The 57,671-nt window shown below is 40.8% G+C and carries 38 protein-coding genes and 5 pseudogenes (1 of these 43 running past the window's edge); 25 read left to right on the forward strand and 18 right to left on the reverse strand.

Translation table 11 applies throughout. From position 1 onward, the window contains the following. From WKT12_RS01815 to WKT12_RS01840, 6 genes and pseudogenes are all read right to left on the reverse strand, one after another. Window positions 1-109, reverse strand: a pseudogene (locus WKT12_RS01815) (tRNA (5-methylaminomethyl-2-thiouridine)(34)-methyltransferase MnmD); the annotation flags it as partial. Between the two features lie 27 nt (window positions 110-136). Beyond that, the gene (locus tag WKT12_RS01820) at window positions 137-598 is read right to left on the reverse strand and encodes a YqaA family protein (RefSeq protein WP_340318612.1); all 462 of its coding nucleotides are present in this window, start codon (window positions 596-598) and stop codon (window positions 137-139) included. Continuing rightward, window positions 574-1,515 (reverse strand): hypothetical protein, encoded by a 942-nt coding sequence (locus WKT12_RS01825; RefSeq protein ID WP_340318613.1) that lies wholly within the window; start codon window positions 1,513-1,515, stop codon window positions 574-576. The genes WKT12_RS01820 and WKT12_RS01825 overlap by 25 nt, the downstream gene beginning before the upstream one ends. Before the next feature lie 106 nt (window positions 1,516-1,621). Then, the gene (gene purD / locus WKT12_RS01830) at window positions 1,622-2,896 is read right to left on the reverse strand and encodes a phosphoribosylamine--glycine ligase (protein ID WP_340318614.1); all 1,275 of its coding nucleotides are present in this window, start codon (window positions 2,894-2,896) and stop codon (window positions 1,622-1,624) included. 33 nt (window positions 2,897-2,929) lie between these two features. Next, window positions 2,930-5,212 carry a S9 family peptidase gene (locus WKT12_RS01835; protein ID WP_340318615.1) on the reverse strand — a complete coding sequence of 761 codons (2,283 nt, stop codon included), beginning with the start codon at window positions 5,210-5,212 and terminating at the stop codon, window positions 2,930-2,932. Window positions 5,213-5,220: 8 nt separating this feature from the next. Continuing rightward, window positions 5,221-6,627 (reverse strand): THUMP domain-containing class I SAM-dependent RNA methyltransferase, encoded by a 1,407-nt coding sequence (locus tag WKT12_RS01840; RefSeq protein WP_340318616.1) that lies wholly within the window; start codon window positions 6,625-6,627, stop codon window positions 5,221-5,223. Between the two features lie 334 nt (window positions 6,628-6,961). Here WKT12_RS01840 and WKT12_RS01845 point away from each other — a divergent pair, with 334 nt between their 5' ends. From WKT12_RS01845 to WKT12_RS01875, 7 genes and pseudogenes are all read left to right on the forward strand, one after another. Then, the gene (locus WKT12_RS01845) at window positions 6,962-8,983 is read left to right on the forward strand and encodes a glycoside hydrolase family 65 protein (protein WP_340318617.1); all 2,022 of its coding nucleotides are present in this window, start codon (window positions 6,962-6,964) and stop codon (window positions 8,981-8,983) included. A gap of 3 nt (window positions 8,984-8,986) precedes the next feature. Next, complete coding sequence (locus WKT12_RS01850; RefSeq protein WP_340318618.1) at window positions 8,987-9,586, forward strand: RNA polymerase sigma-70 factor; 600 nt, start codon at window positions 8,987-8,989, stop codon at window positions 9,584-9,586. A gap of 932 nt (window positions 9,587-10,518) precedes the next feature. Continuing rightward, complete coding sequence (locus tag WKT12_RS01855) at window positions 10,519-10,920, forward strand: hypothetical protein (RefSeq protein ID WP_005807212.1); 402 nt, start codon at window positions 10,519-10,521, stop codon at window positions 10,918-10,920. Beyond that, window positions 10,911-11,489, forward strand: a complete 579-nt coding sequence (locus tag WKT12_RS01860; RefSeq protein WP_445323110.1) for a hypothetical protein — start codon at window positions 10,911-10,913, stop codon at window positions 11,487-11,489. The genes WKT12_RS01855 and WKT12_RS01860 overlap by 10 nt, the downstream gene beginning before the upstream one ends. 1 nt (window position 11,490) lies before the next feature. Then, window positions 11,491-12,335 (forward strand): annotated as a pseudogene (locus WKT12_RS01865) (MarR family transcriptional regulator). Window positions 12,336-12,554: 219 nt separating this feature from the next. Further along, complete coding sequence (mobV, locus tag WKT12_RS01870) at window positions 12,555-14,012, forward strand: MobV family relaxase (RefSeq protein ID WP_340318620.1); 1,458 nt, start codon at window positions 12,555-12,557, stop codon at window positions 14,010-14,012. Between the two features lie 53 nt (window positions 14,013-14,065). Further along, window positions 14,066-15,465 (forward strand): annotated as a pseudogene (locus tag WKT12_RS01875) (OmpA family protein). A gap of 93 nt (window positions 15,466-15,558) precedes the next feature. On the opposite strand, the gene WKT12_RS01880 reads toward WKT12_RS01875, so the two are convergent. Together WKT12_RS01880 and WKT12_RS01885 are read right to left on the reverse strand one after the other, a co-directional pair. Beyond that, window positions 15,559-15,732, reverse strand: a complete 174-nt coding sequence (locus WKT12_RS01880; protein WP_005807207.1) for a histone H1 — start codon at window positions 15,730-15,732, stop codon at window positions 15,559-15,561. Window positions 15,733-15,810: 78 nt separating this feature from the next. Continuing rightward, entirely contained in the window at window positions 15,811-17,055 is a 1,245-nt protein-coding gene (locus WKT12_RS01885; protein WP_340318621.1) for a retropepsin-like aspartic protease, read from the reverse strand. Window positions 17,056-17,466: 411 nt separating this feature from the next. Here WKT12_RS01885 and WKT12_RS01890 point away from each other — a divergent pair. Continuing rightward, window positions 17,467-17,826: pseudogene (locus WKT12_RS01890) on the forward strand (hypothetical protein); the annotation flags it as partial. A gap of 31 nt (window positions 17,827-17,857) precedes the next feature. Here the strand turns inward: WKT12_RS01890 and WKT12_RS01895 are convergent. Beyond that, window positions 17,858-18,991 (reverse strand): site-specific integrase, encoded by a 1,134-nt coding sequence (locus tag WKT12_RS01895; RefSeq protein ID WP_005807062.1) that lies wholly within the window; start codon window positions 18,989-18,991, stop codon window positions 17,858-17,860. Between the two features lie 491 nt (window positions 18,992-19,482). On the opposite strand from WKT12_RS01895, the gene WKT12_RS01900 reads away from it, so the two are divergent. From WKT12_RS01900 to WKT12_RS01945, 10 genes are all read left to right on the forward strand, one after another. Then, window positions 19,483-20,490: a FecR family protein gene (locus WKT12_RS01900; RefSeq protein WP_340318622.1), complete on the forward strand. Its 1,008-nt coding sequence runs from the start codon at window positions 19,483-19,485 to the stop codon at window positions 20,488-20,490. 123 nt (window positions 20,491-20,613) lie between these two features. Next, window positions 20,614-23,913: a SusC/RagA family TonB-linked outer membrane protein gene (locus WKT12_RS01905; protein WP_340318623.1), complete on the forward strand. Its 3,300-nt coding sequence runs from the start codon at window positions 20,614-20,616 to the stop codon at window positions 23,911-23,913. A gap of 113 nt (window positions 23,914-24,026) precedes the next feature. Continuing rightward, window positions 24,027-25,535: a RagB/SusD family nutrient uptake outer membrane protein gene (locus WKT12_RS01910; protein ID WP_340318624.1), complete on the forward strand. Its 1,509-nt coding sequence runs from the start codon at window positions 24,027-24,029 to the stop codon at window positions 25,533-25,535. Between the two features lie 51 nt (window positions 25,536-25,586). Beyond that, window positions 25,587-26,534, forward strand: coding sequence for an endo-beta-N-acetylglucosaminidase family protein (locus tag WKT12_RS01915; RefSeq protein WP_340318625.1), 948 nt, complete (start codon window positions 25,587-25,589; stop codon window positions 26,532-26,534). Between the two features lie 20 nt (window positions 26,535-26,554). Then, a complete protein-coding gene (locus WKT12_RS01920; protein ID WP_340318626.1) occupies window positions 26,555-27,763 on the forward strand; it encodes a DUF1735 and LamG domain-containing protein in 1,209 nt (402 codons plus the stop codon). Window positions 27,764-27,844: 81 nt separating this feature from the next. After that, window positions 27,845-29,569 (forward strand): DUF1735 and LamG domain-containing protein, encoded by a 1,725-nt coding sequence (locus WKT12_RS01925; RefSeq protein ID WP_340318627.1) that lies wholly within the window; start codon window positions 27,845-27,847, stop codon window positions 29,567-29,569. A gap of 401 nt (window positions 29,570-29,970) precedes the next feature. Next, the gene (locus tag WKT12_RS01930; RefSeq protein WP_340318629.1) at window positions 29,971-30,699 is read left to right on the forward strand and encodes a DUF1573 domain-containing protein; all 729 of its coding nucleotides are present in this window, start codon (window positions 29,971-29,973) and stop codon (window positions 30,697-30,699) included. 100 nt (window positions 30,700-30,799) lie between these two features. After that, window positions 30,800-33,115, forward strand: coding sequence for a glycoside hydrolase family 3 N-terminal domain-containing protein (locus tag WKT12_RS01935; RefSeq protein WP_445323113.1), 2,316 nt, complete (start codon window positions 30,800-30,802; stop codon window positions 33,113-33,115). 14 nt (window positions 33,116-33,129) lie between these two features. Continuing rightward, window positions 33,130-35,871 (forward strand): sugar-binding domain-containing protein, encoded by a 2,742-nt coding sequence (locus tag WKT12_RS01940; RefSeq protein WP_340318630.1) that lies wholly within the window; start codon window positions 33,130-33,132, stop codon window positions 35,869-35,871. A 70-nt stretch (window positions 35,872-35,941) separates the two neighbouring features. Continuing rightward, window positions 35,942-37,774 (forward strand): alpha-L-fucosidase, encoded by a 1,833-nt coding sequence (locus WKT12_RS01945; protein ID WP_340318631.1) that lies wholly within the window; start codon window positions 35,942-35,944, stop codon window positions 37,772-37,774. A gap of 201 nt (window positions 37,775-37,975) precedes the next feature. Here WKT12_RS01945 and WKT12_RS01950 read toward each other — a convergent pair whose 3' ends face one another. Continuing rightward, entirely contained in the window at window positions 37,976-38,878 is a 903-nt protein-coding gene (locus tag WKT12_RS01950; protein ID WP_021969885.1) for a serine O-acetyltransferase, read from the reverse strand. Between the two features lie 122 nt (window positions 38,879-39,000). Between WKT12_RS01950 and WKT12_RS01955 the strand changes: the two genes are divergently transcribed. Further along, entirely contained in the window at window positions 39,001-39,132 is a 132-nt protein-coding gene (locus tag WKT12_RS01955; RefSeq protein ID WP_021969886.1) for a hypothetical protein, read from the forward strand. Window positions 39,133-39,145: 13 nt separating this feature from the next. On the opposite strand, the gene mnmA is transcribed toward WKT12_RS01955, so the two are convergent. Further along, on the reverse strand, window positions 39,146-40,207 hold the full coding sequence (gene mnmA, locus WKT12_RS01960) for a tRNA 2-thiouridine(34) synthase MnmA (RefSeq protein ID WP_340318632.1): 1,062 nt from the start codon (window positions 40,205-40,207) through the stop codon (window positions 39,146-39,148). Between the two features lie 337 nt (window positions 40,208-40,544). Between mnmA and cysS the strand changes: the two genes are divergently transcribed. The 4 genes and pseudogenes from cysS to WKT12_RS01980 all read left to right on the forward strand — a co-directional run bounded on the left by cysS (window position 40,545) and on the right by WKT12_RS01980 (window position 48,279). Then, window positions 40,545-42,023 (forward strand): cysteine--tRNA ligase, encoded by a 1,479-nt coding sequence (gene cysS / locus WKT12_RS01965; RefSeq protein WP_022231708.1) that lies wholly within the window; start codon window positions 40,545-40,547, stop codon window positions 42,021-42,023. Between the two features lie 545 nt (window positions 42,024-42,568). Next, window positions 42,569-45,549 (forward strand): annotated as a pseudogene (locus WKT12_RS01970) (SusC/RagA family TonB-linked outer membrane protein). 22 nt (window positions 45,550-45,571) lie between these two features. Then, window positions 45,572-47,023: a RagB/SusD family nutrient uptake outer membrane protein gene (locus tag WKT12_RS01975; protein WP_340318633.1), complete on the forward strand. Its 1,452-nt coding sequence runs from the start codon at window positions 45,572-45,574 to the stop codon at window positions 47,021-47,023. A gap of 107 nt (window positions 47,024-47,130) precedes the next feature. Further along, complete coding sequence (locus WKT12_RS01980) at window positions 47,131-48,279, forward strand: metallophosphoesterase (protein ID WP_340318634.1); 1,149 nt, start codon at window positions 47,131-47,133, stop codon at window positions 48,277-48,279. 319 nt (window positions 48,280-48,598) lie between these two features. Here the strand turns inward: WKT12_RS01980 and WKT12_RS01985 are convergent, their stop codons facing one another. From WKT12_RS01985 to WKT12_RS01995, 3 genes are read right to left on the reverse strand one after another with little or no spacing between them, the layout of a single operon-like run. Beyond that, window positions 48,599-49,402: a DUF3108 domain-containing protein gene (locus WKT12_RS01985; protein WP_340318752.1), complete on the reverse strand. Its 804-nt coding sequence runs from the start codon at window positions 49,400-49,402 to the stop codon at window positions 48,599-48,601. Continuing rightward, a complete protein-coding gene (locus WKT12_RS01990; protein WP_340318635.1) occupies window positions 49,402-51,324 on the reverse strand; it encodes an Ig-like domain-containing protein in 1,923 nt (640 codons plus the stop codon). Before WKT12_RS01990 ends, WKT12_RS01985 begins: the two co-directional genes overlap by 1 nt. Then, a complete protein-coding gene (locus WKT12_RS01995; protein ID WP_021969895.1) occupies window positions 51,321-52,826 on the reverse strand; it encodes a GH3 auxin-responsive promoter family protein in 1,506 nt (501 codons plus the stop codon). Before WKT12_RS01995 ends, WKT12_RS01990 begins: the two co-directional genes overlap by 4 nt. Window positions 52,827-52,966: 140 nt before the next feature. Here WKT12_RS01995 and WKT12_RS02000 point away from each other — a divergent pair, with 140 nt between their 5' ends. Then, window positions 52,967-53,980 carry an ATP-dependent 6-phosphofructokinase gene (locus WKT12_RS02000; protein WP_021969896.1) on the forward strand — a complete coding sequence of 338 codons (1,014 nt, stop codon included), beginning with the start codon at window positions 52,967-52,969 and terminating at the stop codon, window positions 53,978-53,980. A gap of 55 nt (window positions 53,981-54,035) precedes the next feature. Here the strand turns inward: WKT12_RS02000 and rnc are convergent, their stop codons facing one another. Genes rnc through WKT12_RS02015 form a run of 3 tightly spaced genes read right to left on the reverse strand, consistent with a single transcriptional unit; the run spans window position 54,036 to window position 56,507 of the window. Beyond that, window positions 54,036-54,986, reverse strand: a complete 951-nt coding sequence (rnc, locus tag WKT12_RS02005; RefSeq protein WP_340318636.1) for a ribonuclease III — start codon at window positions 54,984-54,986, stop codon at window positions 54,036-54,038. Between the two features lie 3 nt (window positions 54,987-54,989). Next, window positions 54,990-56,255 carry a beta-ketoacyl-ACP synthase II gene (fabF, locus tag WKT12_RS02010; protein ID WP_340318637.1) on the reverse strand — a complete coding sequence of 422 codons (1,266 nt, stop codon included), beginning with the start codon at window positions 56,253-56,255 and terminating at the stop codon, window positions 54,990-54,992. Between the two features lie 15 nt (window positions 56,256-56,270). Beyond that, window positions 56,271-56,507, reverse strand: a complete 237-nt coding sequence (locus WKT12_RS02015; protein WP_022040329.1) for an acyl carrier protein — start codon at window positions 56,505-56,507, stop codon at window positions 56,271-56,273. A gap of 152 nt (window positions 56,508-56,659) precedes the next feature. On the opposite strand from WKT12_RS02015, the gene purN reads away from it, so the two are divergent. Beyond that, a complete protein-coding gene (purN, locus tag WKT12_RS02020; protein WP_340318638.1) occupies window positions 56,660-57,229 on the forward strand; it encodes a phosphoribosylglycinamide formyltransferase in 570 nt (189 codons plus the stop codon). Here purN and pdxB read toward each other — a convergent pair. Then, window positions 57,215-57,671, reverse strand: the 3' end of a protein-coding gene (pdxB, locus tag WKT12_RS02025; RefSeq protein ID WP_340318639.1) for a 4-phosphoerythronate dehydrogenase PdxB. 554 nt of this gene lie beyond the right edge of the window; only the last 457 of its 1,011 coding nucleotides appear in the window; its start codon lies beyond the right edge, outside the window; its stop codon occupies window positions 57,215-57,217. The genes purN and pdxB overlap by 15 nt on opposite strands.

Here is a 57,671-nt window from a genome sequence, read left to right on the forward strand (position 1 = left end):
TAAAAATATGTTCCGACTCAGTCAATGCTCCTTTTATGGAATGATAATGTTCATCCAGTTCAGGAACGAAAAGAGTATAACTCCCGTCGGCAGTTTGTTCCAGTTTTATCATAATTTTTTTGATATAAAAATAGTATCAGAAAAGACTAATGACTCCTAATGTCGCGGCTACCAGTATGGCATAGCGGGTTAACTTCCCGATAGTCATTGATAAAGTGACAATACCGATGTGTGCACGCATTAGTCCCAACACAATTAAGATGGCATCTCCTACAACGGGAAGGAAAGAAAACAATGCCATCCATGCTCCTCTTCCGTGAATGAATCGGGTAGCACGTTCCATCTGTTGAGGAGTCACTCCAAGATATTTTTCTATCCATTTCATTTTTCCGAGATGCCCTATCCAATAACATGTTAGTCCACCTAATACGTTACCGGCCGTTGTAGAAATTGTGGACCATATAGGATCAAGTCCTAATCCTACGCATGCAAGCAAGACAGCTTCAGAACTGAAAGGGAGTATGGTCCCTGCCAAAAAAGCTGACAGGAACATGCCAATGTAACCCCATTCGGTTAGAAGTTGAAGAAATGTATCCATAAATTAAATAAGCAAAGTACAAGCCATATTAATAGGGTTGCAATGAATAATATACGGGTAAACCGTGTAAAGGTTAGTGGAAACAGATGTCCTCCCATAAATACCATTGGAATAATAGACAGAGGTAATAATGCATCAATGTGTGAGGGTTGTATAGCAATAAGGATATTGATCCATATTCCCATAAAGAGTATGACTTGCAATAAAATGCGGGTTTGTACTTTATCCTTGTAAGCGGTTCGCAGGTAAGGTATGCTGTATATAATCCAAAGTACAACTATTGTAGCCCATAAGACGTAACGGCTGATATCTATTGTTGTATAGTCAATAGAGTCAAATTGTATAAGTCGTGAGGCTATAACGTAGAACTCTGCAGCTTGGTTAGAATATAGATAGTATCCAAACAGAAACCAGTATGGTAAGGTAAAGCCTATAATGCCGGCAAAGAATGTTTTCCCTTCGAGTGAACGAAGATTAATCATGTGGATATATAGCAATGGGGCTATCCAAGCGATACAAGGGACAATAAAACTACTTAATCCCATCCAGAAAAATGCGTGAAAGATGGGAGTTGAAGCATGCAATGATTCATAACTTTGAAATAATGAATATAGCATACATATAAAAAAAACAGGAAGTAACAGTTCTATATTCCATGTATGCAAGAAAGGTGTTGCTGCATAAAACAAAAGAAACAAAGATGCCGGAAGTGAAGTTCGGGTACGTATTAGTGCAAACTTTGTGTCAATTTCTACAAGCAGATACGTAGCAAGGCCGAAACTTAATAAAGAACCTATATTTGCCCATAGTTGTGGAGTAGATATGGTCCATAAGAATAGTGTCAGTATAGCTACTACGGGTAATGTGATACGTCCCGTTGATGCTTCATATTGGAATCTGTTTTTTGTTTGGATCATATTACGGCATGTTTCATTACAGAAAATTCACCGTACAGATTACACAGGTTATTTTAGTTAATATAGAACTATTGGTATACCTGTGTAATCTGTGGTGAACTATATATTATAAATCGAAGCCGATATCAGAACGGAAATATTTCTTCTCGAACGAAATTTTTCCAGCATTGGTAAATGATTGTTTTAATGCTTCTTCTTTATTGGCTCCATACGAGCTGACAGCGATGACACGTCCTCCGGCAGTGACAACCTGACCGTCTTTCAAGGCTGTTCCAGCATGGAATACAATACTGCCTCCGGCTTTTGCATCTTCGATACCTGTCATCGGATAGCCTTTTTCATAAGCTTCCGGATATCCGCCTGATACCAGCATAACACATACAGCTGAACGTGGATCAATTTCCAGTGTTTTTTCATCAAGGTTGCCTGCAGCTACTCCTTCAAACAATTCTACAAGGTCGCTCTTGATACGTAGCATAACACTTTCTGTTTCTGGATCACCCATGCGGACATTGTATTCGATAACCATAGGTTCACCTTTTACATTAATCAGTCCGAAGAAAATAAAACCTTTATAGTCAATGCCTTCTGCTACAAGACCTTCTATAGTGGGGCGAATAATGCGCTCCTCTACTTTTTTCATCCAGGTTTCGTCTGCAAAAGGTACAGGTGAAACCGATCCCATACCACCCGTGTTCAGGCCTTTATCTCCTTCGCCAATACGTTTGTAGTCTTTAGCCTCAGGTAGAATCTTATAATTCTTTCCGTCAGTCAGCACAAAAACAGAACATTCGATGCCGCTCAGAAATTCTTCGATGACAACTGTTGCTGAAGCGTTGCCGAACATGCCACCCAGCATTTCTTTCAACTCTTTTTTAGCTTCTTCCAGTGTCGGAACTATCAGTACACCTTTACCAGCGCATAGGCCGTCAGCTTTTAGTACATAAGGAGCTTGTAAGGTTTCGAGAAAAGCAAGACCTTCTTCCAGATTGGCAGAAGTAATGCTTTTATATCCGGCAGTTGGAATATGATGACGTTGCATAAACCCTTTGGCAAATTCTTTACTACCTTCGAGTACGGCACCTGCCTTTGACGGACCGATTACTGGAATATTTGCTAAAGCTGCATCGTTCTTGAAGAAATCGTAGACACCTTTCACCAATGGATCTTCAGGACCTACTACTACCATGTTGATATCATTTGCTAAAACGAATTGTTTGATAGCTTCGAAATCATCAGCTTTTATAGCTACATTTTCGCCAACTTCACGTGTACCAGCATTACCCGGTGCAATGTATAACTTTTCGATTTTCGGACTTTGGGCAATTTTCCAAGCCAGTGCATGTTCTCGTCCGCCTGAGCCTAACAGTAAAAGTTTCATATTCTTATAATGTTATGATTTGTAGTCTTTATTTTATTTCAAATGATCAAGGAAGTAACGGGTAATATGCTCATGCAAATGAACGCGGTCACGTCCCATCATGTTATGTCCGTCTTCAGGATAGATGAAGAAGTCAGGATGAGTACCTGCATCGATACAAGCACGCAGGAAACTGATGCTATGCTGTGGAACACAAGTCGGATCCATTCCCCCGATAATGATTTCCAAACGACCTTTCAGGTTTCCTGCTTTTAACCGCAGATTAGAACCTTTATATCCTTCAGGGTTTGTTTCTGGAGTATCCATATATCTCTCGCCGTACATCACTTCATAGAACTGCCAGTCAATAACTGGACCGCCAGCTACTCCTACCTTAAAGATATCCGGATAAGTCAGCATCAGGTTTGTTGTCATGAATCCTCCGAAGCTCCATCCATGAACACCAATCTTGTCGGCATTAACATAGGGGAGTAACTGCAGGAACTTGGCACCTTCTACCTGGTCTTTCATTTCCTCTACTCCTAAATGGCGGAACGTACAATTTTCGAACTTGATACCTCGATTATCACTTCCGCGGTTGTCAACGGTCAGCATTACATAGCCTTGTTGTGCCATGTAAAGATCCCATCCACGTGCATCGTAAAAACGAGTATTGTGTATCATCTGTGCGTGCGGACCTCCGTATACGTAAATGATAGCCGGATATTTCTTGTTCGGATCGAAGTTGACAGGCTTTATCAAACGATAATACAAATCTGTTTCTCCATCCGCTGCTTTAATTGTTCCTATAGTAATTTCAGGTAAATTATAGCCTTCTTTCAACGGATCGGTTGCAGTAAAGAGGGTTATACCTTTTTTCCCTGTTGTAGGAAGAATACTGATTTCACGTGGAACATCATTCGAAGTAAAGTAATCGATAAGATAGGTTCCACTGGCTGATAGTTTGGCCTGATGAGTACCGTCTGCTATGCCAATCAATGTACGTTTCCCATTTTTTACACTCAGACTGAATATATTAGTCTGCAAAGGAGATATTTCTGTACTTGCAATGATTATTTCCTTACGTGAAGTATTGAAGCCCAAAACATCCTGAACCAACCAATCGCCAGTTGTAAGTGGAGTCGTTTTCAAGTATTCACAATATTGGTCTTCGTTATCCTTGCCAGTCTTCCACTCACCTTTCAATTTAGTTTTTGTATCCATAAGATACAAATGATTGAAGCCATCACGTTGAGTCTGGTAAATAAATTGACTGTCATCCCAAGGTAGAAATATCAGAGGGTGCTGAGGCTCTACATAGCGTGTATGCTTTTCTTCGTAGAGTATACCAGTTCTCTTCCCGCTTACAGCATCGTACTGAACGAGCTGTGCATAGTTCTGATCACGGTTCAATTCAATTACAAATACACTCTTTTCGTCAGGACTCCAACTGATGTTGGTAAAATAACGGTCAGTAGGATCGCCGGCCTGTAAATAAATAGTCTTACCATTTTTTACATTATATATTCCGACTGTTACTTTGTGACTTGTCATGCCGGCCATTGGATACTTGTCGGGCACAAGTTCTGCAATACGGGCTGTCGTATTTACCTGTGGATAATCGGTTACCATGCTTTGGTCCATACGATAGAAAGCCAGATATGTACCTTTCGGACTCCAGAAAGTCCCCTTCATGATGCCGAACTCATTGCGATGAACGGCCTGACCATATACAACATTCTTCTCTGATTCTTGATTCTCTGCAACTTTAGGATTAACCATGCTGCTGAAGTCTCCTTCATGTGCTACATATAAATCATTTCCGATGGTATAGGCCATGTAACCATTCTCTTTACAGAAGTCAAAATTAGTCGCTCCTTCTCCTTGTATTTTGAATAGGTTGGCAATTTTCTTTTTATCGAAATCATACCACACCATGTATTTCTGTCCGGGAGTACAATCATCATACTGTGTAAAAGTAATTACATTACGGTCACCCCATGGAAGTGAAGCATACATCAGTGTGCGAAGCGGTTTAATATGTCCTGTAAGTTTATAAGGCATTTCACTGTTTGTTAAAGCCTTGTTTACTTCTTCCAAAGTAACTATTATAGTTTCTTTTCCGCTTTTAGAATCTATTTTTTTGATATTTTCTATATCTGCACGTACGCATACATCTCCCCACCACTGTAAGCCTGGCAGACTTTTCGGCACAAGATTATAGTAATTGCTTCCACCCGGTATGACATCGTTAAGAGTAAAAGCTTTTTTCTCCTGGGCAGATGAGGCAGTTGCAATCATACAGAATAAAGCTATAATTTGAAAAATTCGTTTCATCTTTTTAGTTATTCGTTCTCTGTATTTTCTTCATTTGGACGGCGACGGTGCATATAACGAGGTGCCGGTGCCTGCTTTGGACGTCCGTCATCGGTAGATGGGCGTGAAGGGCGGTTCTCACGAGAGAAGTTTTTCTTATCATTTTCTTTACGTTCTGTCCGGACCCCAGGTTTTCTATCTCCTTTGTATTCCACTCTTTCTGCACGTTTTCGTGGACGTGCTTCGTTTCCTTCCCGCTTGGGTTTAAATTCTTTGTCACTGTTTTCGCTGCGGAAAGTCTTGTATTTTCCGTCGAAAATCTGATATTTACGGAATTGACATTCCAGAGAGCCATTGAATAAAGGAACTTTAACCGATGGCTTCAAACCGATTTGATCAAAACACTCGTCACGATAACTCAATATCCAGGCATCATTCCCACAGAAGGCATGTTTCAAGCGTTCGCCAATCATCTGATATAATCCCAGCAAGTCGTCCGATGAAATTCGTTCTCCATAAGGTGGATTGGTTATGATAATACTCTTTTCCTTAGGCTGCTCAAACTGCTGGAACGGCTGTATTTTCAGAATAACATCTTTGCTAACTCCGGCTGCTTTCACATTATGGGTAGCAATTTCGTTTGCTTTTGGATTATTATCATATCCGTAAATCTTATGCTTAAAGTCACGTTCATTCGAGTCATCATTATAAATTGAGTCGAACAAATCCTGATCGAAATCTCGCCATTTTTCGAATCCAAATTCTTTGCGGAATACACCTGGGGCGATGTTACGTGCAATCAGTGCTGCTTCAATAGGAATTGTTCCAGAACCACACATCGGATCAATTAAGTCACATTCACCTCTCCATCCTGTCATCAGAATCATACCTGCTGCCAATACCTCATTCAGTGGGGCTTCTACTTGTTCCTGGCGATATCCACGGCGGTGTAACGATTCTCCAGAGCTGTCGAGTGAAAGTGTACAACGGTCTTCTGCAATGTGAATGTTGATAGCCAAATCCGGATTGCTAATACGAACAGACGGACGATTGCCTGTTTTTTCACGGAAATAATCGACTATAGCATCCTTCACTTTGTAGGCAACAAATTTTGAATGGCGGAAATCATTCGAGAATACTACGGCATCGACAGCAAAACTGCTCATATTATCTAAGTAATCTTCCCAGGCAATACTTTTGACAGCGTCGTATACTTCATCGGCTGTTTTTGCTGTAAAATGCTTGATCGGTTTCAGGATGCGGATAGCTGTGCGTAGACAAAAGTTAGCACGATACATCATTGCTTTGTCACCTGTGAAGGAAACCATACGGCGTCCGATTTCGATGTTTCCGGCTCCCAGTTCGGTGAGTTCTTGTGCCAGTACTTCTTCCAGTCCCTGGAAGGTTTTGGCGATAAGCTCGAATTCTTGATTCATCTTAATTAAATTACGTAATTTCAATTATTTGTGCAAAAATATGAATTTTCAGTCAGTCAGTCAACTGTTTGGCAAGGTTTAAATACTTTTTCTGGCAAGCAAGTTATTTTCTTTTTGGGTTTATGGCATTTTATATTGAAAAAATCTTCTAGAATGTTTTTCTTCAAGGGAAGTTGATTTTGATATTTTAATAATCAAAAGAAAAAAATGTATCTTTGTCGAAACATGGAATTATTAGCCGAAAGTAATGCAAATGAATGATCTGATAGTTGGAGTAATTGCTTTGTGAGTTTCGGCGAATTAAAGAATATACGGAATATTAAAAATTTAGAGCATGAGAATACGTACTTTATGTTTTATATTGAGTATATTGTTATCGGTTGTAGTGGCGAAAGCTGATGAAGAAAGTTTGTGGCAACTGGAAGCTGTTGATATTCATGCACCGTATGCTCCAGCTCCGATGGGCAATGGATGTATTGGTATTCTGCCTCAGAAAGAGCCTTTTAAAGTAGAGCATGTTATATTGAATCATGTTTTTGATGCGGCTGCTCCTCATGTCGTGAGTCGAGTGATGAAAGGAATTAACCCTTTCTGTTTATCGGTAAAAATAGATGGAGAAGCGGTTGATACGTCTGACATATCCAGTTGGCATCAGACAATAGATATGCGCCGTGCCATACATCGTACCGACTTGTCTGCATTGAACAAGGCAAATATTTCTTATGAATTATGTGCATTACGTAATTTGCCATATGCTGGTTTGATTCATGTAAGGATTCAGGCTCGTAAAAATATGATGCTCGAAGTCCGTTCTGCGATGGATATCCCCGATGATTATGCCAAATTTGCAGTCCGTTATCGAGAGATGGAGGCTGAGGGGCATCCTATGTATATGCTCGAATCGGATGCTACTTCCCGTTTGGGTTATCGTCGGGTGGCTGCTACTTCTTCTTTTCTTTTCGAAGGCAATCTGATAAAACCAATGTATGATGAGGCAACTCATGAACTTTATTTTTCACTTCCGATAAAAGAAGGAGAAACATTTTGTTTTTCTTTAATTGGAAGTGTTTGCTCTTCTCGTGATTTTCTTGATCCTTTTAATGAAGCGGAGCGTCAGGTAATTTATGCGATACACGAAGGTCGGGAAGCTTTAATGCAGGCCCATTATCGTTTGTGGAATGAACTGTGGCAAAGCGATGTGCGTATAGAAGGTGATGATAATGCACAGCGTATTGTTCGTTTTGCCTTATTCAATTTGTATGCTTCGTGTCGTGCTGGAAGTAGACTGAGCATACCGCCGATGGGGCTTTCGTTACAGGGATATAATGGACATATTTTTTGGGATACAGAGTTGTGGATGTACCCTCCTATGCTTTTGTTGAATCAGGATATAGCCAGGTCTATGCTCGATTACCGGTTCGATCGCCTTCCTGCTGCTCGTAAGAAAGCACTGTCTTATGGTTATCGGGGAGCTATGTTTCCATGGGAAAGCGATGATTCTGGTGAAGAGGCAACTCCAACTTTTGCTTTAACCGGACCGTTTGAACATCATATTACAGCTGATATAGGAATTGCCTGTTGGAATTATTATTGCATAACTCATGACATGCATTGGTTGCAACGTGAAGGTTATCCTCTGCTTAAAGAGATAGCTGATTTTTGGGTAAGCCGTTCTTCTTATAATTCCGATGGCTCGTATTCTATTCACAACGTAACTGGGGCTGATGAATATGCCAATGGGGTGACTGATAATGCCTTTACAAATGGTGCAGCTTCACTTGCTTTACAGTACGCTTGTCGTGCTGCTGAAGTTTGTGGTGAGAAAGTTCCTGAAGCGTGGCAGAAAGTTGGAGAAAATATTCGTATTTTACAGTTTAAAAATGGTGTGACTCGTGAGCATGCTACTTATAAGGGAGAAATGATAAAGCAAGCCGATGCCAATTTGTTGGCTTATCCATTGGGCTTGATAACAGATGAGAAGCGGCAGAAACAAGATTTGGAATATTACGTTGAGCGTATAGACCAGAAAGACGGTCCTGCCATGTCGTATTCTGTTTATTGTGTTCAGTATGCTCGTATGGGAGAAGCTGGGAAAGCTTATGAAATGTTCCGCCGTTGTTATGAACCAAACTTGAGAGCACCTTTTGGAGTTATTTCAGAAACTCCAACAAGTAATAATCCTTATTTTATGACTGGAGCAGGAGGTTTGCTACAGGCTGTGCTGAATGGTTTCTGTGGATTGCAGATTACAGATAATGGTATCGTACAGCTTCCTTCAGTACTTCCTCCTCATTGGAAGCGGGTAGTAGTTACCGGAGTAGGTCCCGATAAACAAACTTATATCAGAGAAAGGTAAGATATGCACGAAGAAGAGTTGCTTATTGAAAAACTGCGTAAAGGTGATGAGAAAGCGTTTCGTTTGCTTTATGACCGTCACTATGTCTTGTTGTGCCGTTTTGCAAACCAAATTCTGAATAATGCAGCACTAGCAGAAGAAGTAGTAGATGACGTTATCTTTTATCTGTGGGAACATCGTCAGGAAGTTGAAATACATTATTCTATTCGAGCTTATTTGATGCGTGCGGTGCGTAATCGTTGCTTGAATGAGTTACAGTCACAAAACCATCGTGAAGAACTTCGTCTGTCGTCTTTTTTGTCACCGGAAAGTATGGATTTTCTCGATTCCCTTTTTGTGGACGACAAGCAACCATTGGGGGTGCTTTTGGAACAGGAGCTTGAAGATGAATTGAAACGTAGTATAAATGAACTGCCATTGGAATGTCGGAGGGTGTTCTATAAGAGTCGTTTTGAGCGAAAAAAATATGAAGAAATTGCTACGGAATTAGGAATATCGGTTAATACTGTTAAATATCATATAAAGAATGCATTGGCGTTTCTTCAGAAGCGTTTGGGAAATTACTTAAGATTGCTTATTGTGTATATTTTTATGAGTAATTAATTTTTTGATGTTATTGTATTTTTCATAAGATTTTTCTTAATGCTTTTTTATCTGTACAAAATTTAATATACAACTATTTAACCATTTGTAAATGAGTGGATTATAATTTTTGTTTCTGAAACAAGAAACAAATCAGGAACAAAAATGGTTTTTTAGGTAAATCCTCGTTTTTTTGTTTGCATTACTTTTCATTCCTTTCACTTGCTTGCAATCAAAGCACCAATCCAAGCTATTACTATGCTTTCTCATCCTGATTCAATATATGTTTTTCATATATCCAGGAATTCGCAGCGAAAAGAGAAAAGTATTGTTTTCAATGATCGGTATCAATATGTGCAAAGTTAAAAATAATCATCCAAGCAATCAAATATTTGTCTATTTTTAGTTTACTTTAGTTTAGCATATATATAGGCTAATGGACTAAACTAAACTGTTTTTGCTCCCTCTGCCACTCCCTTTTTAGACAGCAGAAAGTGGACTCCCTTTGACTCCGTCCTTTCTCTTTTCGCTGCAATATATTCCTTTATAAGTTTACGAGTAAATATAAGCATTCGACTTCGGGCTATTTGATGAATTGTGCCGCAAAGGTATTTGTCATGGCTTTCTTGTATGCAAGGTATCCTTGAGGTTCACAACAAAATCTCCACCTTGCTTTGCAGCGGTAGCATTTGGTCGTGAAACCTTGCATAAAGAGCCATGACACCTTATGAAGCGACATAATTAATCAAGCCTGAAGTAGTAAATGCTACATGAGGGAAAAAAAGAGAACTTAAAATAGAATTATATGGCAAATTATGCGACAAACATTTTCTACGCAAGTACAGAAAACCAAAATGACCTCAATAAGATAGAGGCTTTCTTGGATGACAATTTCAGTTGTTATGCAAACAAGGAGGACATACTTATTGACTTTTTATAAAAACAACATCATCATGAGAAATACATTATACAGGCAGATGGTCTATTGGATCAATGCCCACCGAACATGGATAGAGGTCGCAGACGACAACCTCTATAAAGAACATATCATCTCAAGAAGTGACAGGACGGACTACCTTGTCTCCCGAACTTTGGTCCTGCGGGCGTTCAAGACAAACGGAACATACCTCGAAGGTACCACATGGGCCATCCCTGAACATGAACTGAACAAAGCTTTGGCTATCTATCGCAAACAGGACCGGTCATTCAAGCAGCGAATCAAAAAAGCTGCAATGAACCTCACGGCCGTGGATGCCGAAACCATTATCCGCTTGGCAACTTATGATATTGTCCACTTGGAACTCAGAGCAACACCTATACACGTACCCGAAAAACCATATTACTTATGTTACTGAAAATATTGCAACTCATCTTTTGCGTGACCCCTCTTGTACTGTCATTGATATTGTACAAAAAGCCATACCGGTTTATGGCAAAGTTTCACGCTTCCATGAAACAAAACATCAGAGCCCGCAAACTTTATACACGGGTGATTCTGTTCCTGCTACTGCTTTTCCACTATGTCTATGCAAGTGGACATGCTGGTGAATTCGGCATCCTGGTATCAACCGTTATCTGTGCCGCTATGTTCTCGTTCAAGCTGGCGGACAGATGTCTGAGCCGTTTGCATGATTCCATGAGTCTGTTTGCCGGCATCAGTGCTATAACATTGGTCAGCTGCTTTGAACCGTATCTGTACACTACTACCGTAACTGCGTATTATATTCTTTTGGCAGCCCTGTTCTATCCCTCTGCTCCGGTCACATCCGAATGCGATGATGAAGAAAAGGCAGAAGGAACGACAACGCATCCTGAAACGATATCCGAAAAGAAACACGATAATCATCACGCGATGGTGTCTTTGAAGCGGACAAAGGCAGCATTTCAGAAACTCCGCACTGTAATAATCATTAAAACAAAGTAAAATGGAAAATAGTCAAGAGAATACGACCTTTATATTAGCAGATGTCAAGGTGTTCGATTTCCTGAAGGAGAAAGCTGGAGACCGTAAAACGAAGACGGAAGCGTATTGGGACCTGCTGGACAGATCAATGGCAGGTTTTGTTTCTCCATTTGTAAGAAAAGTGGAGCGAAAACTTCTTCCCAACCAATGTCATGTGACAATCTCCGATCTTGCAGAATTCTGGCATTGGCATCGTGCCACTGTCCGAACATTTCTGGATGCTCTGGAATCTTTCGGGCTACTTGAACGCACAAAACTTAATAAAAGCGTCATTATCACCATGACCGTGCAGTCTGGAAAAAATACAATAGCCGGAACTGAACAGGATGAGCCGGACTTTGCCACACGAATCGGCAGTATATTGTCCGAATGGGTCATCGGCAAAAAGACATCGGAGGATGCCGGTCATTCATGTGGTCAGGCTCTTTGCCAGGCATTAGCCGCCATTGCCGGTAAAGATAATTCTCAGGCTTCCGGCAACGGCACCGATATGGTATCGGCAGAAGTCGTCAGACAGGAAGAAAAACTAAGGGAAACAATATTAGAGTGTATTGCCAATGCCGCTCTCCAGCGTGTGTTGCGTAAGTCAAGATTCGATAACAGTTCACAACTGTCGCAGTTCTTCACCCTTGACCTCAGCGGTGAATGGGGCGCGTTTATCGAGACCGCCAAAGAGCTTGCGGAGCTTGTATTTAATCCCGAAACATCCGGCGCAGTGTTGATATGGACAGGAACAAAGAACTCCTTAAATCGTTCCGTATTCCCTTTTTATCGCTTGCGGCAAAAGCCCAGACATTGTCGGACTGAACCGGGAAACGAAAATGAATTGTATAACCAGGAACAATCCATCCCTATCTCAGTCCTGACATCCTTCCAGTTTTATGAGGCAAGTGGGCTTGCCTACATGCCACGAAACAGAGGGAGTGGGTAGCCTAATACCCCTGCCGACTAACGTCGCAGGGAGGCATGTCCGAACAAGCAGCAAGCTGGCACATGATGGATTGTACAAAACAACACGGAAACAATATGGCAAATGCAAAACAGGTACTTGACGTACATGTATCCAAAGGGATAACAGTGGCTCAGAGTAATGAACATATGCGCAATTGGACAGAGAAAGGTTGGAAAAGGGCAACTGACCTTGGTAATTATGACCCGACACGTGAACACCTGAATTTTGAAGTCGTATCAGGAGGTAAGATCCGTCCTATCGACAAAGGCCGGAGCATTCCTGAGCGAATGGCTGAACTGTTGCTTAAACGAGGCATAAAGGATCCCAATGAAGGTTTGGAAGAACCGAGATTCCGTACAGTCGTAAATATCATTTTTGGGGGCTCTCGCACACGGATGCAGGAACTCGCATTTGGCAAGCAGGAAGTCGATTTTGAAAAAGGTGCGGACAATAGACACATAAAAAGGAAGAGTGAGATTGAACGTTGGGCAAAGGATGTCTATTCATTTGTCTGCGGCAGATATGGTGAACAGAATATTGCCGCATTCATTGTACATCTGGATGAGTTGAATCCACATGTGCATTGTACTTTGCTGCCAATCAAAGATGGGAAGTTTGCGTACAAGGAGATATTTGCCGGTAAGGACAAATATGAATTCAGCGAGCGCATGAAACAGCTTCATACGGACTTTTATGCAGAAGTCAATAGCAAATGGGGCATGTCCAGAGGCTCAAGTGTTTCCGAAACGGGAAAGAAGCATCGCAGTACAGAAGAATACCGTCGTATGCTGTCAGAGGAATGCTCTACAATAGAAGAGAATATCAGCCGCCATCAGCAAGTCCTTTCCTCTCTCCATTCGGACATCCGGATGGCAGAGCGCAGGGTCAAGGGCTTGACTTCAATGGTGGAAAACTTGAAAAAGGAGCAGGCCGAAAAAGAAGCCCAATTGTCGGCACTCAAAAATGATATGGAAGCCCGGAAAGGTGATGCACAGACTTTATCTGCCGAGAAAGAAAAGCTCGAAAATGAGCTGGCCGCTATCCAGAATAAATTGGCAGACAAACAGGAGAAGCTACAGACCGCTGACCGACAACTTTCCGAGCTCAAGGAAAATATGGATGCCATTCAGGAGCGGACAGAAGAACTGAAGGAAGAAGCATACAAATACTCGCGTGATGTCCATTCCAAAGTGGACAGTCTGCTCAAGGATGCCATGTTGGAGAATATGGTCAATGAGTGGCGGAAAATGTCGGCACAGATGAAGCCTTCCGAACGGCAACAGTTCGATGACACGCTCCTGTGTTCCGTGGCGGAACGGGGGACGGAAATCATGCGCTGTGCGACAATGCTGTTTCTTGGAATGGTCGATGATGCCACAACATTTGCCGAAACACATGGCGGCGGAGGTGGCGGAAATGACCTTAAGTGGGGACGTGATGAAGACGAGGACAACCGTGCCTGGGCTCTCCGGTGCATGAAGATGGCAAGTCGCATGATGCGTCCTTCCAGTGGCAAAAAAGCCAAACGATAAATGGCAGCAATGTATTACAAATCAAAGTTATAACAAATAAAAATCATTTGAATATGACAAAACAAATCATTCTTATCTTTGCCGTTCTCTGCTCCGTGCAGGTACAGGCAAATTCACGATATACAGAAAGAGATACTGTACAACATGAATTCTTCCATGATGCCACAGAACTGTTCCAACCCCTCCAACCGGTCTATCTTGACGGTGTGGTAGTGCCAAGGACCGGGAGTGGCAATTGGTTTGTCAGTGTCACCGGAGGTGCAACCGCTTTTCTCGGAACGCCTCTTGGCTGCGAAGACCTGTTCGGACGTGTGAAACCCTCGTACAACCTTGCCGTCGGAAAATGGTTTACTCCTGCCGTTGGCGCCCGCATACATTACAGCGGTTTGCAATTCAAAGATGCCGGGTTATCCACGAAAAATTACCATAGCGTCCATGCAGACCTGCTATGGAACCTGCTTGGTTATCGGTATTCCGGACAGGAGCAGACACGCTGGGGACTTGCCCCATTTGTCGGAGTCGGACTGATACACAATTCCTCCAACAAGACTTCTCCTTTCGCCTTCTCATACGGTATTCAGGGACAATATCGAATTTCAAAACGGGTAAGTGCAGTACTGGAGTTCTCGGGGACAACAACCTCACAAAAATTTGATGGCTATATATGGTATCACTGACAGCCGGATTCACCTTCCATCTCGGGAAAATAGGTTGGAAACGAGCTGCTGATGTCACGCATTACATCCACAGGAATGAACAGCTCATCGATTATTCCCGTGCCTTGTCCGAGAAGAACAGCCGCTATGCCGGACAACATGACCGCGACAAACGAACGCTTGCTGAACTGAAGAAGATTCTGGAAATCGAAGGCCTGCTTGATACCTACGGGCACTTGCTGGAAGATGAGAAGAATGGGCAACAAGGATATCCTGTAAACAATTATAGTGGGTTGAACTCATTGCGTGCAAGACTGAAACACAGACATTGGGACGGAATATCTCCTCTCGATACAGCATTCATTCATAACAACAATAACAACAAGGACAAACAGAATCCGGATTCCTTGGTATCGAATAAATTCATAACGGATGAAGGGCACAATCCCATGGTTGTGAATCATGTCTCGGATAGCTGTATCGGAGCTCCTGTATATTTCTTTTTCACTCTTAACACGGCCCGCCTGACAGATGTTTCACAGAAACTCAATCTGGATGAATTGGCAAGGGTCGCGAAGAAATATGACTTGCATGTAAGAGTTACCGGGGCAGCGGACAGTTCTACAGGGACATCCGGCATCAATGATTCATTGAGCCAGTCAAGAGCGGACTTTATCGTTTCGGAACTGAAGCAGCGCGGCATTCCTGCAGAAAGGATCACAAAAATCAGCAGAGGTGGAATTGCCGACCATCTGCCGACCGAAGCCAACAGACACACGAAAGTTGAACTGTTTTAGCCATAGAGAATCTATTATTAACCAAAAGCCTCTCCGCTGTGAAGCGCAGAGGCTTTTTACTTGATACCTGGTATGTACGTATTCCGAAAGGAATCATTTGGAGGCTTCCAGTGATTCTTTTCTGAACTGTTTCAGAAGCTTTTCAAGTTCAAGTGACGCTTTACGGGCACGCATTCCTGCTGCCTTATTGCCTTTTTCAATCTGAAGTTTGGCATTCTCTGAAAACTGAGCGAACAATTCGCTGATCTGAGCAAATGAATTTTCCATTACTTTGTACTTTTAATTATATATTATTGCAACAAAGATAATAGCGGAATGTCTTGATGTATGATAATGATATAAAAATTATTCGATAAAAATAAGTTTCTTGTTGTTGATGCTCATTATAAGTTTTTGTCGTGATAGAATTTCATAACCCAAAAGTCCATCAATCTTGTTTGTCCAATGAGCGTTTAGATGACTGATATCACTAAATACTGTTGGCAGGTGCTTAAAGCGTTTTTTGCCAATATTCAAAGATTTTATATCACCTTTTTTTACTGTAGTTGATTCTTTTGATGCTCCTTTCAATTCCGTAGTGGAAATATTTGACATTCGTTTTTCCAGTTTACTAAACATTGAGTCATCAATCAGGTTAGCGGCAGCACCACAATCAATACCCATCATGAGAGTAATATCACCAATCTTTGTCTCGATAAAAGGAATGTGCGACTTTTCAGAGGTCATCTGCATCGGAACCTCATAGGTCTTATATCTCATTTCCTTTATATAATTTTCTGTTTTATCACTCTTGATTAATGTCAATGTTTTCCCTTCATAATCGAATAGCCAATCGTAGTCCTTTAGCACTTGATAACCAATTAATCCATATATTTCTCGATCTTTTGACAAGTGAGAAATGTCTGACATTACAAAGTCTGTATTTTCAGCACGAATCCCATGAAAATTGAAAGTGTTGACACGAAAAACATCTAGACCCGAAATTCCAGAACTTACGCCTTGTGCACTTATTGAGTTTACTGTATCATTACTGTGGGAAAAATATTTACTGTTCAGGTAAAGACTCGGCGCACCACTATCCAAGATAAAATCACGTTCAATACCATTCAATTCTGCCTTAACAAAAATAAGTCCGTCAGATATTTCCATTGGTACTGTAATAACATCATCGGATGGAGTTTCAAAATCTTTTTTCATATCTACCTTTTTTACGGGTAGCAGATCCATCTGTTTTATCTGATTGTCACTATTAAAGATAAAGGTTGCTTCTTTATGCCCCAGTCGTTTGCTGTAATTGAAGTCATATACTAAAGTCAAAGTCGCATCTGCTTGCCGTTCGTCTATTTTATTTATATTAGAGATATGTTCGTCTATTTGTGTTATTATTTGCGCTAAAACTTGGATAGCGCTTGGACCGCTCTGACCTGCACAGACGAAATCCGGTGCAAGATGTTCATGCAGATTTTCAACCGAGTGATTGTTGACAGCGTCAACAGCAATGTTAACTATTTCCATACACCGCTGGCTATCCTGTGCTGAAACGGTATATATAGAAAAAAATGTAAAGATAAGAGCAATAAAATATTTCATAATATTCTGTTTATATGTAAATATATAAATATTTCTACAGTTGTAACAGTATTCAATTATAATTTAACTATAATTTAACGGCATATTGTCATATATATTGCCTTTTCTATATTCAATAAATTGATATTCTCTCTCATCACCGGCTTTCCTTGCCGGAGAGATTTCATATGCAAAGGTACAGCGACGGACGGTCGCCAAGTACCGCCGTGCTAACGGCTCCCGGATCTTCACGGCAGCCTTCCACAAATCGAAGATTTGGGTATTCCGCTTTATCCTGTCACTGTTTACTTGTCTTGTTCGTCCTATGCTCGCTGTCTGTCCTGCATAAAAATCATTCCCCGACAAGAAGCCGGAAGAGCTTCGATAAGAGGGAAAACAAAAACAATGTTCAACAATTAAATTATTACGATTATGCCGAATTGGTGCAGTACTGCGTATGTGATAGATGGCGACGCAAAAGAAGTGAAGCAACTGTATGAGTTGATGAAAGGACTGGAAGAACGTAAGACACCTTCAGTAGAAAACGGATTTGGGACTACTTGGCTGGGATGTCTCGTGGATGCTTTGGGTAAGGATTGGAACGATGTACGTTGCCGTGGCTCTTGGAACGGACTTGAAATGGACGGTGATGTATTGAAGTTTTCCACAGAAACAGCGTGGGCCCCATGCAGTGAGACATTTGACCTTGTGAGGGAAGCGTTCCCCAATCTTCGCTATTACTTTCAGGCGGAAGAGCCAGGCATGGAAGTATATGAAACAAACGATGAATTTGTAAATTTGACATGATATGGTATATCATTGGTCACTCAAACAATCCGTTGACCAGGTTGACCGCATCATCCTTTTTCTGGTTGATGATTTTGGCGTACACCTGTGTCATTTTCACGTCAGCATGGCCGAGCAGCTTGGATGTCGTATATAAGTCTGCTCCGAGTGTCAGCATCATCGTCGCGAACGTGTGCCGCGCCGTATGGAATGTAAAACGCTTGTTTATTCCCGCCGCTTTTGCCCATGGTTTGATAAGAATATTGACCATTGCTGGAGACGGCAGGTCAAACACATGGTCATCAGGAGTTTTGTCTCCACGCGCAGGCATCCACTTCAACGCTTCCGGGGAAAGCGGAAGATAAATCGGTTCCTTGGTTTTCTGCATGGAAACCGACAGACGGTATTGTCCACGGTCAACGAATACATCTTTCCATTGCAACTTGATTATATCACTGATTCGCAGACCGCAGAAACAAGAGAACAGATAGGCACCTTTCACGGATTCATTTTTCATCGGGGTTGCGATCAATGCACGCACCTCTTCAATGGTCATGTATGACCGTTTGCTTTCAGGCAGACGGATCTTTTCCGACTTGCTGATTTTCGTGAAAGGATTGGACTTGATGATCTCGGCCCTGACAGCCGCATTCAAGGCTCCGTTCAATACCCGGTAATAAGTATGCAGTGTGTAATTCGACACTCGTTTACCTCTGGAACGGTATTCGGACTGAAGGTAGTCAAGATAATTCTGGCAGAATGTCTTGTCTATTTGATCCATCAACATACGTTCTCCCGCGTAATCCTTTAAGATGCGTATAGTGATGTCAATTTGATAACCGTCCTTTTTGCCACGCTTGGCCTGGTTCTCCTTGTAGGTATTCATCCAGTCAAGCAGGTAAACTCTCTCTTTGGTTTCTATACCGGCCTCGCCGTTGGTCAGCTCGATAATACGTTTGGACTTGATGGCATTGGCGGCATTCATAGTCGCCTGATTCTGCCGACGGGCATTGTTGTCCGTTTCCGGAATGAGATACAACTTAAGATATTCGTATGTTCGTTTTCCGAAACGGTATATATCAAGATACAGACTTTGGCTTCCATCTGCCAGCTTCTTTGTCCGAAGGCGGACAGGCTCTTTTACTTTTGTAGGCTTCTTTACTCGTGGCATATCGATCCCTTCACAATTTTGTTTCTGTTGCAAAGATATGAATAAAGGTCGATATTGAGAAACAAACGAGAAACAAAATTGTACCGAAAAAGAACCAATCAACTGAAAAGAAAGAAAACAACTGAAAACATCAAGTACACTATAATCAATTGTAAATAAGCGGTTTTATTTGCACTTGTTTAGCTCTTGTTTTCATTTTAGGGCTTTACTTTATAAATCTGGCAAATTCAAAAAACATTTGTATGAATATCTTGGTGGAATAAGGTATTTCGCACGAAATTACAGGGATATTAAAAGTGAAATTTGAAAGTCTTTTGTTGGAGGACTATAAAGTCATATCTCTTAATATAAATCTATTTTACTGTATATAAATGTGTTAAGCTATGTGCGGGTGTCGCTGAAAATGATAATTTATAAAAACGTATAAAAAAAGCTTTTTTATACTACCCTATTTTATATCTTTTTTGTCTATATGATATAAGCACTTTAATATGCAGAATAAGGAACATATACAAATAGACGAATTGATTACTCGTTATCTTTCTGGAGAATTAGATGAGCAATCCTTTGCTAAATTAAAGCAATGGACTTTTGCTTCGGAGGCTAATCGAAGATATGTACGTCAGCAGATAGAAATTGGATTTTCTATGAGAGTAACTAATGATAATACATCCTTTGATAAAGATAAGGCTTTTGAATTCTTCTGTCAGCGTGTAAATGAATCTAAGCAACGAAACAGAAAGATATATAGTTTATCATGGGGAAAATATTTGCGTGTTGCAGCTGTCATTCTGATATTAATATTACCTTTTATTGGCTATTGGAAGGGACAAGAAACTCTTAAACAGGCGTTTGCTGATATTTCAATAGAGGCTCCGATGGGGGCACGTACTAAGTTATATCTTCCAGATGGCACATTGGTATGGTTAAATGCAGGATCTAAAATAGTATATTCACAGGGGTTCGGTGTAAATGATCGCCGATTGAAAATAGAAGGAGAAGGCTATTTTGAAGTTGTCCGCAATGAGCAAATGCCGTTTGAGGTCAATACCAAGGAACTAAACCTTCGGGTTTTGGGTACAAAATTTAATATTTGTAATTATCCGGAAGATAAAGAAGTGACGGTTAATTTGCTCGAAGGTAAAGTGGCGTTACATAACGCTGTGAAATTGATGCCTGAACTTTATTTAAATCCTGATGAAAAGATGGTAATGAATAAACTGACAGGAGAAATGATAAAGAGTCATTGTGAAGCGATACATTCCAGTGATTGGATTAATGATGAATTGTTTTTTGATGAAGATTTATTGGAGGATATTGTTAAGCGTTTGGAACGAAGTTATAACGTTGATATAGAGGTCGCAGACTCATTACGGAACCGCCGTTTTTATGGTAGTTTCAAAGTGCAAGGAAATACTATTGAGGAGGTACTTTCTACAATGGCCTCTACTAATCAGATGCGTTACCGTTATGAAAATGAAAAGTATATATTATATTGATAACCTTAAAATTGTGGAATATGAAAAAAAGAGAATCTAGTTGAAGTGTTTTCGGAATGTAGAATTTTTATTGTTTTAGTTGAACAAGAATATTAATATTTCCAAAAACTTAAATCATTAATTATGAGGAACTTTAATAAGGCTATACTTGTAGCCTCGGCAGCGCTTTGTCTAAATTTATCTGCTTTCTCGCAAAATATTTCCTTTTCGGTTAAGGATGCTACAGTAAAAGAAGCGATGGAGCAGTTGAAGAAATCATCTGGCTATTCATTTGTTTTTTCATCTTCAGATGTAGATACCAATAAACGAGTATCAATATCCAGCCAGAATTCATCCATTAAGGATATTGTAAAACAAATTCTTCAAGGTCAGTCGGGCTTGGATTATGAAATCCAGGGGAAAAAAATTATAATTAAAAAGTTGTCTGTAAATACAGCATCTAATCATACTACAAAAAAGATACAAGGAAAAGTTGTAGATGTGAATGGAGAGCCTATTATCGGTGCTGCAATTATGGAAATAGGTACAACCAATGGTACAATAACGGATTTTGATGGAAACTTTTCATTATCTGTAGCGAGTGATGGAAAGTTGGAAATATCTTATGTCGGCTACAAAAATAAACAAGTAAAAGTTACAGATGGTAAGCCCCTGAACGTTGTTTTGACAGAAGATACCGAAGTGTTGAGTGAAGTGGTTGTAACAGCATTGGGTATCAAAAAAGAGGCAAAATCATTGTCATATAATGTTCAGAAAGTAGACAATAGTGAGATTACCCGTGTAGCAGATGCTAACTTTGTAAATAATTTGAATGGTAAAATTGCAGGTGTGACCATTAACTCATCTTCATCCGGTGTAGGAGGTTCTTCACGTGTCGTAATGCGTGGTGCTAAATCATTGAATGGTAACAATAATGCTTTATATGTTGTTGATGGTATTCCAATGTTGGATATGTCTGCTGCCAATGAACAACCTTCTGATGCATATGAAGGTGCAGGATTGTCCGGCGACCCTATTTCAGGACTGAATCCTGAAGATATTGAATCGATTTCAGTATTGAGTGGTCCTTCGGCAGCAGCTTTGTATGGTAGTGCAGCCGCCAATGGAGTTGTGATGGTTACCACTAAAAAAGGGCAGGAAGGACGAACTTCTTTGACGATATCGAATAATACTACATTTTCAGCTCCGTTAGTGTTACCTGAATTTCAGAATACTTATGGTCCAAGTGAAACAGGAAGTTTCTACAGCTGGGGAACTAAATTGAAAACTCCAAGTACTTACGATCCAAAGGATTTCTTTCAGACTGGAGTAAATGTAACGAATTCGGCAAGTTTGTCGACTGGGACATCTAAAAATCAAACCTATCTTTCTATTGGTACTACAAATGCGAAAGGTATTATACATAATAACGATTACGAGCGTTATAATGCAACAGTTCGTAATGTAAGCAAGATGCTGAAAGATAAGCTGACTCTTGACCTAAGTTTCATGTTGAGTAGTGTAAAGGAACAGAACATGACAGCACAAGGATTGTATTTCAATCCACTGGTACCGCTTTATTTGTTCCCGGCTGGCGATGATTTTTCTAAGATTCAAGCTTATCAACGTTATGATGTAGAGCGTAACTTGCTGACACAGTATTGGCCCTATAGTGATGGCTTGTCTTTGCAAAATCCTTACTGGATTACCGAGCATATAACAATGCCTAATCATAAGAACCGTTATATGGCTACTGCATCGCTGAAGTATGACTTTGCCAAGTGGATTAATTTGACCGGTCGTGTAAAGATGGACCGTAACAATGAAACTCATGAACGTATGTATGATGCCGGTACGAATACATTGTTTGCTTCAAAATACGGATATTATTCAAAGAGCAACGTGGAGGGACAACAAATTTACGGTGAATTGCTGTTGAATATTAACAAGTACTTTGCAAATAATACATTGAATTTGACTGCAAACATAGGTACCAATTTTGAAACCAATAAATACCAATCCGATTATTTTGGTGGTAAACTTAAATCTGTTGCCAATTTGTTTACCTTTGGAAATGTTGATACAACAGAAAAGAATTTGGCCAATCAGTATGGATACAACATCAAGAAAAATGCAGTATTTGGAAGCGCTCAGTTAGGTTATAAGTCTATGGCCTATTTGGATGTAACCGCTCGTAACGACTGGTCTTCTACATTTAAGGGAACTTCAACCAACTCATTCTTTTATCCTTCCGTAGGTTTGTCCGGTATTATTACGGATATTTTTAAATGTAGTACCGATATCATGCCTTACATGAAAGCTCGTGTATCTTATTCTGAAGTAGGTAACTCTCCTGATGTATTTCTTGCAATACCTACTTATGCACTTGTTGATGGAGTTCCTGTAACTCAGTCACGCAGACCGAATGCAAACCTGAAACCAGAACGTACCAAATCATGGGAACTTGGCTTTAATTTTGTCTTTTTCAAAAACAGACTGAAACTGGATGCGACTTTGTATCAGTCACGTACCTATAATCAGTTTTTTGAACGTACATTGTCATCAACTACCGGATATAAGTCGGAAGTTGTCAACGGCGGTCGTGTAGATAATAAAGGTATTGAGGTTTCACTTCGTTATGATGACAAATGGGGCGATTTTGGATGGAGTTCATATATAAATTATTCCTTGAACAAGAATAAGGTTGTAGAATTGTTGCGTGATTACGAGGATCCGATAACTCACGAAAAAACGTCATTGACGTGGATTGATATGGGTGGTACCAGTATGTATAAGATGATTCTGACAGAAGGTGGTTCTATTGGTGATATTTATGTAAACACTTTGCGTACCGATGAACATGGTGCCATTTATGTACATCCGGTTGATCAGGTAGTTGTTCCTGAGTATGATAACTTTATCAAAGCAGGAAATAGTGCTCCGAAATATAATTTAAGCTGGGGTAATAACTTTTCGTATAAAGGCTTGTCACTGGGCTTCTTGCTGACGGCTCGTGTTGGCGGTATCGTCGTTTCTCAGACTCAGGCTGTGATGGATTCGTATGGTGCATCTCAGGCTTCTGCTGATGCTCGTGATATGGGAGGTGCTTTGGTGAACGGTCGTCCTATTGATGCACAAAAGTATTATACAACTGTAGGTGGTTCGGGTAATACTGGTGGTATTGGTTCTATGTACGTATATAGTGCAACTAATGTACGTTTGGGCGAACTTTCACTGGGATATGATATTCCTATCAATAAATATGTAAACTGGATTCAGGGATTGAATGTATCATTCATCGGAAAGAATCTTTTCTTCTTGTATAAGAAAGCTCCGTTTGATCCGGAACTGACAGCAAGTACAGGTACTTATTTCCAGGGTATTGATATGTTTATGTCACCGAGTTTGCGTAACTTGGGATTCTCTGTAAAAGTTAAATTCTAATCAACCCTTTAAATTAAAAAGATATGATTCTTCATAATATAGATTTTTTGAGAAAATATTCTTTATTGGGATTGTCTTTGGTCTTATTTAATAATACTTCATGCATAGACTATATGGACAACGTAAATCCCAATGAAGTAACGGAAGAAATGATGGGAGTAGATAACCTTAAGACAGGTGCTTTTTTCTCTCAGATGTTACGTCGTGTGGTAATTATTAACGATGGTGAAAGACTGGATTCTGATTACCAGATTGCTCAGAATCTTTCACATGACCAGTATGCAGGATACACGGCTGCAACTTTGGGAAGTACGGCACACAATGGTCAGTATATTTTTCAGGAAAGCTGGGTGAATGCGACTTTCGATTATGCATACACTGGTGTTATGGCTCCTTGGCAGAACATCCATCGGATTGCTACTGAGCAGGGGCTGGCAGAAGTTGATGCCTTGGCAACAATTGTCAAGGTGGCAGGAATGCATCGTATTGCAGATACTTTCGGACCTATTCCTTATGTAAACTATGGAACTTCCAGCTTGTATGATCCTTTGGATGAGATTTATAAGAAGTTTTTTGAGGAACTGGGCTCAGCCATCGAAATTCTTGGGAATTATGTAAGTGGTAACGCTGATGCTAAACTGATGACTGATTATGATTATATATATGGTGGTAGTGTTGCTCAGTGGGTAAAGTTCGCCAATACCTTACGTTTGCGCTTGGCTTTGCGTGTCGCTTATGCCGATCCTCAACTGGCTCAGCAGCAGGCAGAGTTGTCTGTCCAGTCTCCTTATGGTTTGATTGAGGCTACAGCCGACCGTGCTGAATTGAATCACGGATTGCTGGTTTATCATCATCCGTTACAGGAAATAGCTTATAATTTTAATGCAGGCGACTGCCGTCCATGTGCCTCAATTGTTGCCTATATGGATGGACTGAATGACCCTCGTATCGGCAAGTATTTTACAGCTGCTGCTGAAGATGGTGAATACCATGGTGTACGCATCGGTATTTCAACATCTAATATGGCTAATTATCAGGGAGCTAAGATATCCAACCTGAATATGGATCGTAATACGACTCCGGTTGTTTGGATGACTGCTGCAGAGTCATATTTCTTACGTGCAGAAGGTGCATTGAGAGGCTGGAATATGGGAGGTGATGCAAAGAGTTTTTATGAGCAGGGAGTCCGGATTTCCTTTGAAGAAAATGGAGCAGGCTCAGCCGATTCATATCTGGCAGATAATATTTCTACCCCTAAATCTTTCGAAGATAATGCAGGCAGTGATAACTACACATTTAGTACAGAGGTAACTCCAGCATGGGATGACAGTGACGATTTTGAAGGTAAGCTGGAACGTATCATTACGCAAAAATGGATTGCCCTATATCCTGATGGACCGGAAGGGTGGAGTGAATATCGTCGAACTGGTTATCCTGAACTAATACCGGTAGTAGTCAATGGTAGTAACGGTACAATAGATACAGAATTACAGATTCGTCGTTTGCCTTATACTCGCGACGAGAAAATTAATAACGCTGAGGGAGTTGCTAGTGGTATTACTGCTTTGGGAGGTGCTGATACCGGCGGTACGAAACTTTGGTGGGATAAGAAAGCTCGTTAATGAAGTAAATCTGTTAAAGCAATAATAGTAATTATGTATAAATTTGATATTATGAAATTTAAATTTGTTGGCATATTAGCTTTTTGTGTAGGCCTTGTGGCTTTCCCAAGCTGTGACACAGACGTGGAAGCACTGGAAATCCAAAAATTGAAAACATATGATGAACAATATTATGCTAATCTTCGTGCATTCAAGCAAAGCGATCATGAAGTAAGTTTTGCATATTATGAAAATTGGGCACCGATTGAAGGTGTCGAAGGCAGTAAAGATCCTGCATCATGGGGTGAACGTATCAAAGGTCTTCCAGATAGCATTGATATTGTAAATCTGTGGATGGGGATTCCGACGGCAGAAACACATCCGGTAGCCTATGAAGATATGAAATACGCTCAGGAAAAATTGGGAACTCGTTTCATTATGCATGCAGATGCTTCCCATTATCGTCATGTTTTTACGGTTGATGGAGTAGAATATGACATGGGAGGTTCAGCAAATCCTTCTGATGAGATAATGGCTGCATACGCAAAATGGATTGTGAATCAGGTGATGGAACCGGGACTGGACGGCGTTGATGTCGACTATGAAGGATGGAATGGTAATGACATGTATCGTCTGACAGTGGAGTTGGCAAAATATTTTGGTCCTCAGGGATCTATTCCCAATAAGTTGCTGATCATTGACTATTTTGGTAGTGTGCCTCCTAAAGATTGTATTCCTTACTGTGATTATTTTGTACAGCAGGCATATAGTAATCAGGTAGGTTTCTTAACCCAACCGTCAGGTTTTCCGCCCGAGAAAATGATTTATTGTGAAACATTTGGTGTTTTCTATCTGGATGGTGGCCGATTGTTGGATTATGCACGCTGGGAACCGGAAGTTGGACATAAAGGAGGTTGTGGTGTATTTTATTTAGGTCGTAACTATTATTCGGCATCAGGTATTCCTTACAATGAATTCCGTCAGGCAATTCAAATTATGAATCCTTCAATTAAAGAGTAATAATCTATAATATAACTATTATGAATATACATAAAATAAAAGCAGTTTTACTGGGAGGTGTTTTGGCATTTTCCATGTTCAGCTGCGCAGAAGGTGACAGCTTTGATTACAATAAAAATGTAGTACTTGTATCCGGAACGGAAACATCTCCGATTGTGAAGTTTGTGGTGGAAGATACTCCTTCTACTTATGCTGTAACAGCTACTGCAACTAATAAAGTTTCAGAAAATGTAAATGTAACGTTTGCCATTGATAATTCATTGGTAGACGCTTATAATGAGGCACATAATACAAATTATTTTTCTGTACCAGAAGGAACAGTTACATTGGAAAATGCTGAAACTGTTATTGAAAAGGGTAAGGTCTTTTCTACTCCTGCAACAGTAAAGGTTGTTTCAACAGAAAACCTTGACGATGCCAGGGTGTATGTAATACCTGTTACAATTCAGCAGGTTGATGGGCTGGAAGTATTGGCTCCTTCTAAAACAATTTATTTACAAATTTCCAGAGTTATTAATTTCACATCGCTGAATATTTCTAATCCGGAATTGTATAGTAATTTTATGTTTGACGAGAGTCAGAAGCAGTCTTTATCGAACTTTACTTATGAGGTTAAATTCTATTCGGAAGAATGGCACTCCATTGCGCGTATGTGTAATTTCTCTTCTGCTGACGGTAGCCGTTCGAATATGTTGCGTTTCGGTGAGATTGGTATGGATGTGAATTGTTTGCAGTGGGTATGTCCGACCGGTAGTGTTCCGTCTACTACACGCTTTAGTACAAATCGCTGGTATACACTTTCGCTGACATACGATGGTAGTAAATTTACCATGTATGTAGATGGTGTGAAAGATGCTCAGTTGGATGGTGACGGACAGCCGGTAGATTTCCAGATGTTTGAAATCGGTATGTCTTGGACGTCTTACCGCTATTCGCAGTACTTCAAGGGACGTATTGCTGAAGTTCGTGTATGGAATCGTGCCTTGACACCAGCCGAATTGCAGATGGGATTGTGCGCTGTAGACCCAGCTTCCGAAGGCTTGGTTGCATATTGGAAAATGAATGAGGGCGAAGGTCATATCTTCCACGATGCTACTGGTAATGGCTATGATATGGATTGGTCGAATACATGTCGTGAGATGTCTGAAGGTGCCGGCAATGTATTTGGACTTGATTATAGCCAATATGTTGGATGGGATGCAGATGAAAAAAACACCTGTGTTCAGTAATTAAGTTTTCAAGTTAGGAAGCAGGAATAAAAGAAAGTTGTCATCCAATTTTATCCTGCTTCCATAAATAAAAATGTAGCTATGAAAAGTTTTAAATATTTATTATCTGCTGTATTGCTTTGCGGAGGTATATTAAGTTTTCAGTCATGCGATGATGAAAGTTACGATGTAGTAGGTAATCCGAATAATTTAGTCTATTTCAACCAAAAAGGAGGAGATGGGCAATTGAATTTTTATTCTTTTACTGTAGATTGGACTTCTGTAGGAGCTGTTGGCGATCAGGTTACCCTTAAGGTGCCTGTAAAGACAACGCGCCCTGCCGATGGTAATTTATCAGTTTCTGCAGCTGTAGATAATTCGTTGGTTGAAACATATAATCAGGAGAATGGGACTGCTTACGCTGCATTGCCTGACAATACTGTAGAATTTATTAAGCAGTCTGTAACGGTTCCGGCAGGTGCAACAATTTCTACCGATTCAATAGAGTTTACTATACCCGCTGAAAATTACATACCCTTGACAGAACGCCTTTATTTGCTGCCGGTAACTATCTCTTCGGTCAATGGCAATGGTGTCCCTTCAACTCAGGCAGGTGTTATTTGGACTTCCATAAGCATGAATCTGCCGGGTGATAAGAAGACAGATGCTTCTATTAGTAATCTGGCTTATTGGGGAACTTATAAGATGGATACAAAGGAATTTCCTTCTGTATATACATTTACAATCAGTACCGAGAGTGCAGTACAACAAAATGAAACAGTATCTTTAGTAAAAGATCTGGATTTGGTTGATACATATAATCAGAAATATAATACATCTTATACTCCACTTCCTGACGATGCCGATATTAATATAGAGGGACTGGATGCGACAATTGAGGTGGCTAAGAAAGAATCAACTCCTGTTGTTGTTACTTTAAATTCTTTGGATAATTTGGTAGAAGGTACTACATATATGTTACCTATTACAATAAAAGAAGTTTCAATAGGATTAAATATAAAAGAGGGATATAATACAACATTTATCATTATTGATTATAAGAAGGCTAGTAGTGGTGATGGTGATTATACTCCGGATGATCCCTCTGGTAAATTTGCAGCGTTGGATTTGACCAATCCTAATATGTATGCAAATTATTATTTCGATTCGGACTTGCAAAAGGAATTATCAGTATTTACTTATCAGATAAAGATAAAAGCAAATTCATTGCCTGATGGTCATATCTCTCGTTTCTTTGCTTTCAATGGTAGTAATAATGTCATGATGCGTTTTGGTGAAGGCGGAACAGGTAATAGACTTCAGTTTGCATTAGGCAGTGCTGATAATCATTTTGCCAATAAGATGTTCCAGACCAATACATGGTATTTACTTACTATTGTATACGATGGAAGTAAATTTACGATGTATGTAGATGATGAAAAAGATATAGAAGTTAATTATACTGGTTACTCAACTCTTTTCAGGGGGGTAGAAATTGGTATGTCATGGGCTGGATATCGTGAAAGTCAGAAGTTTGACGGTAGCATTGCTGAAGCCAGAATATGGGAGCGTGCGTTGAACGTAGAGGAAATAAAAGGAGGATTGAATAGTGTAGATCCTGAATCTCCTGGATTAATGGCATATTGGAAAATGAACGAAGGTGAAGGCTATATTTTCCATGATGCAACTGGTAATGGCTATACGATTGACTGGTCAGATACATGGCGATGTCTGACGGAAACTGAGCCGGATCCGGGTACTCATCTGACTGATACTCATACTTATGTGCAGTGGGATAAAAGTGAAGAGAATGTGTGGGTTAAGTAAAAAGGACTGATTAAAATAAATAACATGAGGGTAAGGCAATCATGTAATGAATTCGCTTTGCCCTCTTGTTTTATATTTTATTTCCGATTGTTTATTAAATTTGTAGTGCCTATGAGGTGTTTTGTATAGGAGTGATATGCTTATTTATGGTGAAGATTTTAAAGTGATGCCTTTTGATACAGTACATTAAGTAAGAAGAAAAGCATGATTTTGAAGTTTGTAAATAATTCGAGTTTTATGTGTTTGATCTTTTCAACTGAAAACGATAACCTTGATGTTGAATTTGTTAATCTTCCTATATTGAAACCATTTCCCCGTTGTCAATGGAGAAAATAGAAACGCCATTGACTGCTACAATGAAATAATAGCTTATAAATATACAATAATGTAGAATCTGATTTATGAAAACACTTTATCTTATCTTACTACTCTGTTTTTGCTGGAGAGTTTCCTGGGCTCAGGAGCCGGCTTTGGGGAAAAGTTTAATATTCGAAGAGCGTGTTTTTAATTTTGGGACCATTGAGGAAGAGAAAGGAGTTGTTTCTCATGAGTTTGAATTCCAAAATAAGGATAAGAAGTCTGTTGCTATCACTGGTGTAACAAGTGGTTGCGGCTGTGTTAAGTTTGATTATCCTAAAAAACCGATACAACCCGGTGCTAAGGGAATTGTAAAAGTCTATTTCAATCCGATGTATCGTCCTGGTTTCTTTAGTAAGGAGATTGTTGTTTTAACGAATGAAAATCAGAATTATAATCGTATTTGGATAAAGGGAACGGTAAAACCGGGCGAGCATCCTGTATCAGACAGGTATCCTTATGAATTCGGTGATGGATTATGGATGAATTTTGAAGTTATGGCCTTTGGATATATGAAAGAAGGTGATAGAAAGACTATGGATTTGAAATTCATTAATAATACAGACAAGGAAATGAAACTTTTCTTTATTGTAATGGACGGCAATACGGATGTAACTTTTACAAGTCCGTATATGATGAAGCCTAAAGAAGAGAAAGTAATGCCGGTTACTTATTCCTATACGGGTAAGTTTTCTCGTTTGGCTTACGTGTATCCGGTAGTTAATGGTAAGCCTCTGGATAAGCCTCTTAAGGTTGTTTGTACGGAGCCCTGATTTATTGTTTGTGAATAAATGATTGTTTTTTTAGTCAATTTGATTGAATATTACCAAAATAATAGAGCGAATTATGAAATGGTTTAATCCTTTTGTTACAATGTTAGTAGGAGGACTATGCATGATAAACTCAATACATGCCGAAAAGTTTTCCTATAAAGATGCTTCTCTTCCGACGTCGCAACGTGTAAATGATTTACTGTCACGAATGACGGTAGAAGAAAAAGTAGGTCAGTTGCTTTGTGTACTGGGCTGGGATATGTATGAGATTAAGGGAGAGAATGTAATAGTTTCCGATAAATTTAAGAAGTTGGTAAAACAGAGTGCTGCTGGGATGCTATGGGCAACATACCGCGCTGATCCCTGGACTAAAAAAACACTGGAAAATGGCTTGAATCCGGAACTGGCTGCAAAAGCTGGCAACGCATTGCAAAAATATGTGTTGGATAATACACGTTTAGGTATTCCTGTTTTTCTGGCAGAAGAAGCTCCTCATGGTCATATGGCGATTGGTACAACTGTCTTTCCTACAGGTATAGGTCTTGCTGCTACCTGGTCGCCGGCTTTGATGGAAGAGATGGGAAAAGCGATTGGAAAAGAGGTGCGTTTGCAGGGGGCACATATTAGCTATGGCCCGGTATTGGATTTGTCACGTGACGCACGCTGGTCACGGATGGAGGAAACATTTGGAGAAGACCCTGTGCTTGCCGGTAAGATGGGGGCTGCTGTGGTAGCCGGACTTGGAGGGGGCAAGCTGAATCTTCCCTATTCTACAATTGCCACATTAAAACATTTTTTAGCTTATGCTGTTCCTGAAGCTGGACAAAATGGAAATTATGCAACTGTTGGTGAACGTGATTTGAAGCAGAACTTTTTACCTCCGTTTCGCGATGCCATTGAAGCAGGAGCCTTGTCTGTAATGACTTCATACAATTCAATTGATGGGGTGCCTTGTACTTCCAATCATTATTTATTAACCGATTTATTACGTAAGGAATGGGGATTTAATGGGTTTGTGGTATCCGATTTATATAGTATCGACGGGTTACACGCTTCTCATTTCACTGCTCCTACTCTGGCCGATGCCGGCCGGCAGGCTTTACAAGCTGGAGTGGATGTTGATTTGGGTGCTGAAGCGTTTGCTACTTTATGTGAATCAGTACATTCGGGAGCAGTGTCAGAATGCTTGGTAGATTCGGCGGTAGCTCATGTGCTTACACTGAAATTTGACATGGGATTGTTTGAGCATCCCTATGTCGATCCGAATGAAGCAAAGAAGGAAGTTCGTAGTGAGCAACACGTGGATTTAGCGCGTCGTATAGCGCAACAGTCTGTTGTTCTTCTTGAAAATAACGGAGTACTTCCATTATCGAAGTCAATAGGAAAAGTTGCTGTAATAGGGCCGAATGCAGATAATCAATATAATATGCTGGGCGATTATACGGCTCCTCAGGAAGAAGGCAATGTAAAAACAGTATTGGAAGGAGTTCTGAGTAAACTCTCTGCCAGTCAGGTGGAGTATGTGAAAGGATGTGCCATTCGGGATACGAGTAATGTAGAAATGGAGAAGGCTGTTCATGCAGCACAATCAGCCGATGTGGTAATAGCAGTTGTCGGAGGATCAAGTGCCCGTGATTTTAAGACCAGTTATCTTGAAACGGGGGCGGCTGTTACCAGTAGTGCAACGGTCAGTGATATGGAGTGTGGTGAAGGATTTGACCGTGCCACTCTTTCATTGATGGGAAAACAGAATGAGCTGCTTGAGGCATTGAAAGCGACCGGAAAGCCATTGGTCGTTATTTATATAGAAGGCCGTCCGTTGGATAAGGTTTGGGCTCAGTCACATGCTGATGCTTTGTTGACAGCCTTTTATCCGGGACAGGAGGGAGGAATGGCTATTGCCGATGTTTTGTTTGGCGATTATAATCCGGCAGGACGCTTGCCTGTGTCTGTACCCCGCTCTGTTGGGCAACTCCCTATTTATTACAATAAGAAAGCTCCCCAAAATCATGATTATGTAGAGCTGTCTGCTGCTCCGCTTTACGAATTTGGATATGGGCTGAGCTATACTAAGTTCGAATATACGGATTTGAATGTAAAAAAAGTGGCTCCAAGAGAATTTGAAGTGTCTTTTATAGTGAAGAATATAGGAAATGTTGACGGTGATGAAGTTGCACAGTTGTATGTACGTGATGAATTCGCTTCTGTTTCCCAGCCTTTGAAGCAATTAAAGAAGTTTACACGTTTCCATTTGAAAGCCGGAGCAACTCGAGAGGTGAAATTTACGTTGGGTGCTTATGACCTTTCATTGGTCGGAATGAATGGTAAATGGACGGTCGAACCTGGACGCTTTTTGCTGATGGTGGGAGCTTCCTCAGAAGATATTCGTCTTAATAAGGAAATTATTGTAGAATAACTTAAATCATAATTATGAAATTTGTGTTTACTCTTTTATCTCTGTTTTTGTTTCAGTGTGCTCTTGCGGTTCAACAGGCTGACAAAATAGATTTATCGGGAATCTGGCGTTTCCAGTTGGATCCGATGGGCTTTGGTAAGATTCCAGGCTCGGAACTTTATCAGACAAAATTGACTGAAACAATTATGTTACCCGGTAGTACGGATCAGGCTGGTAAGGGAATTCCGAATCAAGTAGCTTATGTGGACCGATTGTCACGGAAATATGAATATTGTGGACAGGCATGGTATCAGCGGGAAATTCTTATTCCACAAGATTGGTCAGGCAAGGAAATTATTCTGAATTTGGAACGCTGCCATTGGGAAACTGCCGTGTATGTTGATGGAGCTTTGGTTGGAACCGATGAACGTTTGTGTACTCCTAATCGTTTTGTGCTTACTAAATATTGTACTCCAGGTACCCATATTTTAACACTCTGTGTAGACAACAGAATGAAGTATCCTATGGATGTATGGAATCATACTTTGACAGAACATGCGCAAACTAACTGGAATGGGATCGTCGGAGAAATCTCATTGGAGGCTAAGATGCCTGACTATATAAAGCATGTAAAAGTATATCCGGATATAGAGAATGGACAGGTTACAGCTAAAATATATATCAATTCTTCGGAAAAGGCTGTGAAGGGAAATCTGATGCTTACTGTGTCCGAAAAGAATGGCAAAATTCTTGCTTCCGATTCAGAGGAAATTGAGCTTTCTTCCAACCAGTCTGCTGTAGAAAGAATATTATCGGTTGGTAAGAAATTTAAATTGTGGGATGAGTTTAATCCAGCTTTGTATAATTTGACTGTAGAATGGACTGTAGATGGAAATAAAGCAAGTGTCTGCGAACAGTTCGGCTTCAGAAAAGTTGAAAAGGGAGCACATCATATACGTTTAAATGGTCGTAATATTCATTTACGTGGTTTGCTTGATTGTGCTGTTTTTCCATTGACGGGTTATCCGGCAACCGACGTGGAAAGTTGGCTGCGTATATTTCGTACGGTAAAAGAATATGGTTTGAATCATGTACGTTTCCATTCGTGGTGTCCTCCGGAAGCAGCTTTTTATGCAGCCGATGAGATAGGATTGTATTTACAGGTTGAGTTGCCTATGTGGGTAAAGAATGTTGGTAAATATCCGGAGCGCCGTGATTTCTTTGAAAAAGAGATGTATGCTGTTTTAGATGAATATGGCAATCATCCATCTTTTTTGCTGATGTGTAATGGAAATGAGAATGAGGGTGATTTTACTGTTTTGGAGGATTTGGTAAAGAAGGGACAGTCTTATGACAATCGTCATCTTTATTCAGCTTCTACTGCTCGCGATCATGTTAAATCTGACGAGTTTTACGTTTCCCATCTTACAGAAAAAGGCTGGATTACAGTTTATGACGGGCAGCCCTCTACAGATTGGGATCGTTCCAAAGAGTCGGATATTGATGTACCGGTAATAGCTCATGAATCAGGACAGCGCTGTATGTTTCCTAATTTTAATGAAACATCCAAATATACGGGAGTCTTGGAGCCGAGAAACTTTCAGGTTTTCAAACAGCGTCTTGCTGCGAACGGAATGTTGCACAAGGCTGATGATTTTTTCAAGGCTACGGGCGCTCATACAGTATTGCAATATAAGGAAGTAAATGAAGCATTGATGCGCACGGCTAATTCTGGAGGCTTTCAGTTATTAGGATTGTCTGATTTCCCGGGGCAAGGTAGTGCTTTTGTAGGTATTCTGGATGCTTTTTGGGATAGCAAAGGGTTGGTTACTCCAGAAAAATACAGAGAATCGTGTGCTCCGGTTGTGTTGCTGGCTCGTTTCCCGAAACGTACATATTTGAATTCTGAAAGTTTTAATGTAAAACTCGAGATTTATCAGTACGGTGAAAAAAACTTGGCGAAAGGTAGCCTTGACTGGTGTCTTATAGGAGAAAATCAGAAAGTCATGGCTAAAGGTAAGTTAGGACATGCTATGTTACCTGTCGGAGGAGTTGATTCTTTAGGACAAGTGCAGGTACCGTTACATAATATTCAAGAAGCTGGTAAGTATACATTCAGAGTCTGCTTAGATAACGGCATTCAGAATGAATGGGATATTTGGGTTTATCCTCAAGAAATTAATACATTAGCCAATAATATTCAGTATGTGAATACTTGGGAAGATGCTAAACAAAAATTGGAAAAAGGAGAAAATGTATTGTTTATACCAAGCAAGGTAAATGGTCGTAATACCAAGTTTACCGGACATTTCTGGAATCCTGTCATGTTTAACTGGGATCCGATGATTGTGGGAACTTGGATTGATTCATCTCATCCGGCTTTTCAGCATTTTCCGACTTCTTATTATGCTGACTGGCAATGGTGGGATATTTTGAATTATGGTAAAGCTGTAGATTTAACAGCCTTTTATACACTTGAACCTGTTATTCAGAGTATTGATACTTATGAAGTTAATCGTAAACTGGCTATTGCTTTTGAAGTAAAAGTTGGTGATGGAAAACTTTTTGTGTTGTGCATGGATATCCAAAAAGATATGGATAAACGGATAGCCATGAAACAGCTTTTATATTCGATAAATGCATACGTACATTCTGCAGCTTTTTCTCCGAAAACGGAAGTCCCTTCTTATCTGCTGGATGCTATATTCCTGTCGGAAACAAAGGGAAATACTAAGATTGAAGATAATGCTGCCATTCGTCAGTTACTCAATCAATAGTAGTTTATTGACTTTTTATAGGTAGAATGAGTTTTAATTCTTATTTTTGAATTAAATAAATAACGTTTGTATGAATAAGATTAATCAGTTTCTTGTAGCGTGTTCATTGTGTGCTTTTCCTGTTATAGGACAGGCTCAGCAGGACACTTCCTATTTTGTAAAGCATTTGCAGTTTTCTGGAAATGAAAGCATAGATCAGAAAGTAGCGATGGCAGCCCGTCTGGTTCCTTCTCCGCAGCAGTTGTCCTGGCAGCAGATGGAGTTGACAGCCTTTCTGCATTTTGGAATTAATACATTTACCGGTCGTGAATGGGGAGACGGTACGGAAGATCCTTCTTTGTTCAATCCGACAGAACTGGATGCTGACCAATGGGTACGCACCTTGAAAGAGTGTGGCTTCAAGATGGTACTTCTTACAGCCAAGCATCACGACGGTTTCTGCCTGTGGCCAACCAAGACGACTTCTCATTCGGTTGCTTCTTCTCCGTGGAAGAACGGCAAGGGTGACGTGGTACGTGAGCTTCGTAATGCATGTACCAAGTATGGCATGAAATTCGGTGTATACCTTTCTCCGTGGGACCGTAATGCTTCCTGTTATGGTAATTCTCCTGAATACAATAAGTTCTTTATCGAACAGCTTACAGAGTTGCTGACCAATTACGGTGAGGTGCATGAGGTGTGGTTCGACGGTGCAAACGGTGAAGGCCCGAACGGCAAGAAGCAGGTGTACGACTGGGATGCCTTTTATAAGACGATCCAGCGTTTGCAGCCTAAGGCTGTGATGGCGATTATGGGGGATGATGTACGTTGGGTTGGTAATGAGCGTGGGCTTGGTCGTGAAACGGAATGGAGTGCAACGGTTCTTACTCCGGGTATTTATGCTCGCAGTAACGCAAATAACGAGCGGTTGAATATCAGTCAGCAGGCGAAGGATTTGGGCAGTCGTAATATGCTGAAGGATGCAACGGAACTGTTCTGGTATCCTTCGGAAGTGGATGTATCGATTCGTCCAGGGTGGTTCTGGCATGAAGAGGAAAATGCAAAGGTGAAGAGCCTGAAAGAACTGTCGGATATTTATTTTCAGTCTGTAGGCTATAATTCGGTTCTTTTGCTGAATATACCTCCCGACCGCCGGGGTTTGCTGAACGAAGCAGATGTAGCCCGTTTAAAGGAATTTGCAGCTTACCGCCGTCAGGTCTTTTCGGATGACAAGATTCAGAACGGTAATGTTTCGTGGACTGCTTGTGCGGGTGAATCCCGTTCCTATGCTGTTCGTCCGGAGAATCGGCTGAACGTGGTTCAGGTTCAGGAAGATATCTCGAAGGGTCAGCGTGTGGAGAAGTTTACGGTTGAGGCTTACCGTGACGGTCGCTGGCAGTCATTGGGTGAAGGTACCACCATCGGTTATAAGCGTATGCTTCGCTTTCCGGAGCTGACGGCTGATTCCATCCGTGTCCGTATTGATTCTTGCCGTCTTAGTGCGAATATATCGGATGTATCAGCTTATTATGCTCCAGTTCTTGCAAGCCAATCTTCGGCTGTTGACTGGAATACTCTTCCACGCAGTACGTGGAGCCAGTTGTCTTCTTCTCCTCTTGTAGTAGACTTGGGCAAGCCGGTCTGTCTGAAGGCTTTCACCTACGCTCCTTTGAACGGAGAAGCAAAACCGACAATGGCTTATCATTACCAGTTCTCTGTCAGCGAGGACGGAAAGAACTGGACGGTAGTGGTATCGGATGGAGAGTTTAGCAACATCATGCATAACCCGTTGCCCCAAACCGTGGCTCTTCCGTCAGTAACAATAGTCCGTTATGTGAAGCTGGAGGCCACAACTCCGGATGATGCTCCTGCTGTCATGGCAATGAAGGAGCTTGGAGTAACTGTGGTGCCGGACGAAAAGTAATATATAAATTGAATAGGGAGATTGCGTTAAGTTTACCATTAGGTAATGACGTCCCCAATGTCACATTATAAAATGTAAATATAAAATAGCTCTATCATTTCCCAAAAGAATTTGATAGAGCTATTTTTCAATGAGGAGTTTAAATGAAGAGATTCTTATCCTTGGAATTTATCTTGATATTATTGTAAATTCGATTCTTTTTTATTCCCTTCGCTGTACAATACGTGCTCCGGCCGGTACACTTTCCGTTACCCAGATATTACCACCGATTGTTGCGCCTTTGCCGATAGTGATACGTCCTAAAATGGTCGCATTAGAATATACGATGACGTCATCTTCCAAAATGGGATGGCGGGCGATACCCTTTATCGGATTTCCATTCTCATCAAGTGGAAAGCTTTTGGCTCCCAATGTTACTCCTTGATAGAGCTTTACATTATTACCGATGATACATGTAGCTCCGATTACCACACCTGTACCATGATCGATTGTAAAATGATGTCCGATTTGTGCTCCCGGGTGAATATCAATTCCTGTTTCCGAATGAGCCATTTCAGTAATAATACGAGGAATGAGGGGAACATTCAGCATATATAGTTCATGAGCAATGCGGTAATTGGTAATTGCACGAATAATAGGATAGCAACAGATGATTTCTCCAAAGCAAGTGGCTGCCGGATCTCCGTAATACGCCGCTTCTACATCGGTAGCAAGAATACGCCTTATTTCGGGAAGTTTGCTGATGAAACGAGCTGCGATAGAGGCTGCTGTATCTCGGTCGGGAATTTTTTTTATTGTATCTTCCGAAGGATTGTTTTCTAATCCGAAACACAATCCTGCCTGAATCTGTTCGGTCAGTAAACTAAATAGTTCTTCTACATTGACTCCAATATGGTAATTGATCGTTCTTCGGTGAACAGTGGAGTTTCCAAAATAGCCGGGGAATAGAATTTCACGAGCTAATTCTACAATACGGCGGAGTGATTTTCCTGACGGCAATGGATCGCCATCTTTGTATTGGTGGAACAAACCTTCGTATGAACGATTGTCGGATAGTTCGCTTACTGCTTGCGTCAGGGTATGTGTGTAATCGGATAGACTCATAATACTTTATTTTAGCTTGAAAAACAAAGTTAGTTATTTTCAATAAGTAAGATAAGAGAGGAGAGTGTTTTCCTCTTCCTATATGGATTATAATTGTATTTTTGCAAAAAAATACAGATAATATGGTAGTGAATAAGAAAAATCCTTTTGCTTGGAAAGCAAAGCAGTCAGGAAAGAAAAAAACGAGTGGTAAACGTGTTGGCAAATCAAAACCTGAAAAAGCAAATAATCAGCTGAACAGGAGAGTAAAGTAATCATTCCTCTTTTTCATTTAGTCGAGCAAATGATTCCACCTCCCAAAACTACGTCATCCCGATAAAAAGCGGCGGCTTGTCCGGCTGCAATGGCGGCCAGTGGTTCATGCAACCTGACGTGCAGGCATCCGTCGGAAGTTGGAGCAACTGTACAGCGGTTGGCTTGTTTACGGTAACGTATTTTTACGATGATTTCCTCTGTTGTTTCGAATAAGGCAGCAGGATTTGTTACATGCCAATCGGTAAGATACATTTCTGTTTGTTCCAGTGAACTGAGTGTATCGCTGATTATAATGCTATTTGTTTGTGGAATAATTTCTTTAACAAATAGGGCTTTGTTCAGATAAATACCTAATCCTCTGCGCTGTCCGATGGTGTAGAAAGGATAACCTTCATGTTTTCCCATATAATTTCCGGATTCATCGTAGAAATTTCCGGGACTGATAAATGTTGCTTCTACATGTTTCTTAAGGAAGGTCCGATAGTCCATAGGACAAAAACACACTCCTAGACTGTCACGTTTGTGAGCGGCTTTCAGGTGTCCTCGTTCGGCAGCAATTTCACGTACTTTACTTTTAGTTAATGCTCCCATAGGTAACAACATGCGTTCCAGAATGTCCTGTGGTAGTCCCCACAAAAAGAATGACTGATCTTTGTCGCTATCGGCCCCGGTAGTAATGTGCCAGTATCCGTCAATATTCCGCTTCTGTACGTAATGGCCAGTAGCATAATGATAGATGCCTCTTTCATCGGCAAGTTGTTTCAGCAATGGCCATTTCAGGTAATTGTTACAAAGTGTACAGGGTACAGGAGTACGTCCTGCCATGTATTCATTGATAAAGTAGGAAATAATTTGTTGGCGGAATTTCTCCCGTACATCATAGGCTATGTGGGGGATATGTAACCGTTCACATAATTCACGGGCATCGTCCAGATATTCTGTATTGTTATCTTTTTCATAGAAACGGAAGGTTACGCCGGTTACTTCGTATCCGGCCTCTTGCAGAAGCAACGCAGCGACCGAACTGTCTGTTCCTCCGCTCATACCTAACAGGACTTTTTTGTTTTCTTGCATATTATTTTACGTATGGGCATAAAAAAAGGAGTACCGCTGTACTCCAACCTTTGTTAACCTTAAATCTAATACTATGAAAAACACGATGCAAAGGTACGGACTTTTGGGAAACCTGCAAATATTGCAGCTAAAAAACTATGTTTTATAACATGATTTAAGAATTCACCTTGTTGTTCTATGTTTGTTAACTAAAAGATTTACATCTTTTCTTGACGAGTGTACACTGTTTTCTATTTTGGGTAAGCTAAGCTGGCGGCTTTTCGAGAAAAAAAAGGCCCTCTGTTTCCTTATTATTTCTTTTTTCCGTACTTTTGTGACTTAACTAAAAGAGATAATTATGGAAAATAAGCTGACTATTTATAATACGCTTACCCGTCGCAAGGAACTGTTTGTTCCGTTGCATGCTCCTCATGTAGGCATGTATGTGTGCGGGCCTACTGTTTATGGTGATGCCCATTTGGGACATGCTCGCCCGGCTATTACATTCGATATTCTTTTCCGTTACCTTACACATCTGGGTTATAAGGTACGTTATGTACGAAACATTACCGATGTAGGCCATTTGGAACATGATGCTGACGATGGTGAAGATAAAATTGCAAAGAAAGCCCGTCTGGAACAATTGGAGCCGATGGAAGTTGTTCAGTATTACCTGAACCGCTATCATAAGGCTATGGAGGCGTTGAACGTGCTTCCTCCCAGCATTGAACCGCATGCATCGGGACATATCATCGAACAGATTCAGTTGGTGAAAGAGATTTTGAAGAACGGATATGCTTACGAAAGCCAGGGTTCTGTTTACTTTGATGTGGCAAAATATAACAAAGATTATCATTACGGAAAGCTCTCCGGACGTAATCTGGATGATGTTATCAATACAACCCGTGAACTGGACGGACAGCAGGAAAAACATAATCCTGCCGATTTTGCTCTCTGGAAATGTGCACAGCCGGAACATATCATGCGTTGGCCTTCACCGTGGAGCGATGGTTTCCCAGGCTGGCATTGCGAATGTACTGCGATGGGACGCAAATATTTGGGTGAAACGTTCGATATTCACGGAGGTGGCATGGACTTGATTTTCCCGCATCATGAATGTGAAATTGCCCAGAGTGTAGCTTCACAGGGACATGACATGGTACGTTACTGGATGCATAACAACATGATTACCATCAACGGCCAGAAGATGGGTAAGTCACTGGGTAACTTCATTACGCTCGATGAGTTCTTTACCGGATCGAACAAACTTCTTGCTCAGGCTTATTCACCGATGACGATTCGTTTCTTCATCCTTCAGGCACATTACCGCAGTACGGTAGATTTCAGCAATGAGGCTCTTCAGGCTGCTGAAAAAGGCTTGGAACGTCTGATGGAAGGAGTTAAGAATCTGGAACGTATTACTCCTTCGAAGACGACTACAGGCATTGAACCGGCCGGATTGCGCGAAAAATGCTATGAAGCTATGAACGATGATCTGAATACACCGATTGTAATTTCTCATTTGTTCGATGCGATTCGTATGATTAATACCGTAATCGATAAGAAAGCAACTATCAGTGCTGATGATCTTGCTGAATTGAAGAGTGTATTCCATACATTTGTATTCGATATTCTTGGCTTGAAGGCTGAGGCTGAAAACAATGCTGCACGTGAAGAAGCGTTTGGCAAAGTGGTAGATATGTTGCTTGAACAGCGTATGCAGGCAAAGGCTAATAAAGACTGGGCAACCAGTGACAAGATTCGTGATACATTGGCTGCTTTGGGATTTGAAGTCAAAGATACAAAAGATGGATTTACCTGGAAGCTGAATAAATAAAGGTTCATATTTTTCTTAATAGATAAATTAGGTAAGTAAACGCGGATTTGTGCAGATATAATTGCATGAATCCGCGTTTGTTTGTATTACCACATCGATTATAATAAATTTGGTTGCTTTTTTGCTCTTCACGCCCTTCACATATGTACATAAATGGAGATAATCAGGTTTATTAATAAAATATTTTATAATGACCTATTTACATAATAAATAAATAATAAAGCCTGAATAGAGGGCTAAAAATTTACTAATATAAAAGTTTTTTACCTTATATAAGGTTACATTTTGATGACATTTTGGGCGTATTATTAAAAAAGTGTTCTATAAAATGTATTTTAATTAATAATATGTTTAATTTTGTGCCATTATATTGAAGGCGCATCATAGGATAACTTTATTTTATACACAAACTAAATCTTAGCATTATGGATAAGTACAACTTGAGAAGCTCCAAACATCTGTGGGCTGTCTTCTTAACGGCCGGGTTGTTTGTACCAGGGCTGGTACAAGGAGCAACAGAGCAAGCTTTATCAGAAATTATCAGTATGCCTGCTCAAAAGACGATAACAGGTAAAGTAATCGACGAAACGGGAGAAACAATTATTGGTGCCAATGTTGTAGTAAAAGGAACGACCAATGGGGCGGTTACCGATATGGACGGGCAATTTCATCTGGCAGTAAATGACTATCCGGTTACTCTTACTGTATCTTACATCGGTTATGAAACTCAGACAGTTAAAGTCAGTTCAAGCAAAAGCATTGTCATTACAATGCAAAGTGATAATCAGGTAATGGATGAAGTCATCGTTACAGGATATGGTACTTTTAAAAAATCAGCGTATGCAGGTTCAGCTTCTGCTGTCAAAGCAGATAAAATAAAGGATATTCCTGCGTATCTTTCCAGAGTATGTTACAGGGAAATGCGGCTGGTGTTCAATTCAGCTCTTCATCTGGTCAACCGGGAGCATCTTCATCCATTAACATTCGTGGTATGGGATCGTTCAATGCCAGTAACACTCCGTTGTATGTAATCGATGGAGTACCGGTTATCTCAGGATCTATCGACGCTACAGGTTCTGATTCTGGCTTGGATATCATGTCTACCATCAATCCTTCGGATATTGAGAACATATCTATCATTAAAGATGCGGCAGCAGCTTCTTTGTATGGTTCACGAGCTGCAAATGGTGTGATTTTGATTACTACCAAGAGAGGTAAGGAAGGAAAAGCTTAAGTTAGTTTAAAAGCAGACTGGGGATTTAGTGACTTCGCCATGCAGTATCGTCCGATTATGAACGGTGCACAACGCCGGGAATATATCTATAACGGATTGAAAGAGGGACAGCTAAGAAATGGGGCAACTGAAGAGGAAGCAATAGCCTATGCCGATGACGAAATAGATGACTATGCTCCTGTTCCTTGGTGTGGATATGTAGACTGGGATGATATTTTGTTCCAGCATGGAAGTCATCAAAACTACGAGGCTTCTGTTTCTGGAGGGACCAATAAATTCTCTTATTATTCTTCATTGTCTTATTTAAAACAAGACGGTATCACACTCAATTCAGGTTTGGAACGTATCAGTGGACGTTTGAATGTGGATTTTCAGGCAACCGACCATTTGAAAGTAGGAGCCAACATCTTGTTTGCTAATGTAAATCAGAACGTATATGGTGAAGGAACAAGTTATACATCACCGTTCTATTCAAGCCGTAATGCGGTCGTTCCTTCAGATCCTGTATATAATGAGGATGGAAGCTGGAATCGTGATTTTATCCGTAACAGCGACCGTAATCCTTTGCTGTCGGCTACTTACGACCGGGATAGAGAATATGTAACCCGTACTTTCAACACCATTTACGGAGAATATGAATTTATAAAAGACTTGAAGCTGAAATCTACTTTAAGCTACGACTACACGAATACAAAAGGAGTAAGCTGGAGTGACCCGCGTACTTCGAACGGTGACGATATCAACGGTGGTATGTCGAAAGAATATCATGAACGTCATAAAATGGTATGGGCTAATCAGTTGAGTTATCGATTCAATGTGAAGGAGGATCATCACTTCGATGTCTTGGCCGGTTATGAAATCGATGAACAGTACAGCGATTATTTGTCGGGTTATGCTACCAACTTTGCAACTTACGATAAGACTGCTATCAGTAATGGTATGAAAGTAGAATCGGTGGGTGGATACGACCAGAAAACTCGTCTGGTGTCATACCTGAGCCGTGCCAATTACGATTTCAAAAATAAATATTATCTGGGAGCAAGTTTCCGTACGGATGGAAGCTCACGTTTGGCTTCAGGAAATCGCTGGGGTAAATTCTGGTCTGTTTCAGGAGCATGGAGAATTGCTGAAGAAGAATTCATGAAGCCGATTAACAACTGGCTGACTGACCTGAAATTACGTGCATCTTATGGTGTGAACGGAACTTTGCCTTCCGATTATTTCGGTTATATGGGATTAAGCGGTCTGACCGACGGTTATTTAAGTCAGCCGGGTATCAGCATTTCACAAATTGCGAATGAAGATCTTCAGTGGGAAACCAATCATAATCTGAATATTGGTCTGGATTTTGGATTGTGGAACCGAATCAATGCGACAGTTGAATATTATACACGTACAACCAAGAACTTGCTGATGGATTGTCCTATTTCTTATACTACCGGATTTGGAAGCTATCTGATGAATATCGGTAAAGTAAGAAACCAGGGTGTAGAAGTTGAAATTACTTCCAAGAACTTCGATAACGGTGATTTCAGTTGGACTACTTCATTCAACATCAGCCATAACCGCAACAAGATTCTCGTTTTGGATGGTGAACAGTCAGAAATCATCAGTGGATCACAAATTCACAAGGTAGGAGAATCTTACCGTACTTTCTATCTGATAGAGTTTGCAGGAATCAATCCCCAAACAGGTGTTCCTCAGTTCTATACAAACGATGTCGATGAAAACGGAAATTACATAAAAGAAATAACTGAAGACGCAGCAGAAGCCCATGCTATAGCATTGGACAAACATGCAGAGCCGGCTGTTATCGGAGGATTAACCAATACGTTACATTATAAATGGTTCGACCTGAGCTTCCTGTTTTCTTATCAGTTTGGTGCTTACGGCTACGATACATGGGCACAGAAGACGGAACATGGTGGTAACGACTTGGAAGCTAATATCCCTATTTATTATTTGGATAACTGGAAAAAGCCGGGAGATATTACTCAATATGAAGTTTTCATGGAAGACCCCGATCAGGCCATGAATAAAATTGCGACTACACGCCGACTGCATAGTACAGACTATATCCGACTCAAGACATTGACATTTGGAATTACGTTACCTCAGCACTGGACAAGAAAAGTAGGCATCAACAATGCACGTATCTATGCTTCTGCTGATAACTTGTGGACTTGGGCAGCCTATGATTTCTATGATCCGGAATCTGTTGAAGATGGTAGTGCAACATGGAATACCCCTCCTTTGAAAACCGTAACTTTTGGTATTAGTGTAAACTTCTAATTTAATTTAAAGAACGACAATTATGAAAATATTAAAATATATCACGTTAGGAGTTGTATTGATCGGTGGTATGACATCCTGTGGTAACGATTGGCTTAATCTGGAACCATCTACTTCTATACCGACAGATACCAGCATCAAGGTCTTGAGTGACATTGAGTTTACATTGAATGGTATCTATAGCGAAATGCAGAGTTCGGATGCATATTCTGGAAGACTGATTTATTATGGAGATGCAACGGGCGATGATATGCAGGCTGTATCTTCAACCAAGCGTTGTGCGAACTATTATCGTTTCAACTGGACAAAGGATAGTGGTCCCAGCACTCACTGGTCGGTTCTTTATTCTATTATTACCAGTTGCAATATCATCCTGAACAAGATTGATGAAATTCCCTATGAGGAAGACGAAACAGATTATCGTAACGATTTAAAAGGACAGGCATTGGCTATCCGTGGCCTTGCTTATTTCGATTTAACCCGTATTTTTGGTTATCCTTACACTAAAGACAACGGAGCTTCATTGGGAGTACCTATTATATTGACAGAAACCGACCGCTTCAATAAGCCGGCACGTGCTACAGTGGCAGAATGCTACGATCGTGTTGTTGATGATTTGACTAACGCTTGTCCGTTGCTGGGTGAAGAATTCAACAAAGGAAAAATCAACCGCTGGGCAGCCATGACCTTATTGAGCCGTGTTTATCTTTACATGAATAAAAATGAACTGGCTTTGGATGCCGCCGAAGATGCTATCAAAGGTGCCGAAAGCAACGGTTATGCTTTGTGGACCAATGAAGAATATCCTACAGCCTGGAGCAACGATGCATCTGCCACTCACCCGGGAGAAGTTCTTTTTGAAATCGTAAATGAAACGACAGACAGTCCGGGTAAGGAAAGTATGGGTTATCTGAGCTCAAAAGACGGATACGATGATATCTGTATCACGGTATCGTTTTATCATCTGCTACAACAAGATCCGGACGATGTACGTCTGAAACTGCTGATATTCGATAAGACAAAATATGCCTACGTATACAAATACCAGCCTCAGGAAGGTGAGAATATAGAAGATGCCAATATTCCGTTGATCCGCTTGTCGGAAACCTATCTGAACGCTGCCGAAGCTGCTGTAAAGACAAATGATAACGATAAAGCTGTCGCTTACTTGAATCCGATTGTACGACGTGCTAATCCCGATAATAGTGTAGAAGGAGAAACAATTACACTGGACCGTGTGCTTACCGAACGTCGGAAGGAACTGGTGGACGAAGGTCATCGTATGTTTGATGTGATCAGAAACGGAATGACAGTACACCGTGTGGATGAAACCGATTCTAACTTGGCAAGTACAGAGCATAATACACAGTATATGGATTATGACTGGGATTTCTACAAGATTGTTCTTCCTATTCCAAAGCATGAAATGGATGCTAATCCGAATATGGAACAGAATCCGGGATATGGTGATTAAAACAGATTTAATCACACCATCTTAGCATAATTACCACAAGGTTGTTCCTTAAAAGCTTTTTCCGTACTTTTGGGGAACAACCTTTTTTGTCTTTATAAAACAGATTCATGATGAAAAAAATAAGCAGCTTTTTTTTATTTGCCTTTCTTGTTGTTTTTACTCTGAACCTACAGGCCGGTACATGGGAGAAAAATAAGCATAAAGAAAAACATAAGGTTGAATTGACTGCCGATGGACCTTATGTCTGTTATCAGCCCGACGGGAAAGTCAAGGTTGTCAGAGTTACAACAGAAGGTAAGATTGAAATCCAGGAATACGATACGTTGCCCGATCATTCCGTTTCGGTTGTCAGCCATGATGGAAAACTTCAGTTTACCGTTCCGATTCATCCGGTTGAACGACCAGCCTGGAAATATGAAACGCCGGATAATATCTTAGTAATGTCCGATCCTCATGCCAATTTGGAATGTGTTGTCAGTCTGTTGCAAGGTAACGGTGTCATCGATGATAAACTGAACTGGGCTTTTGGTCATAATCAGTTGATGATTATAGGAGATATTTTCGACCGTGAAAAGGATGCCACTCAGATTTTCTGGCTGGTCTATAAACTGGAAGCGGAAGCAGAAAAAGCCGGGGGAAAGGTCCATTTCTTGTTGGGCAACCATGAGCCTATGGAATTGTCAAATGATTTGCGTTATGCAAAAGATAAGTATAAGGCACTGGCCGACTCACTCGGAATTGAATATGCCAGTTTGTATGGTCCTGAAACAGAACTGGGACGATGGTTAGGAACAAGAAATACGATACAAATTATCGGGGACAATCTGTATGTTCATGCCGGACTGGGGAAAGCCTTTTATGACCGAAACCTTACCATTCCGGAGGTAAACGAAAAGATGAGCGAGGTCTTGTTCCTGAAGAACAAAAAGCGCAAACAAGTATCTCCTTTACATGCCTTTTTGTACGGAAATGAAGGCCCTATCTGGTATAGAGGACTGGTACGTACCGACGAGAAATACAAACCTTGTACGTCTGATACGCTTCAAATGATCTTGCAGAAGTACGATGTCGACCATATTATCGTGGGACATACCATTTTTAAGGATATTTCTACATTTTATGACGGAAAGGTAATTGGTGTAAATGTCAATAATAAAGAGAACCGGAAAAAACACCGGGGACGTGGAATATTGATCGAGCAAGGTACGTATTACATAGTAGGGGATAAAGGGAAAATGCGCAGGCTCTTCGAATGATGTGACAGTTTCACATGCTTTCAGAAGAAGATAGAAAAGTTCTTTGTACCACGACTATATATAGAGATACATTTTGTAAGATTCAGGATGTGTGAAGGCTGTGAAGGGTAAAAAGGCATGAAAAATTAAGAAAAACGACGTATTTGGAGAGATTTCTCTCGATGTTTCTGGAAGATTTGTACAAATTCCAAAATGTTTTGTACAAAAAATAATTCTCTATTCCCGATGTGTAGGCAGTAACCTGCCGGGAGTTAAACGAAAAGCTCGCTACGAATGATGCAGTATATTGCAGCCTGTCATCATTCATAGCGAGCTTATGTTATTTCACGATAGAAGTGAGCGGATGTCTGTTGCCTTTGATATCGGTAAGGAATGCCTTTGCCGAACCGAAGTTCAGATACATATCCAGGCGGACCGGTAAGTGATTGCGGTCATCGGTTACATAAAATGTAATCACCTCTTTTTCCTTGTTGTTTACGTATTCCACGAGCGAGAAAACCAGACAACGGTATGTTACTCCTTGTTCGGAGGTAAAATTTTCCTTTCCTCTATAAATCAGTGTCTGTTTTTCGACGGCACGTCCTGTTGCCATAGAGAATAATATTTTTATTCCCGGTTTGTAGTCGGACGGGTCGTACGAACGAGCTTGCAGCAAGATACTCAGCATATCGTAGACACATACTGGCATTTCGTCGTGTCTTTTATCGGTCTTGCCATATAAAGTACGTTGCTGGTCGACAATACATTTCCCATTCTGGTAACTAAAATGTACTTCGTCTACCGTATAGCGTTTACCTTCTTCGGCCCCCTTTCGGAAATATAAGGGCTCCAGTTGCTTGCTGGTAATGCATGTCAACGTATCACGCATTTTAAAGAAGAAGTCTATCTTCTTGTTCGTGTACGATTGCAGATCTGTTCTCAGGCAAGGCTGTCCTTTATGAGTCGTTTCGTTGACTGTCATTTTTGCCCATCCGGCATTGATCCAGATGAACTTCCAATTAAATTTCAGTTCATAACTCAATGTTTCTCCCGGTTTAATTGCATCGTTTTCAGCTCCGCATTGTGCTTTGGCTGCCATACCTCCCATCAGGAGGCACAGGCATAAAACTATTTTCTTTATCATCATGACCTTCCCAGATTTTTGGCTCGTTCCTTATTTCTGTCTTTTATTTTCTTGGTCTCGTCAGGTTTCTGCTTTTTAATTTCGTCCAGTTTTTGCTTGTCGAGTGGTGTAGCATGTATGTCCCATGTTTCTTCGAACTCGAAATTAGCTTTCATTTCCCATACTTTGGGAAAATAAAATACTTCCTCAGCCTGACGTTTCCCTTCATAGATTCCTGTATCCCATACGCCATTATTGTTGTCGTCGTTGAATAAACGGATATAATACTTGGTACTCGGTTGTAGAAAATAAAAGTCGCAGGTTTTCTTCTCTGTAACTGGCTGTTGGCGAACTACTGCGTCACTGCTGTTCAACAATTGTACGATGGCATGTGGTCCTGCACCTACGATGTTCAGATAAAGCGTTCCATAGTCTTCCAGAGTCTTGACTTTGAGTGTATTTTCTATCTTATCGGAATACAGTCCGTAAATACCTTTAAAGCAAAGAGAATCGATTGTCATTTTATACTCTATACCCGGTTGCCAGTTTGCCAGTATTTCATAACGTCGAGGAGCAATACTGTCTGCCTGAAAGATAAAAGGAATATCTTGCCATACCGAATCGACCATTGTGCTCATGTGAATAGCCGCTGTATCAATGCTTGCTACCGGTTCTTCAAAACTCAAGATGATATTTCTATTCAGGTCGAGCGCTGATGGAGCATCTGTATTGACAGTTAAAAATTCAGTTTCTACCGCTAATGTATCTCCTCTTCTTTCGCGCTTTTTACGTTCTTTTTCTTTTTTCTTGTTTTCTTCTTCGAGCATAGCCAGACGTCTGGCTTTTGGAATTTTGTTTATCATACGTAACGTATCGGTCTTGGGAACCAGTTGCCCCAGTGTATCTGTTGCCAGATAATCCAGTTGCAGGGTCAGTGTATCTCGTTCGCATAATGTAGTGTCTTTTATCCAGTACAAGATACTGTCTTTACGTGGATTAGCTTCAACAATGAGTTCTTTCTCATCGAAATCAAGCCCCTTCAATGTTGGTAAAGTGTCCGATTTCGCACTGAAATAAAGTGAGAACTGAGTTGTTTTCGGTCGCTCGCTTTTCATCAGATACTGAAGATCATTTTCCTCCTTAAAAGCTCTCAGAATAATGTTGTCGGGTAGAAATCTTGTATAATTGATTTGTTTGATGGTGTCGATCTTTGTTGTATCGAGTTCATTCCATACCGTGTCCTGACGTACAGCACCTTCCATACTGGGTACGACAAGAGAATCCTGAAAAGCAATGACTTCTGTTTTTGAGTCGAATAAATAATTCTGATTTCCGTCCATTAAGGCATAGATACGGTACTTGCCGGGTGCGATACCTCGGATGGTAAACTTTCCACGGCTGTCCGTGCGCGAAATACGGTCGAACGGAAGTGTGGTGAAAGCCGAATCGTTCAGGTTTTGATGCAATCCTACCTGAATGCCTTTTATAGGCTCTAAGTCAGCAGCATTCAGTACCGTACCCGAAACCTCCATTGTGTCAATGGTGGGTCCCGTTGCAAAAGCATATGTAAACTGTCCCAGCGGATTACCCTCATTATTGTCTACGATTGCATCACCAAAATCGATGGTATATGTCATATTCTCCTGTAGTGTATCGAAGAATTCTACCAATACTCTTTTTCCGCTTGTCTTTACTTCCGGGCTTTCTTTCTGTGGCGGGGAAATAATCACTTTTTCAGAAGCGTTTTCCAGCTTGATGAATTCATCGAACTCGATAGAGATTTTCTTGCGCGTATTGTTGGTCGCATTCGGTTCAGGAGTAGCACGTACGAACTTAGGCGGTTCCTCGTCGTAAGGTCCTCCGTCGGGTGATCCGGTACTTGCACATGCATAGAATCCGATGATGACCAGCAGTATGGCTATGTATTTAGGTATGGGCTTCATATATTTAATTTTAGCATTTCTTCTATGTAGTCACGATTATTGCTCAGACGAGGAATTTTATGTTGTCCTCCCAGTTTTCCCTTTTGTTTCAGCCAGTCGTGGAATAAATTAGGACGTGCAACAATAATTTCCAGTTCCTGCAATGTAATGTCTTTATGTCGTTTGGCTTCGTAGTCGGAATTTATTTCCTGCAATGCTTTATCGAGTGTATGCCGGAACTTTTCCAGTGAATCGGGCATGACACTAAATTCTATCAGCCACTGATGACGGCATTTGGCATTGGCATCCATGAATACTGGTGCTGCTGAATATTCTAAAACCTGAGCGCCAGTTTCCGCACAGGCACGTGCCAGTCCCTTTTCGGCATTGTCTACCATCAACTCTTCTCCAAAGGCATTGATAAAGTGTTTGGTACGTCCGGTTATGATGAATTTGTACGGATTCTTTTGTGTGAACTTTACTGTGTCACCGATGATGTATCGCCACAATCCGCAGGAAGTGCTGATAACCATTGCATAATTTTTGCCGACTTCCACTCCGGAAAGAGGAACAATGGCTGGAGCGGGATTGTCTATTTCTTCCAATGGAATAAATTCGTAGAAGACATCATAGTCTATCATCAGCAACATGGCCGGGTCATTCAAGTCGCTTTGCAGGCCAAAGAACCCTTCGCTTGCATTATATGTTTCCATATAGTGCATCTTGTCGCTCGTAATCAACTGTTTGTATTGTTCGCGGTAAGGTGTGAAGCATACGCCGCCATGGAAGAATACTTCCAGATTTGGCCATACTTCATTCAGGTGGGTTGCTCCGGTTTTTTCCAATATACGTTTGATGACGGCAAGCATCCACGATGGGACTCCCGACAGATTGGTTACATTTTCGTGAATGGTTGTATCGGCAATACGCTCTACTTTTTCTTCAAATTCGCTCAGTAAAGCAATCTCCTTACTTGGCACACGAATAAAGTTTACCAGTGGATTGATGTTTTGTATCAGAATCGCTGATAAATCGCCTACCAGACTGTCTTTCAGATTATAGTTCGGGCTGTGACTTCCGCCCAGAATCAGTCCCTTGCCGGAGAAAAAGTTACTTTGAGGATTGGAACGGAGATAAAGAGCTACAGCATCGGTACCACCCTGATAATGAATGTGGTGCAATCCGTCTTTGCTCACTGGAATAAATTTGCTCTTATCATTGGTTGTTCCTGAGGATTTGGCATACCATACTACTTGTCCAGGCCATAAAATATTTTTTTCTCCGTGACGCATACGGTCTACGTATCCTTTTATATCGTCGTATTGTTGGATAGGAACATGCTTAAAGTCGTTATATGTGCGTATATTGGCATAATTGTATTTTGTTCCCCATTCCGTAGCAGCGGCGGTTTGTATAAGTTTCCGGAACACACGTTCCTGGATAGCCTCTGCCTGTGTCGCATACTGGTCTATTTCCTTTTGACGCGAAACAAACAGTTTCCCGATTAACTTTGTTGAAACCATTTACTTTTTCTTTTTTCTTATCTGTTCTTACGTGCAAAGTTAGGCGATTTCTTTTTCAATAAAAGATTTTTCCTTAGAGAAAGCACAAATCTACACTTTTTTCTTATAACTTTACCACAAGTAGTGAAAATTTAAAGGTTATGCGAATTGGAATCTTAACATCTGGAGGTGATTGTCCGGGTATAAATGCAACTATCAGAGGTGTTTGCAAGACTGCAATCAGCCATTATGGAATGGAAGTCTATGGTATACATAGCGGTTTTCGTGGTTTGCTTGACGATGACGTCGTGCCGTTGGATGAAAACTCATTGACGGGATTGTTAAGTATGGGAGGTACTATTCTGGGTACATCTCGTGAAAAGCCTTTTAAAAGCAGGCCGAATTCGCCGGTGTCTGAAGACAAACCTGCCATGATGTTGAAGACTATTCACGACCACAAGTTGGATTGTGTGGTGTGTATTGGTGGAAATGGTACGCAAAAAACGGCGGCCAAGCTGGCTGCAACGGGAGTTAATGTGGTAACAATTCCTAAAACCATCGATAATGATGTATGGGGGACCGATATTTCTTTCGGTTTCGATTCTGCTGTAAGTATCGCTACTGATGCGATAGACCGATTGCATTCTACGGCAAGTGCGCATCAGCGGGTAATGGTTATTGAAGTCATGGGGCACAAAGCCGGATGGATTGCGCTGTATTCTGGTATGGCTGGTGGCGGCGATATTATTCTGTTGCCAGAAATACCTTTCGATATTCATCGTATTGGTGATGCAATTATCAATCGTTTGAAGAAAGGGAAACCTTATTCCATTGTAGTGGTAGCAGAAGGTATTCCTACTTTGGGAGGCAAAAAGGCTGCACAGTATATAGCCGAGGAAATAGAATATGAAACCGGATTCGAAACGCGTGAAACAGTATTGGGATACATTCAGCGCGGAGGAGGGCCTACTGCTTTCGACCGTAATCTGGCTACCCGTATGGGTGGACATGCTACTGAACTGATTGCGAATGGACAGTTTGGCCGTATGGTTTCTTTGCGAGGTTCGGAGATAACTTCTGTCCCCTTGTCGGATATAGCCGGCAAGTTAAAGCTGGTAACCGAAGATCACGATCTGGTGGTACAGGGGCGTAGGATGGGAATTTGTTTCGGATAAACTAAGAAAGCCGTATACATTTTGCATACGGCTTTCTTAGTTCTATAGAGTGGGCTTATTTATCTGCTTCCCGGAAGGCAGCTTCTTCAGCTTCTGCGATAATACGTTCTGTATCCTCGAAATGCTCTTCTGGCAATTCAAGTTTCTGAGTATTATCTTCTGCCAATATTACGTTATCTTCCTTTACGGCAGTTGCTGCACATTCTTGTTTACTGGCTTCTGTTTCTTCTTTTTCTCTTTTTGCTTTTGCAGCAAAGATAGCATCAATAAATTGCGGATTGCCTTTTATCTTAGCCAGTGTTTCGTGCGCAGCTTCCTGTTGCGATTCTTTCTTGGAATATCCTTTTCCTGTACCGGCTGCAATATTTTCAACCAGAACCTGTGTCTCAAAAATAGGATTCTGTGCCTCGTCGACTGATTGTCCTGTTAGGTTGAATTCTATGTTAAACTTGTTTTTCTGGCTCCATTCAATCAGTTTCGATTTGAAATTGACCTCTTTACGTGAAATTTTTTCCAGATTCAAGTATTGGTTGATAATTCGTTCTTCCATGAATTTTTTACAGGCACGATAGCCTCTATCCAGATAAATAGCTCCGATAAGTGCTTCGAAGGCGTTTCCACACATGTAACTGTTGTGTGAGGACTGTCGGGTAGTATATATTATTAGTTTATCCAGTCCAATTTGTACGGCTACGCGGTTCAAGGTTTCGCGTTGTACGATCTTGGAACGCGTATTCGTCAGGAAACCTTCTCGTTTACCTTCGAATTTTTTATATACGATATCAGCTACTACGGCATCCAGAATGGCATCACCTAAAAATTCGAGTCGTTCGTTGTTCAGCAACCGTCCTTTTCCAGCCTTAATCGACGATGATTTATGCAATAAAGCTTGCTGGTAGATTTCGATATTCCTCGGATAGAACCCGAGCATCTTGTAAAAACAAAGATAAGGCTCCTTATCCTTACGGAAAAGAAGTCTTATCTTATCTGTTATATTGCTAAACACAGTTTATTCAGTGTATTTTTTTACGATTACACATGCATTGTGTCCACCAAAACCAAATGTATTGCTCAATGCAGCACGAACAGTACGCTGCTGTGCCTTATTGAATGTGAAGTTCAGGTTATAATCGATTTGTTCATCATTATCACCTTCTTCGTGGTTGATAGTCGGAGGTACAATGTCATTTTTAACAGAAAGTACACATGCAATAGCTTCTACGCCACCAGTAGCTCCCAAGAGGTGTCCAGTCATTGATTTGGTAGAACTGATATTCAGTTTGTAAGCGTGTTCGCCGAACAGGTCTTTAATAGCTTTTACTTCAGAAATATCACCTACTGGAGTAGAAGTTCCGTGTACATTGATATAGTCAATGTCTTCCGGTTGCATACCAGCGTCTTCCAAAGCGCTTTTCATAACCAGTTTCGCACCCAGACCTTCAGGATGAGAAGCTGTCAGATGATAAGCGTCACCAGAAGCACCTGTACCGGTCAACTCTGCATATATCTTAGCACCACGTGCTTTTGCATGTTCCAGTTCTTCAAGAATCAGACATCCGGCACCTTCACCCATTACAAATCCGTCACGGCTTGCACTGAATGGGCGTGAAGCATGTACAGGGTCATCATTGCGAGTAGACAATGCGTGCATTGCATTGAAACCACCTACTCCCGCAGGGAAAATGGCTGCTTCGGCACCACCAGTTACGATAATGTTAGCTTTTCCCAAACGGATATAGTTGAAAGCATCAGCTATCGCGTTAGAAGAAGAAGCACATGCAGAAGTGGTTGTAAAGTTAGGGCCATGGAAACCATACATGATGGAAATCTGTCCGGATGCAATATCTGCAATCATTTTCGGGATAAAGAACGGATTGAATTTCGGTCCGATAGTGTCTTTGGTCTTTTCATAGCCAGCAACTTCTTCTTCGAAAGTATGAATACCTCCGATTCCGACACCGAGAATCACTCCGACTTTGTTCAAATCTTCTGTTTCGACGTCTATGCCTGCATCTGTTACCGCTTCTTTGGCTGCTACAACTGCATATTGAGTGTAAAGGTCCATTTTACGGGCTTCTTTACGGTCAATAAAATCAGTAGCATTGAAGTTCTTCACTTCACAAGCGAACTGAGTCTTGAACTTAGAAGCGTCGAAATGAGTAATAGGTCCTGCCCCACTTACTCCATTAAGAAGGTTGTTCCAGAATTCAGGAACAGTATTACCTACCGGAGTGAGTGCACCAAGACCTGTTACCACTACTCTTTTTAATTCCATAAAAGTAGAATTAAATTATTTTGCGTTAGCTTCAATGTAAGAGATAGCGTCGCCTACAGTCTGGATCTTTTCTGCCTGATCATCAGGAATAGAGATACCGAATTCTTTTTCGAATTCCATGATCAATTCTACTGTATCCAAAGAGTCAGCACCCAGGTCGTTAGTGAAGCTAGCTGTCGGAGTAACTTCTGATTCTTCTACGCCCAATTTATCAACGATAATTTTCTGTACTTTTGATGCGATTTCAGACATAATTTTCTTGTTTTAAGTTTATAAATAGAATAATTTTGTTTATATTTCGGTGCAAAGGAATAAATATTTCTCGTTCTATACAAATATTCAGCCAAATAAATGCAATTTCTTTGCACAATTTTATATATTATGTGCACAAAAAAGGTGAATCAATGAAAAAAATAGCAATTTTGGCATCGGGTGAAGGTACGAATGCCGAGCATATTATCCGCTATTTTGCCGGCCATATTACGATAGAAGTAGCCGTTGTAATAGCTTCTCGTCCTACAGCTCATGTCATAGAGCGTGCTCATACCCTGAATGTTCCATGTGAAGTAATCATTCCTCAAGACTTTGCGGCAGGCAAGGGACTTGAAGTCTTGAAAAGTTATGATACCGATTTCATAGTGCTGGCTGGTTTCTTGTCGCGTATTCCAGATGATATATTGCATGATTATGCACACAGAATCGTAAATATACATCCCTCGCTGCTTCCTAAATTTGGAGGAAAAGGAATGTATGGTATGCATGTTCATGAGGCAGTTCTGGCATCAGGTGAACATGAAAGCGGCATTACCATTCAGTATATTAATGAACATTACGACCAGGGAGATATTATTTTTCAGGCGAAATGTCCCATTTTATCCGATGATACCGCCGAAACCCTTGCCCAGCGCGTGCATGCACTAGAATACACATACTATCCACAAGTGATAGAACGTTTGCTTTCACTCCCGTCGTAAATGATATTCGCTACGCAACAGTTCGAATGTTTCCGGATGTGCACGCAATACCTCACAATCGACGTGTGGATTATACATTTGTAACTGGCGGATGTTTTCGTCGCTGTCGTAAGGCAAATGCGGTTGTTCGGGAGGAACGATAGAAAAATCCATTTCTTTTCCAAAGAAACGGCAGAAGGATTCCAGTACCATGCGGGTTGCATTTGCCTTTCCGTCGGCAGAATATCCGGCAATGTGCGGAGTGCCGATAAATACTTTGTCCAACAGTTCAAGGTTAATATTCGGTTCATTTTCCCACACATCGATTATAGCTCCAGATATTTTCCCGGTAGATAAAGCATTCAGAATTGCCTCAGTTTCTATAACTTCTCCACGTGACGTATTAATTATGTACGGTTTCTTTTCCAGCAGGTTGAAAAAAGATTCATCTGCTAAATGATAA

The sequence above is a fragment of the Phocaeicola sp. HCN-6420 genome (assembly GCF_037890145.1).
Lineage (GTDB): Bacteria > Bacteroidota > Bacteroidia > Bacteroidales > Bacteroidaceae > Phocaeicola.

Coding starts and splice junctions, on each gene's coding strand:
- WKT12_RS01955 (WP_021969886.1), top strand. CDS start 39,001: ATGGTAGTGAATAAGAAAAATCCTTTTGCTTGGAAAGCAAAGCAGTCA.
- WKT12_RS01945 (WP_340318631.1), top strand. CDS start 35,942: ATGAATAAGATTAATCAGTTTCTTGTAGCGTGTTCATTGTGTGCTTTT.
- WKT12_RS01950 (WP_021969885.1), bottom strand. CDS start 38,878: ATGAGTCTATCCGATTACACACATACCCTGACGCAAGCAGTAAGCGAA.
- WKT12_RS02015 (WP_022040329.1), bottom strand. CDS start 56,507: ATGTCTGAAATCGCATCAAAAGTACAGAAAATTATCGTTGATAAATTG.
- WKT12_RS01940 (WP_340318630.1), top strand. CDS start 33,130: ATGAAATTTGTGTTTACTCTTTTATCTCTGTTTTTGTTTCAGTGTGCT.
- WKT12_RS01905 (WP_340318623.1), top strand. CDS start 20,614: ATGAGGAACTTTAATAAGGCTATACTTGTAGCCTCGGCAGCGCTTTGT.
- WKT12_RS01975 (WP_340318633.1), top strand. CDS start 45,572: ATGAAAATATTAAAATATATCACGTTAGGAGTTGTATTGATCGGTGGT.
- WKT12_RS01880 (WP_005807207.1), bottom strand. CDS start 15,732: ATGGAAAATTCATTTGCTCAGATCAGCGAATTGTTCGCTCAGTTTTCA.
- WKT12_RS01855 (WP_005807212.1), top strand. CDS start 10,519: ATGAGAAATACATTATACAGGCAGATGGTCTATTGGATCAATGCCCAC.
- fabF (WP_340318637.1), bottom strand. CDS start 56,255: ATGGAATTAAAAAGAGTAGTGGTAACAGGTCTTGGTGCACTCACTCCG.
- WKT12_RS01820 (WP_340318612.1), bottom strand. CDS start 598: ATGGATACATTTCTTCAACTTCTAACCGAATGGGGTTACATTGGCATG.
- purN (WP_340318638.1), top strand. CDS start 56,660: ATGAAAAAAATAGCAATTTTGGCATCGGGTGAAGGTACGAATGCCGAG.
- WKT12_RS01885 (WP_340318621.1), bottom strand. CDS start 17,055: ATGAAATATTTTATTGCTCTTATCTTTACATTTTTTTCTATATATACC.
- WKT12_RS01850 (WP_340318618.1), top strand. CDS start 8,987: ATGCACGAAGAAGAGTTGCTTATTGAAAAACTGCGTAAAGGTGATGAG.
- WKT12_RS01845 (WP_340318617.1), top strand. CDS start 6,962: ATGAGAATACGTACTTTATGTTTTATATTGAGTATATTGTTATCGGTT.
- WKT12_RS01995 (WP_021969895.1), bottom strand. CDS start 52,826: ATGGTTTCAACAAAGTTAATCGGGAAACTGTTTGTTTCGCGTCAAAAG.
- mobV (WP_340318620.1), top strand. CDS start 12,555: ATGGCAAATGCAAAACAGGTACTTGACGTACATGTATCCAAAGGGATA.
- WKT12_RS01985 (WP_340318752.1), bottom strand. CDS start 49,402: ATGATAAAGAAAATAGTTTTATGCCTGTGCCTCCTGATGGGAGGTATG.
- WKT12_RS01900 (WP_340318622.1), top strand. CDS start 19,483: ATGCAGAATAAGGAACATATACAAATAGACGAATTGATTACTCGTTAT.
- purD (WP_340318614.1), bottom strand. CDS start 2,896: ATGAAACTTTTACTGTTAGGCTCAGGCGGACGAGAACATGCACTGGCT.
- WKT12_RS01860 (WP_445323110.1), top strand. CDS start 10,911: ATGTTACTGAAAATATTGCAACTCATCTTTTGCGTGACCCCTCTTGTA.
- WKT12_RS01915 (WP_340318625.1), top strand. CDS start 25,587: ATGAAATTTAAATTTGTTGGCATATTAGCTTTTTGTGTAGGCCTTGTG.
- WKT12_RS01895 (WP_005807062.1), bottom strand. CDS start 18,991: ATGCCACGAGTAAAGAAGCCTACAAAAGTAAAAGAGCCTGTCCGCCTT.
- WKT12_RS01930 (WP_340318629.1), top strand. CDS start 29,971: ATGAAAACACTTTATCTTATCTTACTACTCTGTTTTTGCTGGAGAGTT.
- WKT12_RS01825 (WP_340318613.1), bottom strand. CDS start 1,515: ATGATCCAAACAAAAAACAGATTCCAATATGAAGCATCAACGGGACGT.
- WKT12_RS01935 (WP_445323113.1), top strand. CDS start 30,800: ATGTTAGTAGGAGGACTATGCATGATAAACTCAATACATGCCGAAAAG.
- WKT12_RS01910 (WP_340318624.1), top strand. CDS start 24,027: ATGGACAACGTAAATCCCAATGAAGTAACGGAAGAAATGATGGGAGTA.
- mnmA (WP_340318632.1), bottom strand. CDS start 40,207: ATGCAAGAAAACAAAAAAGTCCTGTTAGGTATGAGCGGAGGAACAGAC.
- WKT12_RS02000 (WP_021969896.1), top strand. CDS start 52,967: ATGCGAATTGGAATCTTAACATCTGGAGGTGATTGTCCGGGTATAAAT.
- WKT12_RS01835 (WP_340318615.1), bottom strand. CDS start 5,212: ATGAAACGAATTTTTCAAATTATAGCTTTATTCTGTATGATTGCAACT.
- WKT12_RS01925 (WP_340318627.1), top strand. CDS start 27,845: ATGAAAAGTTTTAAATATTTATTATCTGCTGTATTGCTTTGCGGAGGT.
- WKT12_RS01920 (WP_340318626.1), top strand. CDS start 26,555: ATGAATATACATAAAATAAAAGCAGTTTTACTGGGAGGTGTTTTGGCA.
- WKT12_RS01840 (WP_340318616.1), bottom strand. CDS start 6,627: ATGAATCAAGAATTCGAGCTTATCGCCAAAACCTTCCAGGGACTGGAA.
- WKT12_RS01980 (WP_340318634.1), top strand. CDS start 47,131: ATGATGAAAAAAATAAGCAGCTTTTTTTTATTTGCCTTTCTTGTTGTT.
- WKT12_RS01990 (WP_340318635.1), bottom strand. CDS start 51,324: ATGAAGCCCATACCTAAATACATAGCCATACTGCTGGTCATCATCGGA.
- cysS (WP_022231708.1), top strand. CDS start 40,545: ATGGAAAATAAGCTGACTATTTATAATACGCTTACCCGTCGCAAGGAA.